At 71.7% G+C, this 52,715-nt stretch carries 55 protein-coding genes and 1 pseudogene; 35 read left to right on the top strand and 21 right to left on the bottom strand.

Going from position 1 to position 52,715, the window contains the following annotated elements; genetic code table 11:
• The first annotated feature begins 153 nt into the window (after window positions 1-153).
• From ACFV8H_RS22540 to ACFV8H_RS22530, 3 genes are all read left to right on the top strand, one after another.
• Window positions 154-453, top strand: a complete 300-nt coding sequence (locus ACFV8H_RS22540; RefSeq protein ID WP_380402727.1) for a helix-turn-helix transcriptional regulator — start codon at window positions 154-156, stop codon at window positions 451-453.
• 268 nt (window positions 454-721) lie between these two features.
• Window positions 722-1,105: a peptidase inhibitor family I36 protein gene (locus ACFV8H_RS22535; RefSeq protein ID WP_380402724.1), complete on the top strand. Its 384-nt coding sequence runs from the start codon at window positions 722-724 to the stop codon at window positions 1,103-1,105.
• A gap of 7 nt (window positions 1,106-1,112) precedes the next feature.
• Window positions 1,113-2,021 carry a hypothetical protein gene (locus ACFV8H_RS22530; RefSeq protein WP_380402721.1) on the top strand — a complete coding sequence of 303 codons (909 nt, stop codon included), beginning with the start codon at window positions 1,113-1,115 and terminating at the stop codon, window positions 2,019-2,021.
• Between the two features lie 19 nt (window positions 2,022-2,040).
• Here ACFV8H_RS22530 and ACFV8H_RS22525 read toward each other — a convergent pair whose 3' ends face one another.
• The 3 genes from ACFV8H_RS22525 to ACFV8H_RS22515 all read right to left on the bottom strand — a co-directional run bounded on the left by ACFV8H_RS22525 (window position 2,041) and on the right by ACFV8H_RS22515 (window position 4,738).
• Window positions 2,041-2,859 carry a glycoside hydrolase family protein gene (locus tag ACFV8H_RS22525; RefSeq protein ID WP_380402718.1) on the bottom strand — a complete coding sequence of 273 codons (819 nt, stop codon included), beginning with the start codon at window positions 2,857-2,859 and terminating at the stop codon, window positions 2,041-2,043.
• A 91-nt stretch (window positions 2,860-2,950) separates the two neighbouring features.
• Window positions 2,951-3,736 (bottom strand): thaumatin family protein, encoded by a 786-nt coding sequence (locus tag ACFV8H_RS22520; RefSeq protein WP_380402715.1) that lies wholly within the window; start codon window positions 3,734-3,736, stop codon window positions 2,951-2,953.
• Window positions 3,737-3,757: 21 nt separating this feature from the next.
• On the bottom strand, window positions 3,758-4,738 hold the full coding sequence (locus ACFV8H_RS22515) for a hypothetical protein (RefSeq protein ID WP_380402712.1): 981 nt from the start codon (window positions 4,736-4,738) through the stop codon (window positions 3,758-3,760).
• Window positions 4,739-5,133: 395 nt separating this feature from the next.
• On the opposite strand from ACFV8H_RS22515, the pseudogene ACFV8H_RS22510 reads away from it, so the two are divergent.
• Window positions 5,134-5,949, top strand: a pseudogene (locus ACFV8H_RS22510) (FG-GAP-like repeat-containing protein); the annotation flags it as partial.
• Between the two features lie 11 nt (window positions 5,950-5,960).
• Here ACFV8H_RS22510 and ACFV8H_RS22505 read toward each other — a convergent pair.
• Entirely contained in the window at window positions 5,961-6,464 is a 504-nt protein-coding gene (locus tag ACFV8H_RS22505; RefSeq protein ID WP_380402740.1) for a BTAD domain-containing putative transcriptional regulator, read from the bottom strand.
• A 516-nt stretch (window positions 6,465-6,980) separates the two neighbouring features.
• Here ACFV8H_RS22505 and ACFV8H_RS22500 point away from each other — a divergent pair.
• On the top strand, window positions 6,981-7,811 hold the full coding sequence (locus ACFV8H_RS22500; RefSeq protein WP_380402709.1) for a hypothetical protein: 831 nt from the start codon (window positions 6,981-6,983) through the stop codon (window positions 7,809-7,811).
• Between the two features lie 67 nt (window positions 7,812-7,878).
• On the opposite strand, the gene ACFV8H_RS22495 is transcribed toward ACFV8H_RS22500, so the two are convergent.
• The gene (locus ACFV8H_RS22495; protein WP_380402707.1) at window positions 7,879-8,553 is read right to left on the bottom strand and encodes a response regulator; all 675 of its coding nucleotides are present in this window, start codon (window positions 8,551-8,553) and stop codon (window positions 7,879-7,881) included.
• A gap of 103 nt (window positions 8,554-8,656) precedes the next feature.
• Entirely contained in the window at window positions 8,657-9,949 is a 1,293-nt protein-coding gene (locus tag ACFV8H_RS22490) for a sensor histidine kinase (RefSeq protein WP_380402704.1), read from the bottom strand.
• A gap of 168 nt (window positions 9,950-10,117) precedes the next feature.
• On the opposite strand from ACFV8H_RS22490, the gene ACFV8H_RS22485 reads away from it, so the two are divergent.
• From ACFV8H_RS22485 to ACFV8H_RS22470, 4 genes are all read left to right on the top strand, one after another.
• Window positions 10,118-11,050 carry an ATP-binding cassette domain-containing protein gene (locus ACFV8H_RS22485; RefSeq protein ID WP_380402701.1) on the top strand — a complete coding sequence of 311 codons (933 nt, stop codon included), beginning with the start codon at window positions 10,118-10,120 and terminating at the stop codon, window positions 11,048-11,050.
• Window positions 11,040-11,801 (top strand): ABC transporter permease, encoded by a 762-nt coding sequence (locus tag ACFV8H_RS22480; RefSeq protein ID WP_380402698.1) that lies wholly within the window; start codon window positions 11,040-11,042, stop codon window positions 11,799-11,801. Before ACFV8H_RS22485 ends, ACFV8H_RS22480 begins: the two co-directional genes overlap by 11 nt.
• Before the next feature lie 211 nt (window positions 11,802-12,012).
• Window positions 12,013-12,384 (top strand): DUF308 domain-containing protein, encoded by a 372-nt coding sequence (locus tag ACFV8H_RS22475; protein WP_380402695.1) that lies wholly within the window; start codon window positions 12,013-12,015, stop codon window positions 12,382-12,384.
• A 105-nt stretch (window positions 12,385-12,489) separates the two neighbouring features.
• Window positions 12,490-13,272: an AAA family ATPase gene (locus ACFV8H_RS22470; protein ID WP_380402692.1), complete on the top strand. Its 783-nt coding sequence runs from the start codon at window positions 12,490-12,492 to the stop codon at window positions 13,270-13,272.
• 537 nt (window positions 13,273-13,809) lie between these two features.
• Here ACFV8H_RS22470 and ACFV8H_RS22465 read toward each other — a convergent pair.
• Window positions 13,810-13,944 (bottom strand): hypothetical protein, encoded by a 135-nt coding sequence (locus ACFV8H_RS22465; RefSeq protein WP_380402689.1) that lies wholly within the window; start codon window positions 13,942-13,944, stop codon window positions 13,810-13,812.
• A gap of 123 nt (window positions 13,945-14,067) precedes the next feature.
• Between ACFV8H_RS22465 and ACFV8H_RS22460 the strand changes: the two genes are divergently transcribed.
• The gene (locus ACFV8H_RS22460) at window positions 14,068-14,298 is read left to right on the top strand and encodes a hypothetical protein (protein WP_380402686.1); all 231 of its coding nucleotides are present in this window, start codon (window positions 14,068-14,070) and stop codon (window positions 14,296-14,298) included.
• A 402-nt stretch (window positions 14,299-14,700) separates the two neighbouring features.
• On the opposite strand, the gene ACFV8H_RS22455 is transcribed toward ACFV8H_RS22460, so the two are convergent.
• Window positions 14,701-15,099 (bottom strand): hypothetical protein, encoded by a 399-nt coding sequence (locus ACFV8H_RS22455; RefSeq protein WP_380402683.1) that lies wholly within the window; start codon window positions 15,097-15,099, stop codon window positions 14,701-14,703.
• 873 nt (window positions 15,100-15,972) lie between these two features.
• Here ACFV8H_RS22455 and ACFV8H_RS22450 point away from each other — a divergent pair.
• Together ACFV8H_RS22450 and ACFV8H_RS22445 are read left to right on the top strand one after the other, a co-directional pair.
• On the top strand, window positions 15,973-16,725 hold the full coding sequence (locus tag ACFV8H_RS22450) for a transposase (RefSeq protein WP_380402680.1): 753 nt from the start codon (window positions 15,973-15,975) through the stop codon (window positions 16,723-16,725).
• A gap of 294 nt (window positions 16,726-17,019) precedes the next feature.
• Entirely contained in the window at window positions 17,020-18,573 is a 1,554-nt protein-coding gene (locus ACFV8H_RS22445; RefSeq protein ID WP_380402678.1) for a M48 family metalloprotease, read from the top strand.
• 271 nt (window positions 18,574-18,844) lie between these two features.
• Here the strand turns inward: ACFV8H_RS22445 and ACFV8H_RS22440 are convergent, their stop codons facing one another.
• The gene (locus tag ACFV8H_RS22440) at window positions 18,845-19,198 is read right to left on the bottom strand and encodes a hypothetical protein (RefSeq protein WP_380402675.1); all 354 of its coding nucleotides are present in this window, start codon (window positions 19,196-19,198) and stop codon (window positions 18,845-18,847) included.
• A gap of 623 nt (window positions 19,199-19,821) precedes the next feature.
• Between ACFV8H_RS22440 and ACFV8H_RS22435 the strand changes: the two genes are divergently transcribed.
• Entirely contained in the window at window positions 19,822-20,160 is a 339-nt protein-coding gene (locus ACFV8H_RS22435) for a peptidoglycan-binding protein (protein WP_380402672.1), read from the top strand.
• A 208-nt stretch (window positions 20,161-20,368) separates the two neighbouring features.
• On the opposite strand, the gene ACFV8H_RS22430 is transcribed toward ACFV8H_RS22435, so the two are convergent.
• A complete protein-coding gene (locus ACFV8H_RS22430; protein ID WP_380402669.1) occupies window positions 20,369-20,998 on the bottom strand; it encodes a CGNR zinc finger domain-containing protein in 630 nt (209 codons plus the stop codon).
• Between the two features lie 181 nt (window positions 20,999-21,179).
• Between ACFV8H_RS22430 and ACFV8H_RS22425 the strand changes: the two genes are divergently transcribed.
• Together ACFV8H_RS22425 and ACFV8H_RS22420 are read left to right on the top strand one after the other, a co-directional pair.
• Complete coding sequence (locus tag ACFV8H_RS22425) at window positions 21,180-22,247, top strand: alcohol dehydrogenase catalytic domain-containing protein (RefSeq protein ID WP_380402666.1); 1,068 nt, start codon at window positions 21,180-21,182, stop codon at window positions 22,245-22,247.
• Between the two features lie 102 nt (window positions 22,248-22,349).
• Entirely contained in the window at window positions 22,350-23,333 is a 984-nt protein-coding gene (locus ACFV8H_RS22420; RefSeq protein ID WP_380402663.1) for an alpha/beta hydrolase, read from the top strand.
• Between the two features lie 79 nt (window positions 23,334-23,412).
• On the opposite strand, the gene ACFV8H_RS22415 is transcribed toward ACFV8H_RS22420, so the two are convergent.
• Window positions 23,413-24,408 carry a hypothetical protein gene (locus ACFV8H_RS22415; protein ID WP_380402660.1) on the bottom strand — a complete coding sequence of 332 codons (996 nt, stop codon included), beginning with the start codon at window positions 24,406-24,408 and terminating at the stop codon, window positions 23,413-23,415.
• An 859-nt stretch (window positions 24,409-25,267) separates the two neighbouring features.
• Here ACFV8H_RS22415 and ACFV8H_RS22410 point away from each other — a divergent pair.
• The 5 genes from ACFV8H_RS22410 (at window position 25,268) to ACFV8H_RS22390 (ending at window position 27,302) form a co-directional block, all read left to right on the top strand.
• Window positions 25,268-25,789, top strand: a complete 522-nt coding sequence (locus ACFV8H_RS22410) for a helicase associated domain-containing protein (RefSeq protein ID WP_380402657.1) — start codon at window positions 25,268-25,270, stop codon at window positions 25,787-25,789.
• A 103-nt stretch (window positions 25,790-25,892) separates the two neighbouring features.
• Window positions 25,893-26,114: a hypothetical protein gene (locus ACFV8H_RS22405; protein WP_380402654.1), complete on the top strand. Its 222-nt coding sequence runs from the start codon at window positions 25,893-25,895 to the stop codon at window positions 26,112-26,114.
• Window positions 26,107-26,370, top strand: a complete 264-nt coding sequence (locus ACFV8H_RS22400) for a hypothetical protein (RefSeq protein WP_380402651.1) — start codon at window positions 26,107-26,109, stop codon at window positions 26,368-26,370. Before ACFV8H_RS22405 ends, ACFV8H_RS22400 begins: the two co-directional genes overlap by 8 nt.
• A 282-nt stretch (window positions 26,371-26,652) precedes the next feature.
• Window positions 26,653-27,090 (top strand): hypothetical protein, encoded by a 438-nt coding sequence (locus tag ACFV8H_RS22395; protein WP_380402648.1) that lies wholly within the window; start codon window positions 26,653-26,655, stop codon window positions 27,088-27,090.
• Window positions 27,091-27,167: 77 nt separating this feature from the next.
• Window positions 27,168-27,302, top strand: coding sequence for a hypothetical protein (locus tag ACFV8H_RS22390; protein ID WP_380402646.1), 135 nt, complete (start codon window positions 27,168-27,170; stop codon window positions 27,300-27,302).
• 190 nt (window positions 27,303-27,492) lie between these two features.
• On the opposite strand, the gene ACFV8H_RS22385 is transcribed toward ACFV8H_RS22390, so the two are convergent.
• From ACFV8H_RS22385 to ACFV8H_RS22375, 3 genes are all read right to left on the bottom strand, one after another.
• Window positions 27,493-28,143, bottom strand: a complete 651-nt coding sequence (locus tag ACFV8H_RS22385) for a DUF1963 domain-containing protein (protein WP_380402644.1) — start codon at window positions 28,141-28,143, stop codon at window positions 27,493-27,495.
• A gap of 399 nt (window positions 28,144-28,542) precedes the next feature.
• Window positions 28,543-29,070, bottom strand: coding sequence for an Imm63 family immunity protein (locus tag ACFV8H_RS22380; RefSeq protein ID WP_380402642.1), 528 nt, complete (start codon window positions 29,068-29,070; stop codon window positions 28,543-28,545).
• 178 nt (window positions 29,071-29,248) lie between these two features.
• Window positions 29,249-30,127, bottom strand: a complete 879-nt coding sequence (locus tag ACFV8H_RS22375; RefSeq protein ID WP_380402639.1) for an endonuclease domain-containing protein — start codon at window positions 30,125-30,127, stop codon at window positions 29,249-29,251.
• Between the two features lie 650 nt (window positions 30,128-30,777).
• Between ACFV8H_RS22375 and ACFV8H_RS22370 the strand changes: the two genes are divergently transcribed.
• Window positions 30,778-31,446, top strand: coding sequence for a DUF402 domain-containing protein (locus ACFV8H_RS22370; RefSeq protein WP_380402636.1), 669 nt, complete (start codon window positions 30,778-30,780; stop codon window positions 31,444-31,446).
• A 13-nt stretch (window positions 31,447-31,459) separates the two neighbouring features.
• Window positions 31,460-31,981, top strand: a complete 522-nt coding sequence (locus ACFV8H_RS22365; RefSeq protein WP_380402633.1) for an NUDIX domain-containing protein — start codon at window positions 31,460-31,462, stop codon at window positions 31,979-31,981.
• A gap of 209 nt (window positions 31,982-32,190) precedes the next feature.
• Here the strand turns inward: ACFV8H_RS22365 and ACFV8H_RS22360 are convergent, their stop codons facing one another.
• Entirely contained in the window at window positions 32,191-32,415 is a 225-nt protein-coding gene (locus ACFV8H_RS22360) for a hypothetical protein (protein WP_380402630.1), read from the bottom strand.
• 582 nt (window positions 32,416-32,997) lie between these two features.
• Here ACFV8H_RS22360 and ACFV8H_RS22355 point away from each other — a divergent pair.
• Together ACFV8H_RS22355 and ACFV8H_RS22350 are read left to right on the top strand one after the other, a co-directional pair.
• Entirely contained in the window at window positions 32,998-33,783 is a 786-nt protein-coding gene (locus ACFV8H_RS22355) for a CU044_2847 family protein (RefSeq protein ID WP_380402628.1), read from the top strand.
• On the top strand, window positions 33,780-38,204 hold the full coding sequence (locus ACFV8H_RS22350) for a trypsin-like peptidase domain-containing protein (RefSeq protein WP_380402625.1): 4,425 nt from the start codon (window positions 33,780-33,782) through the stop codon (window positions 38,202-38,204). Before ACFV8H_RS22355 ends, ACFV8H_RS22350 begins: the two co-directional genes overlap by 4 nt.
• A gap of 572 nt (window positions 38,205-38,776) precedes the next feature.
• Here ACFV8H_RS22350 and ACFV8H_RS22345 read toward each other — a convergent pair.
• Window positions 38,777-39,055, bottom strand: a complete 279-nt coding sequence (locus tag ACFV8H_RS22345) for a hypothetical protein (protein ID WP_380402622.1) — start codon at window positions 39,053-39,055, stop codon at window positions 38,777-38,779.
• Between the two features lie 275 nt (window positions 39,056-39,330).
• Between ACFV8H_RS22345 and ACFV8H_RS22340 the strand changes: the two genes are divergently transcribed.
• Both ACFV8H_RS22340 and ACFV8H_RS22335 read left to right on the top strand, forming a co-directional pair.
• Complete coding sequence (locus ACFV8H_RS22340; protein ID WP_380402620.1) at window positions 39,331-39,654, top strand: hypothetical protein; 324 nt, start codon at window positions 39,331-39,333, stop codon at window positions 39,652-39,654.
• A 783-nt stretch (window positions 39,655-40,437) separates the two neighbouring features.
• Window positions 40,438-41,313, top strand: a complete 876-nt coding sequence (locus ACFV8H_RS22335) for a hypothetical protein (protein ID WP_380402617.1) — start codon at window positions 40,438-40,440, stop codon at window positions 41,311-41,313.
• Here the strand turns inward: ACFV8H_RS22335 and ACFV8H_RS22330 are convergent.
• Together ACFV8H_RS22330 and ACFV8H_RS22325 are read right to left on the bottom strand one after the other, a co-directional pair.
• Window positions 41,307-41,630: a hypothetical protein gene (locus tag ACFV8H_RS22330; RefSeq protein WP_380402614.1), complete on the bottom strand. Its 324-nt coding sequence runs from the start codon at window positions 41,628-41,630 to the stop codon at window positions 41,307-41,309. The two genes, ACFV8H_RS22335 and ACFV8H_RS22330, sit on opposite strands and share 7 nt — an antisense overlap.
• Window positions 41,631-41,683: 53 nt before the next feature.
• A complete protein-coding gene (locus tag ACFV8H_RS22325; RefSeq protein WP_380402611.1) occupies window positions 41,684-42,979 on the bottom strand; it encodes an aminotransferase class III-fold pyridoxal phosphate-dependent enzyme in 1,296 nt (431 codons plus the stop codon).
• Window positions 42,980-43,303: 324 nt separating this feature from the next.
• Between ACFV8H_RS22325 and ACFV8H_RS22320 the strand changes: the two genes are divergently transcribed.
• From ACFV8H_RS22320 to ACFV8H_RS22305, 4 genes are all read left to right on the top strand, one after another.
• A complete protein-coding gene (locus tag ACFV8H_RS22320; RefSeq protein ID WP_380402608.1) occupies window positions 43,304-44,581 on the top strand; it encodes a hypothetical protein in 1,278 nt (425 codons plus the stop codon).
• Window positions 44,581-45,222, top strand: a complete 642-nt coding sequence (locus tag ACFV8H_RS22315; RefSeq protein ID WP_380402605.1) for a GNAT family N-acetyltransferase — start codon at window positions 44,581-44,583, stop codon at window positions 45,220-45,222. The genes ACFV8H_RS22320 and ACFV8H_RS22315 overlap by 1 nt, the downstream gene beginning before the upstream one ends.
• A 72-nt stretch (window positions 45,223-45,294) precedes the next feature.
• The gene (locus tag ACFV8H_RS22310) at window positions 45,295-45,606 is read left to right on the top strand and encodes a GNAT family N-acetyltransferase (RefSeq protein WP_380402602.1); all 312 of its coding nucleotides are present in this window, start codon (window positions 45,295-45,297) and stop codon (window positions 45,604-45,606) included.
• Window positions 45,564-45,734 carry a hypothetical protein gene (locus tag ACFV8H_RS22305; protein WP_380402599.1) on the top strand — a complete coding sequence of 57 codons (171 nt, stop codon included), beginning with the start codon at window positions 45,564-45,566 and terminating at the stop codon, window positions 45,732-45,734. The genes ACFV8H_RS22310 and ACFV8H_RS22305 overlap by 43 nt, the downstream gene beginning before the upstream one ends.
• Before the next feature lie 121 nt (window positions 45,735-45,855).
• Here ACFV8H_RS22305 and ACFV8H_RS22300 read toward each other — a convergent pair whose 3' ends face one another.
• On the bottom strand, window positions 45,856-46,845 hold the full coding sequence (locus ACFV8H_RS22300; RefSeq protein WP_380402596.1) for a YaaC family protein: 990 nt from the start codon (window positions 46,843-46,845) through the stop codon (window positions 45,856-45,858).
• 129 nt (window positions 46,846-46,974) lie between these two features.
• Here ACFV8H_RS22300 and ACFV8H_RS22295 point away from each other — a divergent pair, with 129 nt between their 5' ends.
• Together ACFV8H_RS22295 and ACFV8H_RS22290 are read left to right on the top strand one after the other, a co-directional pair.
• Complete coding sequence (locus ACFV8H_RS22295) at window positions 46,975-47,499, top strand: helicase associated domain-containing protein (RefSeq protein ID WP_380402737.1); 525 nt, start codon at window positions 46,975-46,977, stop codon at window positions 47,497-47,499.
• Between the two features lie 680 nt (window positions 47,500-48,179).
• Window positions 48,180-48,737, top strand: a complete 558-nt coding sequence (locus tag ACFV8H_RS22290; RefSeq protein ID WP_380402593.1) for a helix-turn-helix transcriptional regulator — start codon at window positions 48,180-48,182, stop codon at window positions 48,735-48,737.
• Window positions 48,738-48,857: 120 nt separating this feature from the next.
• On the opposite strand, the gene ACFV8H_RS22285 is transcribed toward ACFV8H_RS22290, so the two are convergent.
• Window positions 48,858-49,304: an RICIN domain-containing protein gene (locus ACFV8H_RS22285; RefSeq protein WP_380402591.1), complete on the bottom strand. Its 447-nt coding sequence runs from the start codon at window positions 49,302-49,304 to the stop codon at window positions 48,858-48,860.
• Window positions 49,305-49,483: 179 nt separating this feature from the next.
• Complete coding sequence (locus tag ACFV8H_RS22280; RefSeq protein ID WP_380402588.1) at window positions 49,484-50,455, bottom strand: LuxR C-terminal-related transcriptional regulator; 972 nt, start codon at window positions 50,453-50,455, stop codon at window positions 49,484-49,486.
• A gap of 389 nt (window positions 50,456-50,844) precedes the next feature.
• Between ACFV8H_RS22280 and ACFV8H_RS22275 the strand changes: the two genes are divergently transcribed.
• From ACFV8H_RS22275 to ACFV8H_RS22265, 3 genes are all read left to right on the top strand, one after another.
• Complete coding sequence (locus tag ACFV8H_RS22275; RefSeq protein WP_380402585.1) at window positions 50,845-51,051, top strand: hypothetical protein; 207 nt, start codon at window positions 50,845-50,847, stop codon at window positions 51,049-51,051.
• Between the two features lie 9 nt (window positions 51,052-51,060).
• On the top strand, window positions 51,061-51,396 hold the full coding sequence (locus ACFV8H_RS22270) for a hypothetical protein (RefSeq protein WP_380402582.1): 336 nt from the start codon (window positions 51,061-51,063) through the stop codon (window positions 51,394-51,396).
• Between the two features lie 302 nt (window positions 51,397-51,698).
• Window positions 51,699-52,715, top strand: a 1,017-nt coding sequence (locus ACFV8H_RS22265) for a CHAP domain-containing protein (protein WP_380402580.1), incomplete at its 3' end; no start/stop codon positions are given.

Here is a 52,715-nt window from a genome sequence, read left to right as displayed (position 1 = left end):
GTCAGAAGGGTGTCCAGGTTCGTCTTCACAAACCAACCAACGGGCACCCTTCGTCATGGTCGCGGCCAGCACAGCAATCGGACTCACTCATCTAGTCACCCCACCGCCCTGCCACCGGCCGTACGCCGGGCCAAGGCGTACTGCGAGGAACACGTGCACGAGGCCGTCTCGGTGGCGGACATCGCCCGCGCCGCGCGAACCAGCCTGCCGAGCCTGAGGCAGGGCTTCCGCACGCACCTGAACACCACGCCCCTGGCATACCTGCGCCAACTGCGGCTCGACCACGCCCACCGCGACCTCCTCGCCATCGCCGACGGCCGGGCGCAGGGAACGGTGACCGACGTGGCCTACCGCTGGGGCTTCACCCACCTCGGCCGTTTCAGCGCGGCCTACCGCGGCTCCTTCGGACAGCCGCCGTCCCGGACGCTGCGCCCGAGCCGCCGAGCGACCTGAAGCCGCCGAGCAACCCAGCGACCCGGCGACCCGGCGACCCAAGCCCTCCGCCCCGCTCCGCGCTATCCACAAGACGTGAAATCCCGCCGCCACGAAAGCGGATAGCGGCGTGATCACGTTCCGGAGAGGCTCTTCCCCGGAACGCGGCCGCAAGCAAGCAAGCAAGCAGGCAGGCAAGCAGGCAAGCAAGCGAGCAAGCCACCGGCCGTCGGCACCAGCGTACGAATCCGAGCCAGCGCTCACCCCACCCCTTGGAAGGGACACCTCCGTGACCATCACGTCGCGCATCGCCAAGGCAGCCGCCGCGACCGCCGTCGCCGGCGCCGCCCTCTTCACCCTGGTCGGCACCGCCCCCGCCGCCCAGGCCGCGCCGTCCGGCTGCAACGCGGGCGGCCTCTGCGTGTACTGGAACGCCAACTACGGCGGCGGCGTCCAGACCGTCTACCAGGACAACGACGACCTCAGCCAGTACACCAACTACGCCCACAGCCAGGGCGGTTCGGCGTTCAACAACGGCAACAGCTGCAACGTCGTCGTCTACGCCGACAAGAACGCCCAGGGTCAGGGCTGGATCCTCTACCGCGGCCAGGGCTGGACCCTGATCGGGGACAACCTGCCCACGATCTACTCCAACCGCTGGTGCACGGTCTGATCCAGTGATGAAGACCAGGACCACCCTCGCCCTCGCGGCGGTCCTCCTGGGCATCGGTGCCGCCGGATGCTCCTCGTCCGGCGGCACCACCCCGCCCGGGGCCCTGCCGCGCCCCTTCGGCGGCGTCACCCACTACGACGAGCAGCAGCGCGCCGCCCTGCACGACGCCGAAGAAGCCCTCGTCACCGGATGCATGCGGGAGCGCGGCTTCGCCTACCGCTCCCAGGCCCTCGCCACCGGCGACCACCGCGTCGACGCCAACCCGTACGGGCTGCTCGACGGCGACCAGGCCGCCGACGACGGCTTCGGCGTGATCAGCACGGCGCTGAACCTCAAGCAGGCCGCCGACCCCAACCAGGACCACGACGCCGACCAGGCGTGGAAGGCCGCCCTCCTGGGGACGGACGCGCACCGGGTCACCGTCGACCTGCCCGACCACCAGCAGTTCTACTACAACAGCGACTCCTGCCTCACCCAGGCCGGCGACACCCTCTACGGCCCCGACTACTTCCGGCTGTTCAACACCTTCCAGGTGCTCGGCAACAAGGTCGTCGGCGGGGTCCAGGCGGACGGCCGCTACACCGCCGCCGAGGGCCGCTGGCGCGACTGCATGTCCTCCGCCCACCAGAGCGCCGCCCACCTGGCGGACCCGGTGGCCGAGATCGACCGGCGGGTCAAACAGGACGGCGGCGACCCGGCGAAGACCCACGCCCTCATCGGCGACGAGCTCACCCTCGCCAAGACCTCGGCCCGCTGCCAGGACCAGGCCCGCCTCGCCGCCACCGTGGAACAGATCCAGTCCGACGTCGAGAAGACCGTGATCGGCACCGACCAGCCCCTCCTCGACCAACTCCGCGGCCTGCGCCGGCAGGCCCTCACCCGCGCGAGCCACCCGACCCCGCCCGGCACCCGCTGACGGGCGCCGGGCGGTGCGCTCAGCCGGCCGCGCGGTAGGCCGCGCCCACCCGGTTGGGCGTCGCCCCGTTGTAGAGACCGGTGCCGCCGCGGTCCGCGGAGAGGGTGAACCACGCGTAGCGTTCGACGAAGGGGAGCCCCTGGAGCATGGCGGTCGACTTCGTGACGAACGCGGCCTGCTGCTCCGGCGTCGGGTACCTCGGGGTGCCGCCGGAGAAGTCGATCAGGGCGTACTCGGTGAGCCAGATCGGCTTCTTGTAGCGGTCGTGGACGGCCTGGAGGTAGCTGCGCAGCTGACCGGTCGCGGCATCGGCGCGGAAGTCCGAGCCGTACCAGTGCAGGGGGATGAAGTCGACCTTGTGGTGGCGGGCGGCGGCGCCCTTCATGAACTGGTCGAGCCAGCCGCCCGCGACGTCGCCGCCGCCCGCCACCGCGGGCGCCCCCAGGCGCATCCCGGTCGACTGGAGCCGGGGCCACAGGTCGAGGGCCTGGGAGACGCTCATGAAGGCCTGGCCCCGCAGGTCGGGCTCGTTGAACCCGAGCAGGGTCGTGCCCTCCTTCCTGGCCGTCGCGAGCTGCGCGTCGGTCACCGAGCCCGCGCCCCAGATCATGGGGACGAACTCGACGCCGGCCGGCGGCCTGATCTGCTGCCGGTCCGAGGCCCAGGTGTAGAACCAGCCCACCCTGGCGTCGGCCATGGCCTTGGTGACGTCGGTGAAGTTCCAGGCGCTCACGCCCTTCTTCTTCGCCGGGGCGGCGGACGCGTCGCCCGTGGTGCCGACCGTGAGGCAGGTCAGTACGGCGAGCAGGACGGCGAACAGACGGGTTCGACGTGGCAAGGCGTTCCTCTCCTTCGACCAGGCGGTCATGCCGGGGCTCTCATCCGGCCGGGGCCCTCATCCGGCCGGGGCCCTCACGCGGCCGGGGCCCTCACGCGGGGGACCCGAAGGTGACGGTGAAGCCGCTGCAACGGCTGCACTGCTGCATCACCTTGTTGCCCGGCACCTGGTCCTGCTTGGACCAGGTGTAGGCCTTGGGGCACTTCGCGCTGAGCGCGCGGCTGTAGTCGCTCTGGGTGTCGCGGCTGGGGTTGGTGCACAGCAGCGGCTTGCCGTCCGGCCCGCGCGTCAGGTCGGCGGGCGGGCAGGAGGGCAGCAGGTCCTTCGCGCAGCCCCGGGTGTCGCAGCCCCCGCCCGCCGGGATCGAGGCGTTCACCGGGGTGATCGTGACCGGCAGCGAGAACGCGTTCACGTAGCTCACGTCGTACCAGGGGGCGGCGCCGTCCTTGGCGTCGAAGTTGAACTCGGCGAGGCTGGCGGGCTGTTCGCCCGTCGTGCAGTGGTCGGCGAACGGGCCGCAGTCGCCCACCCGGCAGTGGAAGCCGTTGCCGGAGGCCCCGCCGCAGTCCTGCCGGGCGAAGAACTTCCCCCGCCAGTGGAACGGGGCGGTGGTCTCGGGGATCGTCACCGTCGCCGACTGCCCGGGAGCCAGGACCGGCAGCCGGGTGAACTGCTTCGACCCGTCGGCGTTGACGCCGCTTCCGATCCACAGCCGCTGCGACGAGTGGTTCACGAACGTCACCGTGTGGTTGACCGCCGCGACCGCGTCCGAGGTGGGCCCGGTGCGGGCCGGTGCCGCCGCGCCCGCACCGGGCAGCACCACGGTCAGGGCGGCGGCGGCCGCCGTGACGAACAGCCTGGTCAGGAACCTTCGCATGACGTCTCCGTTCCGTTCCGCTCAGCAGGTCTTGTCCGGGTGGTCATGGGTGATGGCGCAGATCATCGCCTGCGCCCGGCCGTTGTTGGGGTACCTGCGCTGGAGCTCGTCCTTGAAGTTGTTCCACTGGCGGGTGATGTCCTTGACGGCGAGGTCGTAGGCGCGGTCGAAGTTGTGGCCGACGGCCGAGCGCGGGGTGTCCTTGGTGTCCTTGTTCAGCACCCCGTCGTGGGTGACGCGGTTCGCGCAGTCGGACACCGTTCCGGTGTGGTCGCGGTCCGGGTAGCAGCCGGTCGCCAGGTCGTGCGGGATGTGGGCGGTGGCGTCCTTGGCCCAGTCGGGCCTGCTCATGGAGCTGTAGCGGGCGATGGAGAAGAACGCGGGCAGGTCGGTCCTGCCCAGGCCCGGGGGGTTCTTGACGCCGACGGCTCCCGGGCCGGCCTGGTCGACCCAGTTGCTGTGGGCGTAGAAGTCCTCGATCTGGTGCCAGCCGCGGCCCAGGTCCTCCAGTACCTCGCACTTCGCCCGTCCCGGCCGGTCGTTCCAGTCGCAGGCCGGGGAGATGGAGGTCTGGGCGGCGACGACGTGGCCGTTCGCGTCGACCAGCCGGTCCGCGGCGGCGACGGCCCGCTTGAAGTTGTGGACGGAACTGTCGATGCAGTCGATGATCTCGGCGTCGGCCTGCCCGCGGGTGCGGGGGTAGCGGCTGTCGTACCGGGGGTCGAGGTAGTCGGCGTTGTCGCAGTGCAGCTTGCCGATGCCGAAGTACTCGCCGTGGTCGTTGGCGACGATGGCGCCCGAGTTCCCGTCCGCCATCGCCGTCAGCGAGGCCGGGTGCCAGCCCGCGGCCCCCAGGGCGGCCCGGGTGATCCTCTCGTGGTTGCCCCCGCTGAAGGCCTGCGCCGGTGTCGCGGCGCCGAGGGCGACGGAACACAGCAGCGCGGCGCAGGCGGCGCCGGGAACGCGCAGGCGCTGCCGGCGGGAAGCGGGGCGGGGATCCACGGGCTCTCCAGGGTGTGCGACGGACGTCTTCAACATGCGGGCGGGCGCGGTGTCCCGTCCGTACCGCGCGGGTCCACGGCGGAATCCGGTGACGGACCGTCATGGACCGAGCAGCTCGTACGTACGCTAGCTGTCATGTCCGCCTCGCGAAAGGCCGCCCGGCCCGCCGATAAGTCGGAGCTGTCGGGTACGGAGGTGGTCCGTCCCGCAACGGTGCGCGGTTGGTTGATTGTTGGGCCGCTGTTGGAGCACCCTGCCAGCCTCGTGGCGTCACCGCGCGACCGGCCCGGCGGCGAAGCCGGGCCGGTCGCGCGCACCCAACGCCAGAGGCAGGACGCGTGAAGATCAGAGTTCCCCGATTCCGCCGGATCAGAGCCGGCCTGACCGTCGTCGCCATGCTGGTGGCCGGCCTGTCGTTCTCCGCTGGCCAGGCGTCGGCCGACGTGCATCCCTTGGCGTTCCAGATCCAGAACAAGGCGACGGGGCTGTGCCTGGTGGGGACCACCGACATCGGTGCGTGGCCCGTCGCACTCCAGCCCTGCGGCAGCAACGACAACCAGTACTTCGTCACCGGGTACCAGAACCAGATCGTCGACGGCTCCATGTACTACGGCGGTTCCTGCCTGGCGACGGACGGCTCCAACGTCCTGACCGTGGGCTGCGGCAGCCACGACTACGGGCTCGCCTGGATGGAGCTGGGGGTGGACGGCCGCTGGACGAGCGTCGCCAGCCCCAAGGGCTGCTACCTGAAGGTCGCCCAGGGCGCCCCCGTCTGCAGGACCGGCTTCCAGGGCGATGACGCCCAGTGGCGCATGGTCAGGACGCACTGGGACCACCACAAGGGCACCGAGGCCGGCAACGGCCGCGTGAAGTGGGCGGACTTCTGGGGCCGGGGCAAGGACGACTACATCACCATCGGCGCCACCGGCGCCGTCACGGTCTGGCAGAACAACGGCGGCGACGGCCGCGGCGACTGGGGTTCGCCCGTCCAGGTCGCCGCCGGCATCACCGCCGACCCCAACCGCGTGCGCTTCGCCGACTTCGACGGCGACGGGCTGCCCGACTACATCGCCGTCAACCCGGACGGCTCGGTGCACGTCTACCTCAACCGCGGCGGCGACACCGGCGGCGGCTGGCAGGACATGGGCACCGTCGCCACCGGCGTGACCACCGACCTCAGCCGGGTGCGCTTCGCGGACATCGACGGCGACGGCCGGGCGGACTACAACTCGATGCGCCACTCCAGGGCCTCCAGCCGGGCCTCCTGCCACTGGCGACGCGGAACCTGCGCCTCGGGAAGGTCCGGGAACTCGCCCAGCGGGACGCCGCGCCACAGGGCGAGGGCCGCCGCCGACTCCTCCCGTACGGCGTCCCAGTCCTCCCGCAACAGCGCCTCGCGGGCCCGCCGGACACCGAGGTCGAAGACCCGGGCGTCCACCTCGCCCCCGGCGACCTCCAGGACGTAGCCGAGCGGGGTGGAACGCAGGCGTTCGCCACGCTCGTCGCCCAGCTGCGCGCGCAGACGGGCCAGCATGTTGTGCAGCGAGGCACTCGCGGAGGCCGGCGGATTGTCGCCCCACAGGGCGGTCCTGAGCCGGTCCAACGGCACGGGCCGCTCGGGCTCCAGCAGGAGCACCGCGAGCAGCGTGCGGACCTTGGCGCCGCCGACCGCCCGCTCCTGGTCACCGATACGGACGAGAAGCGGGCCGAGCAGGCTGAAGTACATGATCGATCCCCCGGTCTGACGCACCGCGCCGACTGTTCGACCACGGTGATCACGGACACCGTAGGGGACAGGTACCCGGGGCCTTCAAGAGGGCTCACCCGACGCGGTGCCGCCGCCCAGTGCCGTTCAGCGGCTGCGACCGCCCCGCCGCTGCTTCCCCGGCCGCCGGCCTGCTCGGCCGTCAGGCCTGCCCGCCGCGGCCCGGCCTGGCGGGCCGGTACGCCTCGGCGCCCGGCGGGCAGTTCGGGGTGGGGGAGGTGCTGGCCCGCGCCGGGGCCGCCGGGGCAGCGGTTATCGGTCCGGGGACGAAGGATGTTATCGTCAAACTGACCTTAACCCGGGGTCGCCCGCCGTTTCGCGGGTGGAGCGGCCCGCCCGGCGCGGGCGGGCGGTGCTTCGGGAGGCGGACGCTCGAGATCGTCGGCGGCCCGGCCCGGCCCGGGCAACAACCATGATCATGCATGTCGAAACGACCGAGGAGGAATCAGAGCCGTGCGGGTGATGAGGAGGGGCGTCGTGGCGGCGGCCGCGGGGGCGGCGCTCACGCTGGCCCTGGCAGGCTGCGGCGGGGAGTCGCACGGCGGCGGGGAGCCCCACGGCGGCGATGCGGCCCGGAGCGGGAACGAGGCGGCGACGAAGCGGGCCGACGCCCGGACCGACGCCCGGACCGTGCTGATCGCCGCGGCCAGGAAGACCGCGGAACAGGCCTCCTACAAGACGGTCCAGACGGGCGGGGGCGGATCCGACAGGTCCGAGATGTTCTTCCAGCAGCAGCCGTACGCCTCGGCCATCAAGTCCTGGGGGGAGAAGTCCGAGGACAACCCCAGCGGCTTCAACCACATCATCGCCACCGGCGACGGCATCTACATGAAGTCGGACCACGTCCCGGGCAAGAGCTGGTACCGCATGGACCAGAAGACGGCCGGCAGCCCCGGCAACGCACGGGCGGCGGGATTCGTCAACGAGATCGCGGGCTCGCTCGCCACGACCGGGTCCACCTCCTGGGTCGGCGAGGAGCAGGTGGGCGGCCGGCCGGCCGATCACTACCGCGGCACGGTCCTCTTCGACGAGCTGGCCCACTACAGCGGGCCCGCCATCAAGGACGAGGTGCGCGACTACTACGTCCAGCTGGCCAAGCGGCGGGGCGAGACCTCGGCGGTCCTCGACATGTGGGTCGGCAAGGATGACCTGGTGCTGAAGGCGCAGCAGGTCACCACCGGCAGCAAGGGCCGGAGCGAGGTCGTCGAGGAGTACTCCGACTTCGGCGCCGTCCCGGCCATCACGGCGCCCCCGGCCGACACCGTCGCCACCTGGGACGAGTTCGTCGCCGGCAAGGCGAAGCCGTAGCCGGGAGCACGGCCGCGTAGGCCGCCGCCCGTACGCGCGGGACGCCCCGGTGGCCCCCGCCGACCAGTCAGACCCGGTGGCGCGGTGTGAGCAGACCGCTCTCGTACCCGACGATCACCAGCTGGACCCGGTCCCGGGCGCCGAGCTTGTCCAGCAGATGGCTCAGGTGGGTCTTCACCGTCGCCGCGGAGACGCGCAGTTCCTGCGCGATCTCCGCGTTGGACCGCCCGACGCCCACCAGTTGGAGCACCTGCCGCTCCCGGCCGGTCAGACCGTCCAGCACGGGCGGCGGACCGGCCGGTTCGGCGGCCGGACGACGGCAGAACTCCGAGATCAACCGCCGGGTGACGCTCGGCGAGAGCAGGCTCTCCCCTGCCGCCACCACCCGGATCGCGTGCAGCAGTTCGGCGGGCGGGATGTCCTTGAGCAGGAACCCGGCGGCTCCGGCCCGCAGCGCCGCGAAGACGTGCGCGTCCAGGTCGAACATGGTGAGCGTCAGGACCCGCACGTCCGGGCTCCGCCCACAGATCGTCCGGGTGGCCTCGATGCCGTCCGTGCCGGGCATCCGCACGTCCATCAGCACCACATCGGGCTTCTGCTCGGCCACCGCCTCGATCGCGGCGGCGCCATCGGCCGCCTCACCGACCACGACCAGACCGGGTTCGGCGTCGATCAGCATCCGGAAGCTGCCGCGAAGCAGCGCCTGGTCGTCCACCACCAGGACACGGACGGGCTCGGTCACACGGTCCTCCACCACACGTTCGTCGTTCCGCCCCGGGGCCGGGGCGCCCACCCGGCCGGTCCGGCACCCAGGCCCCGGGCGCGGTTCATCACACCGGTCCTGATCAAGGATCCTCCCTCGCCGACGCCACCGCCCGGTACGGCAGTTCGGCCCGAACGGCGAAGCCGCCCCCGGACAGCGGCCCGGCCCGGAAGCGTCCGCCGAACAACTCCACCCGCTCCCGCATGCCGATCAGGCCATGGCCGTGACCACTCCCGTGCCCGGCCGCCCCGGCGTGCCCGTCCGCCCTGGCGGGCCCGTGCCAGGCCGGATACCCACCGTACCGGCCCGGTCGGCGGACGCCGCGGCCTCCCGCACCACCCTCGTCGGTCACCTCGATCCGCAACTCCCGCCCATCGGCGACCAGTTCGACCCGGCAACGGGTCGGCCCGGCATGCTTGAGCACGTTGGTCAGGGCCTCCTGCACCACCCGGTACGCCGAACTCTGCACCCCCTGCGGCAGGTCGGCGGTGCCCTCGGTGCGCAGCTCGGCGGTGAGCCCGGCCGCGGTGGCACCGGCCACCAGCCCGGGCAGCGCCGCGAGCCCGGGCGCCGGCCGAAGCCCGTCCGCTCCGTCGGCCTCCGGCTCGGACCCGCCGGCCCGCAGCACACTGAGCATCTGCCGCATCTCGCTCAGCGCCGAGCGGCTGGCCGTCTCGATCACCCGCAGGGCCTCGCCGGCCCCCTCCGGGTGGGCGGCCAGCAGGTGATTGGCCACCCCGGCCTTCACCGCGATCACCCCGACGTGGTGCGCCACGATGTCGTGCAACTCCCGGGCGATCCGCAGCCGTTCCTCGGTGACGGCCTCCACCGCGACCCGCCGGGCCGAACGGGCGGCGTGCGCACGACGCTCGCGGACCGCCCGGCCGAGCACCCAGGCCATCCCGGCCAGCGCCAGGCCGGCCACGTGGAGCACGAGGTCCTGCCCGCCGCCGGCCGGGGAGCCCGAGACCACGAGCAGCACCGACACACCGGCGCTCACCACCCCGATCACCGCGGTGGGCACCCGCCGGGCCGGGGCCGTGACGGCCACCTGGTAGAGCGCGAAGGCCACCGCGAGGAACGGCTCCCGGACGGCGCCGGCCACCGACGCCACCACCGAGGCCACCGCGACCACCGCACAGACCGCGGCCGGACGGGCCCGGCGCAGGGCCAACGGCAGCCCCATCGCGGCCGCGAGGGCGATCCGGGCCGACCACCCGCCGTAGGAGCTCCACGCCGGACCCGGCAACGCCAGGAACAGCGCGGTCAGCACCACCGCCGTCACGCCGTCGACCGCCACCCACTCGCCCCGGCGCAGCGGCCGGACGACACCCTCGCGGTACAGCGTCGGCCAGGTCGGCGGGAGTGGGGCCATGCGCCCCACCGTATCCACCCGACCACGCGCACACCTCAGCCCGGGGAATGACCAACCACGGTAGGAGACGGCGCCGGTGGAGCCGCCCCGCCTCCACCGCACGGCGCAGGCCACAGGTCGGATCGCCGGCCGATGTGCCACGGCGCTGCTCCACGGCAGCCTGATGCCGTGATCGAACTACGGCAACTGACCAAGCGCCATCGCGACACCGTCGTCGTCGACGGCCTCACCTTCACGGTCCGGCCGGGCCGGGTGACGGGCTTCCTGGGCCCGAACGGGGCGGGCAAGTCCACCACCCTGCGGCTGATGCTCGGCCTGGAGCGCCCCGACCAGGGCCACGTCCACTACGAGGGCAAGGCCTACCACGAACTGCGCGAACCCCTGCGGTACATCGGCGCGCTGCTGGAGGCCAAGGCGGTGCAGAACAGCCGCACCGCCTACCACCACCTGCTGTGGCTCGCCCGCACCAACCGCATCGGCCCGGCCCGGGTCCGCGAGGTACTCGCCCTGGTGGGCCTGGAGTCCGTCTCCTCCCGCCGGGCCGGCGGCTTCTCACTCGGCATGGGCCAGCGGCTCGGCATCGCCGCCGCACTGCTCGGCGACCCGCAGACGCTGCTGCTGGACGAACCGGTCAACGGCCTCGACCCGCAGGGCGTGCGCTGGATCCGCACGCTGCTGCGGGGCCTGGCCGCCGAGGGCCGGACGATCCTGGTCGCCAGCCACCTGATGAGCGAGATGGCGATCACCGCCGAGCACCTGGTGGTGATCGGACGCGGCAGGCTGCTCGCCGACACCGGCACGGACGACTTCATCGCCGACAACTGCCGCCCCCAGGTCCTGGTCCGCACCTCGCAGCCCGACCGGCTGCTGGGCGCCCTGACCCGCGCCGGGCTGACGGCACACCAGGAGGAACGCGGCGCCGTGGTCGTCGACGACGCCGGAACGCAGCAGGTGGGCCGGATCGCCGCCGAGGCCGGACTCGTCCCGGGGGAACTGACCACCCGCACCGCCTCCCTGGAGGACGCCTTCCTCCGCCTCACCGGCACCGCCGCCCAGTACCGGGCCGAGGCCCTCACGGGGACGGACCGCCATGTCCTCTAACGCACCGACGGCCGTGCTCCGGGCCGAACTGACCAAGATCGGGACGGTCCGGTCCACGCTCGTCCCGCTCGCCCTCGCCCTGGTCGTCAGCGTCGGGACCGGCGTGGTGAACGGCGCCTCGGCCCGCTCCGCGATCGACCGGCACAGCCCCCTGCTGCGCCCCGACTTCGATCCGGTGGACGCCGGCTTCGTCGGCATCCAGCTCGGCCAGCTGGCCCTGATCGCCTTCGCCGTCCTGCTGGTCTGCACCGAGTACGGCAGCGGCATGATCCGTACCTCGCTCGCCGCGGTACCCAGCCGCGGCCTCTTCTACCTCGCCAAGATCACCGCCGCCACCACGGTGGCCCTGCTCGTGGCCGTACCGACCACATTCCTTGCCTTCCTCGCCTCCCAGACGGCCCTGGGCCCGCACGGCGTCGAGCTGAGCCACCCCGGAGCACTGCGCGCCGTCCTCGGGGCCTGCCTCTACCTGACCCTCATGTGCCTGTTCTCGCTGGGCATCGCGACGACGCTGCGCAGCACGGCGCTCTCCCTCCCGCTGCTGTTCGCCCTCGTCTTCGTGCTCACACCGGTGGCCAACGCCATCCCGGCGCTGCGCACCCTCGCCCGCTACCTGCCCGACCACGCCGGCGCCGAGGTCATGAAGGCCGTTCCGGGCCTCAACCCCGGAACGGGCCTGCTGGTCCTCGCGGCCTGGACGACGGCAGCCCTGCTGACCGGCTACCTCACGCTGCGCAGCCGTGACAGCTGAACGATGGTCCTGCATCGCCTTCCGTCCGCGCACCCGGTTCCGGGAGGGGGCGACGGTGACGCTTCCTCAGATGCGTCCGACCTGCCAAGATCCGCTGGTGAAACACGTGACCTACCGTCTCCACCCGGCACAGATACGCCGTCAGTGGATCTTCTCGACACTCTTCCTGGCCGGTGGTGCCTACCTTCTCCACCGCGGTTCGCTCTTCCCGATGAACGTCCGGACCGCCGCCGTCATGGCTTTCGGCGTCCTCCTGATCATCAGCGGACTCCTCCAGGTGAGGGGCGCGTTCAGCAGCGTGAGCTTCGACGAGCGCGAGATCTGGTGGACCGGGGCCCTGGGCTCCCGCAAGCGGTTCGCCTGGGCGGACATCACCAACGTCGCAGTCGGGAAGAACCGCAACCGCCCCGACTCCGGGGACGTCGTGCGGGTCACCCACCGGGAGCACGGCGACTTCAAGCTGCCGGCGGTGATCGGCATGCCGGGCGCCTGGCGCGACCCCGACTTCGAGACCAAGGCGTCCGCCACCATCGCCACCTGGCGTGCGGCAACGGCGAAGGCGACGGCCGAGCCGGCGACGTAGCCGGGGCACATGCGGCCCGGCCCCTCGTCTCCCGTCGCACCGGGTGACGAGGGCCGACCCCGCCGCCCGGCGGCGGGTGTCGGTGCCCCGGCCTACGATCGTTTGATGAGTGTCTTCGCCCCGGGGTTCCTGCGTCACGTCCAGGTCGAACCGGGCCCCGAGGCCGGCGGCTACCCGTTCGACCTGCCCGTGGTCGCCCGCCTCGCCGAGTCGGGGCGGATCGAGTTCGCGCCCGGGGCGACGTTCCTGGTCGGCGACAACGGCTCGGGCAAGTCCACCCTGATCGAGGCGATCGCCACGGCCGCCGGGTTCAACGCCGAGGGCGGGTCGAAGTCCTTCCGCTTCGCTACCCGCTCCAGCGAGTCCGTCCTGGGGGAGCACCTGGTGCTGCGCTGGAACCGGCGCCCGCGCACCGGATACTTCCTGCGCGCGGAGAGCTTCTACAACGTCGCCACCGAGATCGAACGCCTGGACCGCGAAGGCCCGACCCCGCTGCTGCCCGCCTACGGCGGCCGCTCCCCGCACGAACGCTCCCACGGCCAGTCGTTCCTGGACCTCGCGCTCCACCGCTTCGGGCCGAACGGCCTCTACGTCCTCGACGAGCCGGAGGCGGCGCTCTCCGTGCAGGGCTGCCTGGCCCTGATGGTCAGAATGCGCGAACTCATCACCCAGGGAAGCCAGTTCGTGATCGCGACGCACTCGCCGATCCTGCTCGCCCTCCCCGGTGCCCGGATCCTGCAACTCGAAGCCGACGGCACCATCGAGCAGGTGGGATACGACCAAGCCGAACCCGTCACACTGACCCGCGCCTTCGTGAACCGGCCCGAGCGCTTCCTGCGCGACCTGTTCGGCGAGGACGAACCGGGCCCACCCTCCCCACGGGCCTGACGCACGCCGAAGACACGCCCGGCAGGGCCCCGGGCCCCGCGGAGCCGCGGCGGCGAGCGCCCGGCGAAGGCCGTCCCGGACGCGGCTCCCGATGCCGGCATCCCCGGTTCGGACGTGCAACGGTACCCGGCCGGGCGGAGCGGCCTTCCTGGCCTCAAAGCGGCCCGTCCGGGGCGTGACCCGTTCGGCTCCGTCGCGTTCATCATGATGTCCGCCTCGTTGCTGCCAGACCCGGTTCCCGGCCGTGGGGGAGGGGGCGGGCGGCCCGTCCGCGATCGTCAACATCGCCAGGAGTTCGCCTGGGTGCCCAGGCGGCTCCCCCGGTGGAGAAGGGGGCCGAGAAGGTCTTCTTCCATGTCACCCGGTCCGAGTCCACCGGGTCCGTGTCGGGAACGCTCCCCTGGGACGGCGCCGGATCCTTCGCCTTCGACGGCGGCGCCCAGACGACCTGCAACCCTCAGGCGTTCCGGACCACGGCGGCGAGCACCAGAGCTGGTCCAAGTCCAAGGAGGAAGCCGACTGCACCGGCCGCAACTTCTACGCGAGCAACTGGCAGAACATCAAGGTCTCCGGCCGGCTCCCCTGCGGTGAGAAGCTCGAACTGCGCGCCAACACCGGGCAGAACGGCCGCATCGGCACCTGGAAAGCCAGCGACAAGAAGGTGTTCACCATCTCCTGACCCCGCTCCGTCCCACCCCCGGGCCGGGCCACGCTGTAACGGTCGGCCCGCGTGCCCCAGCCCGGTACCGGCAAGTGTCGGCTTGAAGGCAATGCCCGCCGCCCCGGACGGGCGGCATGTTCGGCACCCCGTGCAGGCCGTGCTCGGCCGAGCTGATTCGGCGTCTGCCCCGGTGGTGGCGTGCCGGAGCCCGTCGTCCACGCCGAGGCGGGGGCGCGACCCCGTACGCCGCCCTCGCCCGCACCGACCACGACCACGACGAGGGCGAGGAGGGCGCGCTGCTCGGCGACCTGTGCATCCGGGTCCGGCGCCGGGCGGCCGGGATGACCCGGGAGAACCTCCAGTAGACCCTTCGCCGGGCCCGGGACGACGAACGCGCACCGCCGCGACGTCGCCGCTTGGGCCTGCGAGGCCGCCTACGAGGCCCGCCAGAGGTCCGACACCGCCCACTGCGGCTCCGCCGGCACCAACGCCCCGTCCCTCCATACCGTCATACTGCGCTAGGTGGTGGGCTGGCTTGGGCGCACCCACACCTTCGCCTTCGCGTTGTGTGGCACCGGGCCGGAGCGGCCCGCCCGGCCGGTGGTGCGGCGCTCCCGGTCCTGACGCGCCGCCACCGGGAGCGGGGCGATACCGAAGTCGCCGGCGGTGTGATGTCTTGGCGGTGTCCTGGTGAACGGCCGAACCGACAGCGGCACCGCTGCCCGGCTTCACGGGGCAGCGGTGCCGATTGACGCAGGGTAGATGACCTAGAGGACGTTAATCCACTCGCTGCAGGGCCAAAACCTGTAGTCATTGCCCTGCTCGGAACACACCCTGTAGGACTTGACGGGCGCAGGCGTCCAAATCTGGCCGGAGCCGCCGCCGTCTCCGTCAGGGTCCTTGATGGCGCCGCTGTCACCATTGGTCATCCGGTACTCCGTGCGGAACCCGTTGTCATCGGCACGCTGATCGTAGGCGAAAACCCTTCGGTTGTTGTCCCCGACGCCGCCATGGCCGCAGTTCTGGTTGAAGAAGATTCCGCATTTGTTGAGGTGGGTGTTGCTGTCCCAGGCGCTGGCCGTCGGAGCCTGCGCCACCGCTACCCCTACGACCACGGCCAGACCTCCGAGTACTGTGGCGATTCGCCGACCCGATTCGATCCTCATCTCTCACCCCTTCTGCAATGCCAATTAAGCCGCACAGTGTTGGGCGACTTTTTGCGTACGGAGAGAAGCCTACGCACAGTTTGGTCAGTGTCACGCGAAACGGGGTCATTGGTGGTCGATTTTTTTGGGAGCCGCCGCTGGGTGGTGCTAAAATGGCATGTGATATTGGAGTGCAATTTTTAATTTACCGGGCCTGGTTTGCTCCGTGACTGTTTGTGTGACAGAACTTCATTCCCTGGAAATTGGATGCAGCCGAGATACAGAGCGCGCGGGTGAATGTGCCCGGCGGGGCCTGGTCCCGCCGGACGAGTAGCGCGGGTCTTGGGTTGGCGGTCCCGACAGCAGGGGTTCGGACCCTGCGGGGCCGTGGTGGTGAGCGTCTGGCCAGCGTCGGACGCCACGCCCTCTTGTCTGCTAGCCAACGTGCCAGGACCTGCGGAGACCCGCCTTGGGCGAACGAGGGTGGCCTTCATCGTCTCGGCGGGCGGCGGGCAGCTTCGGGTAGGGGGCGAGGCCGAGTGGCCGCAGGCCTCGCCGCGGGTGCGGGCGTCGGTGACGAGGGCGGCGTGGATGCGGCCGACGTCGAGCAGGTGCTCGGGCTCGTACCGGACCGCGGGCTTCTCCGATCCGGGCATGAGCGCTCGGGCGCGGGGTCCCGAGGCTAGAGCCGGACCGGAACCGCTCTTACCGGCGTCTGCTCGCCTACCTGGAGGCCGGTGGCACCCTGGACATCCCCGCCAACCGCACCGGCCTGGGCGACGATCCCGCCTTCTCGCCCGTGCCCTCTGCCGCCACGTCGCATCCCTGCGCGAGGGAACCGCCGAACCGGTCCGCGCCGACATCCCCAGCCCCCGCCGGATCACCTCCTGGATTTTGCGACCGACCGGCACGCTCGCCGATGATGAACAGGACAAACTGCTGGACGTCCGGATCGCCTGCCCGGACATCGCCCAGGTCTACGACCTGGCCCGATGCTTCCACGACCTCATGGGCAACCGGCTCGGCGCCCTCCTGCACGACTGGATCCGCGAGGCCGAACAGGACGCCCCCGCACTGATGCGCTCGTTCGCGGGCTTCCTCCGCCAGGACCTTGACGCCGTCACCGCCGGTCTCACCCTCGAATGGAGATCCGGCAAGGTCGAAGGCAACGTAAATCGGATCAAAATCCTCAAAAGAGCCATGTTGGCCGGGCCTCCTTCTGCCTCCTACGAACCCGGATCCTCACCCGGCCGTAGGGCAGGATCACGTGCGGCGACGGATTGGAGCAGAAGCGTAGGCATCCAGCAATGTGTCTATTCTCAGAGCAAGTTCGGGGTCTGCAGGACCGACAAAGCGGACGGAGACCTCGTCACCTCCGATGGCGTTGGCAAGGTGCACTTCAACGCTGTGACGTGCTCCAACGAGTGGATAGCTGAACCAGCGGTCCAGGTGCTCGTCATCGGTTGCCTCCAGGCCGGCGCCAACGGCTTGCCAATCGGTGTCATCGAAGCCGTAGTCGACGTACCGGGCCACGAGTTCCATGAACGCCTGAAGGTTGACGTTCCAGATCCAGCCCGCCGCCGTGCTGTGTGGGTCTACCTCTGCCATCCGGACAGAGTGCCATGTGAGCACTCCGCCCTGCTCTGATGGGGAGCCCCGTTCACGCAAGCGCGGTCAGAGCCCGGAAAACGGCCAGGACTACTCGCGCTTCCCACGCGCTCCGGTGGTCAACCGCGTGGGGAGTTTCGGTGAGCGCCGAGGTCCCGGCCCCTGGCTCCTTCTTGATGCCGTGCCCCGCCAGGGCTGGAGCCGGCGCGGATCGCAGCGGCCTGCCGCGAGGTGGGGGAGGGGTTGCTGGGGAGGGCCTCTGAGCTGGGCGGTAGGCTCCGCGCGATCATCGTCGGCCCGTGCGGGCCGGCCGAGCTGTGCGGGGGTTCTCCGATGACGTTCCGACTGCGTGCCCTGCGGGCGGTGGCGCTGCTGGCCGGCTTCCACCTGATGGGTGCGGGCCTGCTGGCAGCGATGGCCGTACTCGACTGGCTGCTGGTGACGCGGCTGCTCACCGAACGGGCGGCCTGGTTCGAGGGAACCGTGCTGGCCGTCACCCTGTTCCTGGCGGTGGCGATCGTCCAGGGCATGGTCACCTCGCTGCGCGCCGGACGGCTCGGCCCGGTGCCGGAGGCAGTGGCGCTCACCCCGCAGGAGCAGCCGGAGCTGTGGGAGGAAGTCCGCGCCGCCGCCCGGGCAGCGGGGGAACGTACGCCGGAGGAGCTGTTCCTGGTCGAAGAGGTCAACGCGAGCGTCGCCGAACGGAGCCACCTGCTGGGGTTGCTGCCCGGACGGCGCCGGATGTCCCTGGGGCTGCCGCTGCTGGCCGGGCTGAGCGTCCCGCAGCTGCGCGCCGTCCTCGCGCACGAGTTCGGCCACTTCGGCCACGGGGACACCCGGCTCGGCGGCCTCACGATGCGCGGCCGGGCGGCGGTCGTGCACACCGTCCGGGCGTTCGAGACCGGCGGCACCTGGCTGCATCACCCGGTGGGCCGCCTCTACGCGGCGTACGCCCGGATGTTCCTACGGGCTTCGCAGTCGGCCGCCCGTCAGCAGGAGCTCGTGGCCGACCAGGTGGCCGCCCGGCACGCCGGCCGCGAGGCGACCGCCGCCGCGCTGCGCGCCACCCTGGTGCTCGAAGCCTCCCACCGCCACTACCTGGCGACGTACGCCGCCCTGGGTGAGCCGCTGGCAGCGCTGCCGCCGGCGGGCGAGGTGGGCGGCGGCTTCCGCCGGCTGCTCGCCGCCCGGACGGCGGAGCAACTCGCCGCGCTCGCCGCGGGAAACCGCCCACCGCGCCCGCACCCGTACGACTCCCACCCGCCGACCGCGGAGCGGATCGCCCTGATCGAGGCGCTGCCACCCGGTGGCAGCGACCGCCCGGACGGGCCGGACGCGCTGAGCCTGCTACGCGAGCCGGACCAGCTGTTCGCAATGCTGGAGGCGCGCGCCCTGCCACCGCAGGCCTCGACGATGCGGCGGATGAGCTGGGACGAACTGGTCCTGGCCCGAGCGGTCGCCGACGCCGAAGGCTGGTCCCGCCCCCTGCGCCTCGCGGTGGCCAGGACGCTGCGCTCCTCGGAGCCGGACGGAGAACTGCCCGGGCTGGAGGAGGTACTCGACGCCTTCGACCGCGGTCTGCTGTGGCCGGAGGTGGCCGACCGGATGCCGAAGCCGCCCCAGGCGGCGCGGCTGACCGGGCGGTCGGCCCGCAACTTCGTCCGGCCCAGGGTCTTCGACGCCCTCGCGGGCCTGGTCCACCTCCGTCTGGTCGCCGCCGGGCAGGCCACGGCGGACATCGCGTGGGCAGGACGGCCCGGGCTCACGCTGCCCGAGGCGTGGGAGGAGGGCATGGACGACGCCCTCGACGCCGCCACCGCCGACACGCCCGACACCACACCCCTGCGAGCCCTGCTCGCCTCGCACGCCATCGCGCCTTCCGTATAACGGTCTTGCTGACTTCAGCGGATACGGCAGCCTCTCCTGAACGGCATCCGTGCCGGCACCTCCTTGCCCTACACCGGTGGGGGTGTGACGGGTAGGGACAGGGCGGGCCGGTCGCGCCGCCACGGCCGCCCGAGCCCCCGCCGGCCCCGGGGTTGGGCGGCCCCCCGCCCCCCACCCGGCGCCCGCGGGCGGCCGGGGGGGCGGGGTGGGGGAGCCCGCCCCCCGGGGCGGGGGGGGGGGCGTCCTGGGATGCCCGCCACCCGACCGGATGTCAGACGATCGAGACCCGGGAGACGTAGGCGTTGTTGAGGCTCAGGCTGCCGCCCGCGTAGAGGTTGTAGTCGTGGCCGTTCGCCGTGATGACGCCGTTGTTCCACTGCGAGGTCACCGAGTACACACCGGCGACCCCGGGGTACGTCGTGCCGACGCTCCCCGCGTAGCAGAGCTGCCAGTAGCCGCTGTTGTCGTGTATCCAGAGCTCGATGCCGTACGCCTCCGCGCCGCCGCCCGGGCACTGCACGCTCCCGATCGCGCTGGCCGGCGAGGCCGCCAGGACGCTGCCGCCGATGAGGGTCGCGGCCGCCAGCGCCACGGCACCGATTCGTGTGATCTTGCGACGAGCCATCTGCTTCTCTCCTCGTGTCGGACCGTTGTGGCGACCGGCGGACGGGCCGGCTCGGCACCATCCTTGTGCCGGCGGCAACCCGCCACCATGACGTTGGCCGGACGTTGGGCGGACACTTGCGTCGTGGGGCCCTCACGCCCTGGGCGGTCCCGGTCCGCCGCCCCGGTGTCGATGACTGGGGCTGGTACCTCCACCGCCCCGACACGATCCGCCGCACCGACCGGCCGACCGGCTCCGACGGCCCGGCGACCTGGCCCTCCGGCCCGCACCGACGGGAAGCCGACCAACCATCAGACCGCGCTCCTGGACGCCCTCCACCGGCACGCCGAGACCGTCACCGGCTGACCCCGCAGCGCACGCCCCCGCCGTCCCGGCCCGCCCAGGCCGGGACGGCCCACTTCCCGGAGGAGACCAGTGACCACCTCTATGCCTGCCGGTGTGCAGGCTTCTTGACGGGGCCCAGGCGTTCTGCCCATGAGACCAGATTCTTTTCTTGATCATCTCATGTACGATCCCTGGCGGTGATGACTGAATGCCCGTCATCGCCACAGCCACCGGGGGATGGCCCCAGAAATGGATGAAGTTGTATGAGAGCACGCGCAATAGCACGGATCGCTGCGGGCGTGACGTTGTCGCTGTCCGTGGTCATCGGCCTCAGCGGAACGGCCGAGGCCTCCACCAGCGCCCCTTACGTGCAGAAGGGGTCGCACGGACCTGCGGTTTCGTGTGTTCAGGCCTTCCTGAACGGTGTCGGCCTCGGCCACAAGATCGCTGTGGACGGTGACTTCGGGCCGGACACGAAGAGTACGGTCGAGGACTTCCAGCGCGCGTACGGCAACGGCCTTGACATCGACGGCATTGTCGGGCCCAGGACCGGCACCGCCCTGTGGAACTCGTACTGGAAGATCAATCCGCTGGGCGTCATGGACTATTGCCACGACTACATCCCGACGATTTCGTAGCTTCGCCGATGATGCCAGACGGCCCTGCCACTCCTGCGAAGGAGCGGCAGGGCCGTCTGGCGTCGTGGACGCCGTCAATCGCGAACGCCCGCAGCCGGCGCCGCTGGTAGCCCGTGCCCGCGGTGTACGCGAGATGGGCGGCGGGCCGGTACACCTCGGCGCCGCCGCCGGGCAGCTCCGGAGCACGGCGGCGGCCGGGGAGCCCCGGTCAGGCGTCGTCGGCGGGCGTGTGCAGTCTCGCCCGGTAGGCGCGCTTCTTGACGAGGGCGCCGCAGGTCTTCATCGAGCACCAGCGGCGGGCGCCCGCGCGGGAGGTGTCGACGAAGAGGGCGCCGCAGTCGGGGTTGCCGCAGACACGGACGCGGGTGCGGTGCTCCGAGGCGCAGAGGGCGATCAGGTCCCGGGCGACCATCGAGAGCACCGCCGCGATCGAGTCGCCGTGTCGGCGCACGGTGGCAGCGTCGGGGGCGAGTTCGGGCCTCGGGGGCGGCTCGGCGGCGGCGCGGTTGACGAGCGCGATGTCCGCGGGGGAGGGCGGGACGGCGTCCGCCAGGGCGCGGCCGGTTCGCTGGATCGCCTCGCGCAGGTGCCTGGCGTGGTCCAGGTCGGCTTCGGTGCAGGTCGGCGCGGCTGTCGTGCAGTCGCTCTGCACGGCCCAGCGGCTCAAGTCCTCGGGCCGGGCCAGTCGTTCGAAGGGCGTGCCGGTGCCGCGGTCGGCCAGGGTGCCGGCGAAGGCGAAGCACAGCCGGGCGTCGTCGAAGCGGAAGTCGGTCTTGGCGCGCTGGCGTCCCTCGCGGCCGCCGTCCTTGCTGCCCATGTCCTCCACGCTGCTCTCCATGTCCACCACTTTATGCGGTTGACATGATTTCGGGCAAACGGCTAGCTTTCAGGTCCACCGCTTGAACCGGTGGACTTGTGACGTTCGGGCGATCGCTCCCCGATTCCCCCGACTCGCCCCCGCTTCCCCAACTCACTCCCGCTTCCCGCAACTTCTCTCCGCAGCACGAGGAGGCCGCGCCATGCGCGCCGCAGTCATCGAGGAACTCCACAAGCCGCTCGTCCTCCGCGACGTGCCCGACCCCGTCTGCCCGCCGGACGGCGCGATCGTGCGCGTCGGGGCGAACGGGATCTGCCGGACCGACTGGGCCCTGTGGGCCGGGCAGTTCTGGACGGGCGGACCGCGGGTCGAGGCCCCGTTCGTCCTCGGCCACGAGTTCGCCGGCACCGTCGTGGAGGTCGGCCGCGAGGTTCGGGGGTGGAAGGAGGGCGACCGCGTCATCTTCCCGATGAACCCCGGCGAGGGCTCGTGCGAGATGTGCCGCAGCGGCAACCAGCACGTCTGCGACCACGTCGACGCACTCGTGCCCGGGGTCTCCTACTGGGGCGCCTTCGCCGAGTACGTCATGGTCCGCTTCGCCGACGTCAACCTGGTCGAAGTACCCGAGGGCGTCGGTTTCGTGGACGTCGCCGCGCTGGCCTGCCGCTACATGACGGCCTTCCACGGGGTCGTCGACCAGGCGCGGATCCGCGGCGGCGAATGGGTCGCGGTGTACGGTGCCGGCGGCGGCATGGGCCTGTCGACGGTGGAGATCGCCGCGGCGACCGGCGCCAACGTCATCGCGATCGACATCACGCAGGACAAACTGGACGCCGCCCGCGCGCTCGGCGCCGTCCACACCGTCAACGCGGCCGCGACCGACCCCGCCGAGGCCGTGAAGACCCTTACCGGCGGCGGCGCGCACGTGTCGGTCGACGCCGTCGGCATCGCCGCCGCCTGCCGCAACTCCGTGCTCTCCCTGCGCACCCGCGGCCGCCACCTCCAACTCGGGCACACCACCGCCGCGGAACAGGGGGACGTTGCGTTGCCGGTCGACGTCATGATGGTCAAGGAACTGGAGTTCCTGAGCGCCTTCGGCATGCAGGGCCAGCGCTTCGGCACGATGCTGAACATGATCGCCGCCGGCCGGCTCAGCCCCGGCCGCATCGTCTCGCGCACCGTCGGCCTCCACGAGGCGAGCGAGGTCCTGGAGTCCCTGGAGACGTACGGGCCCACCGGCATCGTCGTCATCGATGCCTTCCGCCCCTGAACCGGTCCGAACCGTCCGAACCGGCCTGAACCAGTCTGACCCCTCTGACCCCCTGACCCCTCTGAACCATCCGAACCGTCTCCCCGGAGAGCAGGCACACCCATGCCCGATTCCCGCCGACTGATGGACCAGGAACTGAGCCTGGCCCTCGACGCGGTCCCCATGACCCCCAACGGCGCGTTCGACCTGACCGACCTCGCCACGACGCGCGCCGCCTTCCGTGCCCAGGCCGAAGCGGCCGCCGACAGCCTTCCCGCCGACCCGTCGGTCACCATCGAGGAACACCTCGCGAGCCGAACGGACGGCCCCGACGTACCGGTCCGCCTGCTGCGGCCCACAACCGCGCCGGGACCGCTGCCGGTGCTGCTCTGGTTCCACGGCGGCGGACAGGTCCTCGGCTTCGCCGCCCAGGACGACCCGTGGCTGACCCGGCTGGGCGCGAGCCTCGGCTGCGCCGTCGCTGTCGTCGACTACCGGCTCGCCCCGGAGACACCCGCCCCAGGCGCCGCCGAGGACGGCTTCACCGCCTACCAGTGGCTCGGCCGCGAGGCGGACGCCCTGGGCCTGGACGGCACCCGCATCGGCATCGCCGGCCAGAGCGGCGGCGGAGGCATCGCGGCGGCCACCGCCCTCCTGGTCCGCGACCGCGGCGGCGCGACACCCCTGTTCCAGTCACTGACCTATCCCATGCTCGACGACCGCAACCGCACCGCGTCGAGCCACGAGATCACCGACATCGGCATCTGGGACCGCTCGACCAACCTCCTGGCCTGGCAGGCGATTCTGGGCGAACGCGCCGGCACCGACGACGTCTGCCCGTACGCGGCCCCCGCCCGCGCCGCCGACCTCAAAGCCCTGCCGCCCACCTTCATCACCGTCGGCGACCTCGACTGCTTCCGGGACGAGGACCTCGGCTACGCCACCCGCCTGCGCGCCCACGGCGTCCCCGTCGAGCTCCACCTCTACCCCGGCGCCTACCACGCCTTCGACCTCATCGCCCCCGCCTCCCGACTGGCCGCCACCTTCCACCGGACCTGGTTCGACTACCTCGCCCGCCAGTTCCGCACCACACCGGCCCCCACCTGACACCACACCCCACCGGACACCGCCCGCCGAGTTCCCCGGCCGGCTCGCGGCCGCCCGGCCCCGGGCCGGGGGACGGAAGTCATTGCACCACCTCGACGCACGGGTGTTCCAGGGAGACCGGGCAGCGGTAGAGCTGCAGGACGTTGCTGCGCCCGATGGCTATCCCGAGGTCGAAGTCGAGGCGCCGGTCCTCGACCGGGGCCCAGCTGCCGCCGCCCACGACGTCGGGGTCGATGGTCAGCAACGGCCGCATGACGGCCCGGCACTCCTCGCAGTACGCCGTGTACGGGTCCATGGAGGCACACGGGGCCCAGCCGCCGACCTTCCACCCGGGGGCCACCGCCAGCTCGAACTGGTAGTAGGCCCGGTACTCCTCGGCGTTGCGGTACAGCGGGTCGGTACCGGTCAACTCCCGCTCGCACCAATCCTCGCACCAGTCCTCGATGCGCTCCGCGAGGCCGTCCTCCAGCTCCAGCGGTGCCGGGTACTCCGTCACCACCTCGGGGTGCAACACGCACGGCTCGGGCAGATACCCGCCGTGCTCGGCGACCTCGGCAGGTAGCGGCAGCTCGGTCAGCAACTCACCGACCAGCGCGGAGGAGCGCCACAGCACCTTCGGCGCCGGCGCCCACTGAGGGTCGTGTTCCAGCGGGCACCACAGCACCTGCATCACGTCGGCGTCCTCGGGGCACGGCAGCAGCGGGACGTCCCGCGCGTAGAGCTGGGCGACCGGCAGCATCGCGTTCGGCCGCCCGCTCCACGGGTGCCCGGCGAAGGTGGCTTCCAGCGCCGCGTCCTGCTCCGCCGTGCGGCCCGTCGTCTCGTACAGCGCCCGCCGAAGCCGGACGTCGGCGACGGACACCGCGATCCCGCCGTCGTGCTCCTCCGGGTGCGGCCTCGCGCAGACCGGCCACGGCTCACCGGCGGGCCACAGCAGCGGCCCGCCGACCGAGCTGTCGTGCGCGCCGGGTGCGCCCGGGCGCGGGTGCAGCCGGACGGCCTGCCGGGCGAGCGGCGCCAACTCCGGGAAGGCGGCGGCGATGTCGACCGGGCGCGGCGGCGTGACACGGACCATCGGTGACTCATCCCTCCAGCGGTGAACGGGTGTACGGACCATAGCGCCCACCCCTGACACCACCGCAGCCGGAGCCGGCCCCCCGGAAACACCGACAGCAGCCCCCGGCCCGGCGGCTGTCGGCGGCCGGCGGGAGCCCGTGACGGCCCGCCGCCCGCCGACCCGGACCGGCTGGAGTGCCCAACGTGCTTCAGCGACCGGGAGACGGAGGGGCCGGGCCCGTTGGTGCTGCCCGCCCCGACTGGGCGTGAGCGGGTAGCGGCCCTGGTCTCCGTCCCGGACGATCCGTGGCGGGGAGTGCGGGTGTTGCACGCCGGGCTCTGGCCGGCGATCGGCCGCTGGGTGTGACCTTGTTGTGGCCGCCGGGGTGCCGGACTCTCCCGGGGTGCCAAGATTTCCACAACGCTTTTCCAGGGGTTTATCGACAGGTTCTACGTGTGGCTTCCCGGCTGATTATTGATCTGGAATCAGCAGGGTTTTTCTGAGGGGTCTTTCGTGCTTTCCGGGCGAGGTGTCGACGTCCGGCTCGTCCCTGCGGCTTCGTGGCCTTGCCCGGGTCGACGTCCTGCTCGTCCTGGTGGCCGCCGCTGATGAGGATCTCGCAAAACGGCCAGGGCTACTCACGCTTCCTCACCCACTCCGGTGGTCAACTGAGCGGGGGTGGGCGCCGAGGTCCCGGCCCAGTCTGCTTCTCAGCGCCGTTCCCCGAGCGGGCCGGGGCCGGCGCGGATCGCAGCAGCCCGCCGCGAGGTGGGGGAGGGGTGGCCGGGGAGGGCCCCTGAGCTGGGCGGTAGGCTCCGCGCGATCATCGTCGGTCCGCCACCTCGACCCCACCGACAAGACCGAGCACGCCGGCCTGATGTCCTGGCTGGACCGCCGGCGCCACCTGAACGGCCAGCACCTCCTCGACCCGGTCCGGGTCTCCGAGTTGGAGGCGCTGGGGATGATCTGGTCGAAGCACGCGAACGCTTGGGAGCGTGGCCACGCCTACGCCCGCGCCTGGGCCGGCCGGCACGGCCACCTGGCGATCCCGGCGGCGGAGAAGCTGGACGGCTACGCGGTCGGCGCGTGGATGCGCCGCCAGCGCAAGGCCGGAGGCCTCGCCTCCGTCCAGGCCTCCGCGCTCGACGGCCTGGACGGGCTGTGGCGGCTGGAGCCGGACTGGAACAGGTCGTACCGGCGTCTGCTCGCCTACCTGGCCGTCGGCGGCACCCTCGACGACCCCGCCAACCGCACCGGCGGCGAAGCCGACCCCGCCTTCCGGCCCGGGACCTGGCTGCGCAAACAGGCGGCGGCCCGCACCGACGGCAAGCTGACCGGGCAGCAGACCGCGCTCCTGGACGCCCTCCACCGGCACACGGCCGAGACCGTCGCCGGCTGACCCGTCCCGCGCCCCCGCCGTCCCGTCCCACGAGGCGGCCCGGTCAGGGGAAGACCTGCTGCCCGCCCGGCTGCGCTAGCCTCGATACCTCACCCAGGCGCGCTTGGAGGCCACGATGCGGATGGTGTTCGACCCCGACGAGGCCGAAGAGCTGCGCGCAACCGCCCGCGACGCGGCGCTGGAGGACCCGACCCTGGCCTACGTCCTCCTCGACCTGGCCGACCGCGGCGTCGACCTGAACGCGCGCCGCACCTGGGACGACATCAAGACCGAGCGAGGCATCGAGGCCGCCCCGGCGACCGACGGCGAGCAGCGCGTTGCCTGACCGCCCGCCGCGCCGCGCCACCATCCTCTTCCACGAGGTCGCCGAACGGCAGCTCGCCGAGATGGACGACGCCGCCCTCGCCCGCCTCGACCCGCACCTGACCACCATCGCGCTCAGCCCGAAGACCGCCGGCGTCCAGATGCGCCCCGACAGCCCGGTCCGGGACTACGCCAAGGACGGCGTCCGGATCGCCTTCGTCCCCACGGTCCTCGGCACGATCGTGCTCGTCGCCTACGCCGAGGTCGACCCGCAGTGACCACCGGCACCACCCAGGTCGGCAAGCTCTACATCTCCTGAGCCACCAACACCAACGACCGCTTCGTCTGCGTCACCGCCTACACCCCAGGCGACGCCGACGCCGCCGTCGAGAACGCCGAGACCGGCCGCCGCCTCCCCCCGTGTCCGTACACCGCTTCCACGACAACATCCGGACCAGCCGTGGCCAGCTGCGCCGCACCGGCTACGCTCCCCACCCCGACGGCGTCCCGCAGTGGACGGAGCGGCTGACGTGGGGGGCCGGGCGGAGTACGTTGCCGCTATGAGCCCTGGGGGATTCGACTTCGATGGCGATGCGGTCTACTACATCGGGAACATCGAGCACATCGAGAACTGGACCAGCAGCGGGAGTGTCGAGCACCGCAAGGTGAGTGCGGTCGCCGAGGCGCCCGGTTGCAGTGCGGTCCCGTTGTACCCGGATGAAGTCGCGGTGTGCGATCTGACGCGGACGCTTCCCGACGGCCCGTCGGCGGCGCCGTACGTCGCGTTCATGGAGCAGGTCATGGCCTGTTCGGAGGCGACGCCGCAGGAGCGGGCCGAGATCCTGGCGCGTCTGGAGGTCCTGGTACGGGAGAGCCGACAGCCGGTCGGGTCGCGGGAGGGGATGAGGGAGAAGGTGCAGGCGCTGGTCGAGAAGGCGACACCGTTCGTTCCCCTGGCCACCGCCGCGCTTGAGCTGGCGCGGACGCTGAGCGGCTGATCGGGGCGGGGCGGTCTGCCACCACGGACCGCCCCCTCGCCGACACCCCGAGCAGGCCGGCGTCGAGGCCCGCGACGGTGGCCTCGCGGTACCGCCGGGGCCGAACACCGCCCGAACCCGGGCCGACCGCCGCCCGGGACGCCGTCCGTCTCCTGGCGGACGAGGGCCTGGCCGTCCTCCACGTCCACAACGCCGAGACCGTCGTCGGCTGACCTGTCCCGTACGACCCCGCCGCCCCGGCCCGTCCGCCGGTGTTCCCGTGGCTCCTGGTCCTCGTGGGCGTCGACGTCTGTGCGGCGTGCGGCCGGGAGCGCCTGGTTCGTCGTCGTCATGACCGGTGAACCGGGCCCGCTCCATCCGGTCGGCGTGGGGGCGTCTCGTTTTGTCCGGCGTGGCGGTGGTTCAGCACTGCCAGAGGAGGAGGGCCTGGGTGCAGGGTTGGCAGGTGAAGGCGTAGGCGCAGCCGCCGCCGCCGAAGTTCATGGCGGTGGGGTGTGGGCCTTCTTCGAGTTGGACGGCCAGGGGCATGGGGTGGTCGCACCGGGGGCAGGTGGGTGTCTCGTCGCCCTGGATCCATGCGGGTGTGCCGCCGAACTGGCCGAGGACGGAGGTGTCCGGGCGGCCGGTCCTGGCCGCCCATGCTTCGCGGGCCTCGTCGTACTCCGCTTGGTCTGTGTGTTCGATGGTCACCGCTCGGACGGCGCCGAGTACGAGCGCCGTCTCGTCGGCGTCGTCGGGGAGGTGGGGAAGGGGGAGCGGCCGCAGGTCGGTGGTGGTGGGGAGGAGGAAGGCGTGGTTTCCGCCGGCGGTGGGGGCCCAGTCGTCGCACATGCCGGGGTCGTTCTGGCACGCGAACAGTGCGAGGATCCCGCGGTCCCGGGTCGGGGCGGTGCGGCTGCCGGTGTCGAGGTCGTTGAGGAGAACCTGCGCGAGGAACTGCATCGGGCCGTTGCAGGAGGCGCAGGTGGGCCAGTCGGTTCCCGGCGGGGCGAGGGGTACTCCGCCGGTGCGGGTCACCGGGGTGTCCGGGGCGGTCGGGCCTGCGTCGATCATCAGATTCACCACGTACGGACTCCGGGACACGCGTAGGGCGGTGCGGGTAGCGACGCGGTGGCCCCGCGTCGTCCGCTCAGTCGCAGGTGTTCAGCATGTCGCCGAGCTTGGCCTTCTGGGATTCGGTGACGCTGAGCTTGTAGAGGCTCTTGACGTGCGTCCAGGCGCGGCTGGCACCACCACGTCACCCTCGTCACCGCCGCCCACGCTTTCCCACCTTTCGCCGACTCGACCCCAAAGTCCAAGCACCGGCCTGACTCTCTACCAGGTCCCCGACCAGCTCCAGGACCTGCTGAGCTGCTGGACCGGTGTCTGCCGCACCTGCCAACGCTCGCTTCCCACAAGGAAGTCCCGAAACCGCACCCGACAGCCCGTCCCAACCTAACGAAGTACTACTAGTTAGTGCCGCCAGGACCACCGGCGGTGTGGGCGCACCGGCAACAGCACGCCCTCGACGGGCGGTTCGGGGGGTCCAAGAACCAGCGGGGGCGGGGGCAGCGCGGGAACGAGCCGGTGATCGTCCTCGTCTCGAAGGTCCTTGATCAGCTCTGCCCGCCATCGCTGGGCCCACGCGGGATGCAGGGTGTGGAGCAGGGTGGCATGGCGCCTCCATCGTGTCACCCTCTGGTCTTCGCCCTCGCGGGGGTGCTTGAGTACCCAGCGGCTGGCGAGCTCGCGTGTGGCGCTGTCGAATGCCCAGTACAGCAGTTCGTCGGGATCGCGGGTCGAGCGCTGGAAGCAGAGCTCTCCCCGTTCAAGGGCGAGGTAGCCCAGCCAGCCGTTCTCGCCGACGCTGATGAACGGGCAGGCGCCGTCACGGTTGTCGAAGGTCGGTACGTCCCGGCCTGTCAGTCCGACGACGGCGCTCAGCCGCGCGATCTCGGTTTCCAGGTGTTGCCGCATCCGGGCGGCCTCTCCCTTGCCCATTCTCCCCCGCCTTGCCGCTGCCGTATGAGCCGGAAAGGGGACGGGGGCGAGCCCCGGGTCCCGGCGTCCCGACCGTTCCCGCGTGGCGGATCGGTGTCGGCCACGCAGGTCGAGCGTATCCCACTTTTCGTCTGTATGACGATAATCGGGAGGACGGTCCGGAGCGCCCTCGCCCGCACTACCGCCAAGGCCGACACCATCCGGCGGCCGCCGCTGAACGGATGCGGTGGCCCTCTGCCGAAATGCCCGACCTGCGGTCAGGAGTGCTCGGCCGCCAGGTCCGCGACCCACTCCGTGACCCTGTGCACACCGACGCTCTCCTCCCAGCGGACGGAGTGGGCGACGCATTCCAGCCGGGCGAGGAGCCACCCTCCGACAGCCGCTCAAGCACGGCCGAGGGCTCGCCGGCGCACCGGCCGTGCCGCGCGGTGGCGCGCAGCCGGGCGGCGGCCAGCGCGGACAGGTGTCGCAGCGGAAGGGTGGTGGAGGTACGGCAGCCGTTGCACTCCAGCAGGTGCCGTACCGCCGGGCCGTTGTCCCAGAAGGCCCGCCAGATGCCGTGCCAGGAGCGCTCGGCCTGGTTGCAACTCGCGCACACCGGCCCGCGGACGTAACCGTGCGAAGGCTCGTGGCAGTGGTCCCAGACGACGGCCTGCCGCAGGCCGCACACCGCGCAGAGGTAGCCGTCGGCGCGCGTCGCCCGCCGCCGCTCGCCGGAGTACAGCACGCCCCGCATCGACCCCCCGTACAAGAGGTGCTCGCCGCCTGCGCAGGCAGGGCACTGGGTGATCCAGCCGTCCGCGCCCGACGACCGCCACTCGTACTGCTGCGCCCGGCTCGCCATGGCGCCGCACCCGCCGCACCGCCGCGCCCGCGCGAGCAGCGCCACGTGCCCGGCACGCCACCGGTCCAGGACATCCGCCCACTTCGCGGGGATACTCCACACACCGGCCCGTCGTCGGACCACGTCCATGACGACGAGGCCCGCCACCACCAGCGGGTCGCGCCCATCGGGCCCGCGGACGGCCCCGACCAGCAGCCGGTCGACCTCCTTCACCGCCAGGCGCCGCGGGGGCGAGTCCGGCGTCGAGGAGCTCGGCCGCAGGGGCGCGGCGGCGGGCCCGTGCGGCCCGGTCGACGAGTTCACCCTGAACGGCCAGGCGCCAGTCGTCGTTGAATCGGTCGTCCCGGCTCAGCTCCGTCCACCGCAGGTCCAGCGCAACGAGCCGGCCGGGGGCGTCCGCCCCCGCCGCGAGCTCCCGCAGAGCATCTTCGAGCAGGGCCTGGTCGACGTGCCACACCCCGCTGCGCTTGACGCCGGGCAGTGCCGCGGCGCCCAGGTACATGTGGCCGGTGTCGCGAAGGAAATCGGAGTGGAGGCCGCTGGCGGCGAAGCGCAGCGCGGACGCGGTGAGCACGGACGCGGCCGTCGCTCGGGCGGTGGCGAGGGGTATCCGCACAGGGGCAGGGTGCCAGCACGAACTGACGCATCGCCGCGAAGGAAGAGAACGGTAGGAGCGTCGTGGTGGCGGCTGCGGGCCCCGGGCCGTCGCCGACCGCGCAGCGCTCGCGCAGGCGGTCCACGAACTGAGCACACGCCTGACCCCGGGCGGGACCGCGAAGGCATTGGGGGACGGCCGCCCTCCGGACCGAGCAGTCACCCCTTCGAGCGGACTTCCCGGCCCGCGGCCGGGAACACTCTTCGCCGTGACCGACACCGCCCTGTTCGAGCCCGGCACCACCGCGATCCGCCGCGACGTCCACGCCCACCGGGTGTGGACCGCGATGCCCCAGCGCGTGATCGACGACACCGGCCACATGCTGACCCTGGCCTACTGGCCGGGCATCGAGAGCCTCGCCCCGACGACCTGGATCACCTCCACGCGCACCGGCGACGACACCACCCGCCAGCAAGGCCTGGACAACCTGGCGGCCGGCACCTGGACCCTCGGCCCGTACCGCTGGGAGAACACCGAGCTGCTGAGCCACTTCCTGGCCGGCGAGTGGTTCTCCGTGCACTGCTTCCAGGACGCCACCACGAAGGAACCGGTGCGCTGGTACGTCAACTTCGAGCACCCCTACCGGCGCCGCCCGGGCCTCGGCATCGACACCATGGATCTCGCCCTCGACCTGGTCGTCACCCCCGACCTGTCAGGGCACCACTGGAAGGACACCGAGGAGTACGCCCAGCTGCGCCGTCTCGGCGTGGTCGACGACTACACGGGCCGCCAGATCGAGCAGGCCCGCGGCCGGGCGATCGGCATGCTGGACGAGCGCACCGGGCCGTTCGCCGATGGCTGGCCGACCTGGTCACCGGATCCGTCCTGGCCGCTACCGACGCTGCCGACGCTGCCGACGAAGCGGCCACGGCGATGACCCCGTAGCGGCCATGACGAGCAGCGGCACAGCAGGCGGGCCGGTCCGCGTGCGGGTGTGCGAGGTGCTCATCCACGACGGTCGGGTGTGCCTGATCCGGCGCCAGCGCCCGGCTGGAGTACAGCTCTCCTTCCCCGGCGGCGTGGTCGAAGGCGGCGAAGAACCCGAGACTGCGCTGGGCCGGGAGCTACTCGAGGAGCTCGGCCTCGACCTGGTGATGCTGCCCACGCCGCCGGTGCTGCGCTTCGTCCAGGACCAGAAGACCGAGCGGCCGGGCGAGAGCGTGCCGTTCCGGCGCCAGCACATGGTCTTCACCGCCCACCTGCCCGACCACCTGGCGGCGGCCGTCGCGCTGGTCGAGCAGGACGATCCCGACCAGGCGCCGGTGGTGTGGCTGCCGGCGGCCGACGCGGCCGGCCTCCACCTGTACTCGGACGTCGGTGTCGTCCTGGACCAGGCCGTCCGGCCCGACGCCACCGTGGGTGGCCCGGTGCTGCTCCCGGCGATGACCGGCGTGTCTTACCAGTGGCGCTGACCGGCGGGTGCGGCGCGCCATAGTGCGGGGGTGACCGCGACTCCCGCCAGCCTGGACCTGCCCGCCCGCCGACGCCGACACGGCCGGCTGATCGCCGCCCTCACCACTACGGTCGGCGCCTGCGCCTCGGCAGCACAGGCGCTGTACCAGCCGATCGCCGACGCCCCGCCCGGACAGGAGACGGTCGTGGTGGACCCCCTCCCGGTGGTCTACCTCGGCCGCACGGCCGCCCCGCTGCTGGAGGCGGCCCGGGCCGAGGACGAGGCCCGGTGGCCGGCCGCGGTCGCCCGGGAGCGGGAGCGGGAGCGGGAGCGGGAGCAGGCCGAGCGGAGCAGCGCCGCGCGGGTGGCGCTGACGTGGGTACAGGAGATCGTGGAGGAGCCCGGGGTGTCCTGGCTCGTTCCGCTGCCGACCGCAGAGCAGGGTGCGGTCATCGACCTGGCAGGCGCCGGTGACGAGGTCGCCGAGCTGTGGCGTGACGATCCGGCGAAAGCCGCCGGCCTGGTGCGCGGGCTGGCGGCGTGCGGGGAGTTTACGGCGGCCGAAGTCCTGGACGCCGCGGTCGATGCGGCCGTCGGTGCCGGGCTGCCGGCGCTGAACGAAGCAGGCAAGGCGCCTGATCCGAGCATGATGGCCGAGCAGTGCCTGGCAGCCGTCCCGTACTTGGTGCTCGCCGTGGCCCTGGCATCTGCTGACCTCGACTGCGCGACAGGCCGGCCCGCGCTGCTCTTGCTCGCTGTCTGCAGCTCCGTCCACCCGCACGCCCGCCCGCTGTCGTTGAGCGGGTGCCAGATGGGTGCGTACGGACCGCGCTGCACCAGGTCCTCCATCCGGGCGGCGCCGGCCGGGACAGCGCCCAGCATCTCAGCGACGGCCGGGTTCTCCTCGGCGGCCAGCCGCAGGTCCGCCACCGCCGAGCGGACCCCGGCGGCCGCCGTGCCGACCAGGACCACCAGCAGCCGCAGGAACGCTCGCCAGCGCCGCTCCCAAGCCCGGGCCCCGGCTCGGACGTGCCGGTGCTCCTGGTCGAGGTCGACAGAGAGAACGAGGGCGTCGGCACGCTCGTGGAGAAGTTCACTTCCTACCGCACCTGGGGCGAGCTCCCGGCGAAGGCCGAGTTCGAGGCCCTCGCTGTGCCGCCGGGGCGCCCGTACGCACGGCCTGCGGCTGGCGAGGTGCTGCCGCTCCGCTGGTGCCTGCCTGAAGCTCCATTCTTGCTCAAATCTCTTTGCCATCAGTGGAGTTGGCTGGACACTGTGAATGACCGCCGGGTTGCCGGCGGGCTGACTTTCCGGCACCGGCGACCTGCCGTGCTGCTGAGGCACCCACCGGCTGGCGGCGGTGCAGGCCGTGCGAGCGGCCGCGCGGGCGCGCAACAGCGCGCGGCGCCGCAAGCGGTGTTGTTCATGGCGTTGCCCGCAGGCTGCGACTCTTGCGAAGGGGTGGACGTGAGGTACTTGGTGGAACTTCCGGTCGAGGGTGAGGCCGGGCCGGGGCAGTTGGTGAAGGTGGAGGTCGAGCCGGCGGGTGAAGGGCTGATTCAGGTGGCCCGGCCCGGCCAGGTGGCGGCACGGGCGGCGCGTTCGCTCGGGGAGATGCTGGCGGGTATCAGGCCGGTGGCGGAGAGCTTTGTCGAGGGCCTGGGCGGGATGGCGCAGGCGCCGGAGGAGATCTCGCTGGAGTTCGGCCTGTCGATGTCCGCCGAAGCCGACTTGGTGATCTCCACGACCACGGCGCAGGCCAACTTCAAGGTCTCGCTCACCTGGCGTCCGCCGTCTGCCGAGGCGGGTCAGACGCCGTGACCAGTCCCGAGCCAGTGGCTGGGGGGGATCCGGCGGCGCTGCACGCGGCGTTGCTGCGGGTCCAGGACTCGCGGGGTGAGCCGGTCGGCGTCGGCTTCCTGGTGGCGGAGGATTTGGTGCTCACCTGTGCCCACGTGGTGAGCACGGCACTGGGGCTGCCCGGTGGAGAGATGCCGCCAGACGGCGCGCAACTCGTGCTCGACGCCGCTCTCTTACCGGCTATGCCGGAGCGGGAACCGATGTCGGGCACAGCGCGGGTGAGAGTCTGGGGCCCTGCGCAGCCGGCTGCGGCGGACGTGGCCGTGCTCGCGCTGGAGGCGCCACTGCCCAGTGCCCGGCCGATCAGGTTGATCAAGACGGGCCCGCAGCAGACCTGGGACCACCCGTCCCGGGTCTTCGGATTCCCCCAGGGGCATCCCGAGGGCGTGTGGCACTCCGGAACCCTTCGGGCGAGGCTGGCCGGCCAGTGGGTGCAGCTCGACCAGTCCGGACAGGGCCACCGGGTGTCGGCGGGCTTCAGTGGCAGCGCGGTCTGGGACGAGCAACTCGGCGGGGTGGTCGGCCTGATGACAGTGGCGGAGGCGGGCACCCCGCCGGTCAGCTACCTGATCCCGACCGACCGGCTGATCGCGGCCTGGCCCGACCTGGGACCGCTCGTCGAGCCGCCCTCACCGTTTCGTGGACTGAACGCATTCCAGGAGTCCGACGCCGGCAGCTACTTCGGCCGCGAAGCCGACGCTGACCAGCTCGCCGCCATCACCGCGAGCGAGCGTTGGACTACGCTGGTCGGGCCGTCCGGCTGCGGCAAGTCGTCGTTGGCCATGGCAGGCGTCAGCCCCAGGCGGCGCAAGGCCGGAGACAGTGCCGTGATGGTCCACTTTGCCGCGTACAACACCGCACTGCGGGCGCTGGCCGCGGCCCTGCTGCAGGAACTGGACCCCGAACTGTCCGAGGTTGAGCGCCCGGCCAGAGTCACCGAGCTGACCGAGGAACTTGCGACCCGAGGGATTCGCGAGACCGCATTTCGGATCCTGGAACTGAAGAAGACCTCACGCCTGCTGGTCGTGCTCGACCAGTTCGAGGAACTCCTCGACCAGAGCGACAGCGCCATCGACGAGCTGGCCGACGTGCTGGGCGGCCCCGGAACCCCCGACCAGGTCGCCGTGCTGGCCACCCTGCGCGCCGACCTGCTGGAACACGCCCTCGCCCACCCACGCCTGGGCCCGCTGGTCAGCAGGAAGGTCCAAGCGCTCCCACCGATGCGCCCCGACCAACTGCGCGAGGTCATCGCCAAGCCGGTCGACGCGGTCCCCGGCGCCCGCTACGAGGACGAGCTGATCGAGCGCATTCTGGCCGACGCCGGCTCCGAACCCGGCATTCTGCCGCTGCTCGGCTTCACCCTCGACCAGTTGTGGCGCCGGTGCGAGGGCGGCCTCATCACCTATCAGGAGTACACCCGGCTCGGCGGTGTCGCCGGCGCCCTAAACTACTGCGCAAAGGAGCAGTGGGGCGCCCTGGTACCAGAGGCGGACCGGGAAGTCGCCAGACGACTGCTCACCCGACTGGTGCGGATCCCAGTCGGCACGGCCGCGCCGCTGCGCCGCGCCGTCTACCGAAGCGAGATCGATCCCCAGGAATGGGACATCGCCCAGCGGCTGGCCCGAGCCAGGCTCCTGGTGATCCAGGGCCAGGACAGCAGCGGCCGCGCGGGCGAGGGCCAGCGCGTCGAGTTCGCCCACGAGGCGGTCATCACGGCATGGGAGACCACGAGGGAACTGGTGGCAGCAGACCGCTCGTTCCTGGCCTGGCGGGAGAGCATACAGAACGACCTGGACCGCTGGGAGGACCGGAATCGGCCTGCAGACCTGCTGCCGACCCGAACCGCCATCGCGCTCTCACGGCAGTGGCTGCCCGCCCGTTCGGCCGAACTGAGCGAGGCACTCAAGGACTACCTCAAGCACGGCAAGCGGCGCCTGCGCCGCCGCCGTGGCGCACTGTGGTCCGGGGTCGCCACCATCTGCGTCCTGGCGCTCGTCGCAGCTGCAGCCGCCGTGAACGCCCAGCGCGCACACAACGACGCCGCGCGCAACAGCGCTATCACCCGAGCGAACACCCTCGCCGCAGACGCAGCCGCCCTGACCCCCACAGACCCCGGGCTGGCCGCCCAACTCGCGATCGCCGCCTACCGGACCTCCCCTACCCAAGCCGCCGCCAGCCAGCTCTACACAACTCTCGGCACGCCGCTCGACGACGTCCTCGCCACCACGGGCGGCAAAGTAACCAGCGTGGCTGCGCAGGCGCACGGCCCTCTGGTAGGGGCAGGTACAGACGACGGCTCCGTGCGGATATGGAACACGGCCGACCCGTTTGCCCCGGTTGTGCACACGACGTTGAACCTGCAACGCGCAACCGCGATCGCTCTGGCTCCCGATCAGCCGCAACTGGCCGCAAGTTGCCCGGATCAGGGCGGCCTGTGTCTGCTGTCCCTGTCCGATCCCCAGCACCCGAGCACCCTGGCCGAGCTGCCCCTGCCCGGACCGGACCAACTCCCCGGCGCCCTTCGAGTCAGCTCACTCGCCTTCAGCCCGGACGGGAATCTGCTGGCAGCCGCCACAACGCAGGGCTCAAGCATGCTCTGGTCCGTTCAGGACACGGTGAACCCGCGGCTCCTGCCAGTACTGCCCGGCAACGGCAACGGGACCCTGAGAGGAGGAGTGGCCTTCGCCCCCACCAGCAAGCTGCTGGCCACCACCAACCAGGCCGGCACCACCGAGCTCTGGGACCTGACCGACCCTGCCAAGCCCGTCTCGATCACCGCCATCTCCACCGGCTACCAATCGCTCGCCTTCAGCCCAGACGGCAGCTGGCTGGCCGCGGGTGGGGACGCGCACGTCCACCTGTGGAAGGTCGGCGACACCTCGAAACCGCTATCGGTCTACCCCGGGGTCCCGGAAGATGTGATGAGCGTGGCCTACAGTCCGGACGGCAACCAACTCACCTTTGGCGGAATGGGCACGTATAACGCCAAGAGCACGTTGTGCCATGTGGACGTCTCGAATATCAGTCTTGACAGCCTTGTGGTTCCGGCCTGCACCAGCATCGCCTTCGACACCAGAACCCTGGCGGCCACGCCAAACGGCGCGGTACTGAGCGGTGGAGGAGACGGAAAGGTACGCCTGTGGCGAGACCCAGTGGCACGGATCGGCGGCCTCGAGGTAACGGGCAAGGACAGGTTCGCGATCAGCCCAGACGGGAACCTGATCGCGGCACCGGTCCGGACGAGTGCGCAAGGCACCACGGGCGGGGAGAACTCGAAAATCGTCGGGCTGTGGGAGGTACCCGAATCCGGAACCGGCAGGAAAGACCCTCTGGCCACAATCTCCCTCGCCGCCTCCTCGCAAACGATCACCTTCCTCACCACCACTGCGCTGCTGACCGTCGACCACCACGGCGCGGTGCAATTCTGGGACATTCACGATCTCACACACCCAACCGGCACCTCGCTCGGCACGGCACACTTCCCCACCACACCCACCGGTCTCGGCGATTTCATCGTGTTCTCGGGAGTCAGCTCCTCCGATGACGGAAGCCTGGTTGCCGTACAGGGCGACGCCTACCTCCAGCTCTGGCGCGTGACCGACAGCAACACCGTCCTCAAGGCAGGCAAGCTCCCCGTCCCTGACCCCAACCGGGACCTGGCCGGCCTGGTGGACAACCACACTGCCTGCGTCCTCACCAAGGACGGCACCACGTGGTGGGACATCAGCGATCCGCAGCACCCACAGCATGGCGCGGACTCGCCGTTGGCCGGTGCGAACCAAGGCGGCGTTGTGGCTTCCTCTGGCGTTGTCGCCACGACTACGCGGGCCAGCGGGTTCGGCACCGACCTGTACCTGTACGGCCTCACCGCCGGCCACCCGACCAGCACCGTCAAACTCTCCGAACGCTCCGGAAGTACAGTGCAATTCAGCGACGACAGCAAGCTACTGGCCGCCACCGGCGCTGCCGAGAACACCCTGACTCTCTGGGATACCCGCAACCCGGCCCAACCACGGTCCATCGCGGCCATCAACACCCAGGCTGGTACCAGGGGCCTCGCCTTCAGCCCGAACAGTAAACTCTTGGCCGTATGGACCAGCGACGAAAAGTCCGCGGTTCAACTGTGGGACATCCGCAACCCGTCCACCCCCAACGTGACCGGGACTATCCCCTCCGGCCAATACAGGGAAGACATCCGGTTTATGCCCAACGGAGCCCGGCTCGCCGTTGTCGGCAGTGATTCCCTTCGCTTCTTCGACACCGACCCGACTGCGCTGGCCGATCGCCTCTGCGCCTACGTCGGCACCGGTATCAGTACCAACGACTGGACGCAGTACGCCCCGGGGATCCCATACCAGCCCCCGTGCCCCTCGCGCCGCTGAAACCTGAGCAGTGTTTTCGACCACGCGAACGGTACGGTGCAGCGCCTCCCCCGTCGACTCATGGTTCGGCGTTGAGGTATTCGAAGCCGCAGGAGCCGCAGGTGTAGCCGACCGGGTCGTCGTTCTCGCCGGGTTCGCCGCAGCGAGATCGGCTTCCGCCCGCTGCGGGGGTGCCCGCCCCAGGGGATGCCCGGTGACCCCCGGAGGGCGGTGGTGGCCATGGCCGGGGCAGCCGCACAAGGACCGAATCAGCTCCGGGGCGGGGGCAGGCAGGGCGTCGGGCTGTTCGGTGGTGGCCGGGTTCTCCTTGGTGCCCGGCGGTGGGTCGGCTCCGCGGCACGTGCTTCGGCACCTGCCCCGGTTGGCGTCCGGCTACGGACGCCGTGTCGGGCCGGGGCGCGGAGGCACCCTGATGCCTCGTCCGGCCCGCTCCTGAACGGGCGTGTCCCGCCCCTGCCGGTCGGGGCGGGGCTGCCTGGTCCACCCGCCCCGCTGAGCCGGGGCGGGGCCCGGCCCCGCCCTCGGGGCCCTGCCCCGGGCGTGTTGGCCCGGGGCCGGTGGTTGATGGTGGGTCAGCCAGGGATGAGGCCGTCGTCGCTGAGCATGTCGCGGACCTCCTCCAGCGTGGCGTCGGGGCTGGGCAGGATCAGTTCGGAAGGCTCCAGGGCATCGTCGGGCAGGGGGCTTCCCAGGCGGCGGACCGCGTCCAGGAGGGCACCGAGGCGCCGCCGGAAGCCTTCCTCGTCGCCGGACTCCATCTCGGCCAGCAGCTCGTCGTCGAGCTTGTTCAGCTCTGTGAAGTGGGCGTCGTCCAGCTTGACCTGGCCCTCGCCCATGATGCGAACGATCACGATGTCCCGCCTCGAAGTGGTGCCCCGGCCCGGTGGCCGACGTGCTGCTGCCCATCCCAGCGTTTCCCGGGGGCCGAAGGCGGCAGGTTCGCGCGCGGGGCGGACATGTACCACCCGGAGGAACGAAGGCCCCGGAGATCACCGACACCGCTCACCGCCGCTTCGCCTGAGCCGCCGCCTCGCCCTGGACACGCTCCTCCGGGCCGACCGCCGCCGGCGGATCGGCGGCCCCGGTCGCTCCAGTCGCCGCGGCCGGGCTTCCCGGCGGGGTGCCGGTGCCCGCGTTGGCGCTGGGCCCGACCACCGGCGGGCTGCCGCATACCGACCGGGACCTGGGAGAAGCACGCCGCGACTACGCCCTCGGCGACGGCCTGGTCCACCTCACATGGCCCGCCGAGCCCGCCGTCCAGGCCCTGGAACGGCGCGGCCACCCGGTCGGCTGGATCGAGGTCTACGACGACCTCGGCAACTGGACCGCCCTCCTCGGCGGCCGCCCGGTCGCCGACGCCACCGACGGCGTACCGCTGCTGTCCGCCAACCCTGCCGACGCCCTCACCCTGCTGCGCCTGGCGCTCGACCAGGGCCTCGGGAACGGGTAGCCCTCTGCGTCCGACCGCACGATCCCGGGAGGTCGCCGTGACGGCGGCTCCGGCCCGGCGACCGTACGACAGGTCTTCCGCCAGGTCACAGGCGGGTTCTATGGTGATCGTCCGGTCACCAGGAAGAAGGGCTCACCATGGCTCGTGAGCCGGTCGCCCTCGGGGCGGATGGTCACGTCCTGGGTGAAGCCGCTGTTGTTCGTCATGCCCTCACGCTGGCAGAGCGGTCCCCGGCCGACGGGAGGTTCACCGCGAGACCCGCCCGTACGGGTTACAGCTGCCAGGCCCCGCACCCGGCCCGTACGGCCACGACCCGACAACGGGTGCGCCAACAGGTGCGACAACCAGCGGCGGGAACGGGTGTACCAACCGGCGGCCGCCCATCCCGGTCCGAGCGTTCGGAGTCCGGACGAACGCGCAGGTCAGAGGCCATGGTGAGCGGCCGTCAAGGCGAACTCACCACCCCGACAACCCTCTCCTTTCCCTTCCTGATCCTTGGCTTTGTGGATGGTGGTTGGCTGGGTGGGGCAGTGACGTCGAGGGTTTCCCGCGCCTGCGGAGGGCCTCTTCTTCTCGCGCGTCCGGCTGGTGCCGGCCGTTTGGGGCGGGGCGGGGCGGGCTGGGGCGCGGCGGCGGAGGGCCGACGCCGGGTCGCCTCCGCAGAGCCTTGCCTGCTCGTCCCGGCCGCGACCGTTGCGCGATGCGGTCGATCCGCGTGCCTACGGGGCTCGGGCCACCGGAAATTCCTCCGCCCGTACGGGCCAGTGTTCATAGGGTCTGGGCATGGACGACGACGTCACCGCGCACCTGCGCGCCACCGTGCAGACCCTCGACACCTTCCTGCTGGCGTACGAGCCGCTGCGGGAGATGCACTGGAAAGTGCCTGCGGGCAGCTCCCTCGCTGGTGACGATGCTAGGACCGACCCCTACCAGGTCTCCCACAGCGCCCAGCACGCCATCCAGGCGGCGGTGGACCACCTGCACTGCCTGCGTTCCTCCCTGACCGAGCACGAGGGCACCGAGCGGATGGCCCTGCTCCTGCACTCCTACGGCTCCTTCACGCTCCTGCGCGGGGCCCTGGAGAACGGCGCCCGCGCGGTGTGGCTGCTGGCCCCGACCTCCCGCTACGAGCGGATACGCCGGCGCCTGGCCCTGCAGAACGACGACAACCGCAACTTCCGTAGCCTCCGGCAGCTGGCGGCCGACGCCAACACCCTGCGCCCGGCGGACACCGGCGCTGCACTGCCTGAACCCACAAGCGGGGAGGACCTGTACCAGGGCCTCGTCGACCGGCTCCTGGCAGCAGGCGGCCCGAAGGACCAGAAGCTGAAAGAGGCCCTGCAGTTTCCCCGCTACGGGGAGGTCGTCCGCGAAGCCGGCCGCCACCTTCCGGGGCGCATCCACACCAGCTCCGGCACGAGCGTCGACACCAGCAGCTACCTGGAATGGGTCTGGAGGGCCTGCAGCGCCCTCGCCCACGGCGACCTCAAGAGCTCCCTCGCCCAGCTGGACCGCGAGGTCCAGGCCACCGACGGCGACGTGATGTCCCTGCGCCTCACAGGCTCTCCCGGCGAGCTGCGCACGAGAACGGACCTGACCTGCCGGACCGTCAGCACGGCCGCGGCCTTGTACGCGCAGCGCTCCCGGCCACCTCACTGAGCGGGGTAAACGCCGCCGTCCTCGTCGTCCTCCGGGGCCAGCCAGGAGACGTACAGGTACAGCTCGTCCATGACCAGGCGGTCGGTGGGGCGGGAGCGGTCGAGGTTGTAGTGGAGGCGGTAGTGGACGACGCGGCGCCGGCCGTTGTCGTCCTTGGTCCAGCCGGACTGCTCGGCGTTGCGCGGGTCCTGGGTGCGCCGCCAGATCCCCTCCTCGATGCCGGGGCTGCGCCCGCCCGGCTCGGGGGCGAAGTGCTCGCGCCACAGGCGGGACTGCTCGGCGGTCAGGGAGTCGATCACGACGAAGGGCAGAAGCACGGGATTCTCCTCGGTGTTCGCGGGCCCGGCCGGGCCTTGGCGGCTGGTTGGGTTCAGGTGAGGTCGGTGAGCGCGCCGCGCAGCGCGCCGGTCAGGTGGTCGAGGTCGGTGTCGGTGGCGATCAGCGGCGGGGCCACGACCAGGCCCTCGCCGCGCGGCTCGCCGGCGCCGGTGAACGGGTAGAAGAGGACGCCGCGGCGCTCGGCCTGCTCCAGCAGCGGCCACAGCAGGCCGGGCTCGACCTGGACGCCGTACAGGTGGCCGAGCCCGCGCACCGCCTGCACCCCGGGCAGGCCGGTCAGGGACCGCAGGCTCTCGCCGAGCCGGTCTCCGCGCTCGCGCAGCGCCCGGTGGCCGAGGGCCTCCAGCTCGTCCAGGACGCCCAGGCAGGCGGCCGCCATGAGCGGGTGCGCGGCCATGGTGCCCATCGCGGGCAGCGGGTCCGCGCCCTCGTGGCGCAGCAGCGGCGCGAGGTGGGGGGCCACCAGCACGGCGGCCACCGGGGTGTACCCGGCGCCCAGGCCCTTGGAGAGGATCACGATGTCCGGCTCGCAGCCGGCCCAGTGGTTGCCGGCCAGCGGGGTGCCGGTGCGCCACAGGCCGGTGAGGACTTCGTCGTGGATCACCAGCACGCCGCGTTCGCGGCAGATCTCGCCGACGCGGCGCAGGTACCCGGGCGGCGACACGAAGGCGCCGCCGGTGGTGCCGTTGACCGGCTCCAGCAGCACGGCGGCGACGTGGTCCGCGCCGCGGGCGTCGATCGCCTTCGCGACCTCCTCGGCGCAGTCGGCGGTGCACGCCCGGCCGCCGTCGTGCGGGTGGGTCGGCGGGTAGGGGGCGGGGTAGGCCGGGGCCAGGCCCATGGCGTCGTCCGGGCGGGGGCGGCGGGCGTGGTTGCCGGCCAGCGCGAGGGTCAGCGCGCTCATGCCGTGGTAGCTCAGGTCGCTGGTGAGGATGTCGCCGCGCCGCTTGCCGTCGCACACCCGGGTGATGGTGCGGGCCAGCCCGATGGCGACCTCGACGCCGAGGGTGCCGCAGGTGACCAGCGCGACGGAGTCGTCGGGGCGGCCGACCGCGGCGCACAGGCGCTCCGCCAGCTCCAGCTGGATGTGCGGGCGCACCACGGCGGCGCCGCCGTAGGTGTACCGGGCGAACTGCGCCTGGATGCGGGCCAGGACCTTCGGGCTGCTCTGCCCGACGTTGGTGCACAGCAGTCCGGACGAGCCGTCGAGCACCGGGGTGCCGTCGGCTCGGTGGAGCCAGGCGCCGCTCGCGCCGACGACCTCCCAGTCCGGCATGGGCCGGGACGACGTCAGCAGGCGCTTGCGGCGGGACGGGTATTGGTCCACCGATGTTCCCCCTCTCGGAAGGGGCGGCGCGCCGCGCCGCCCCGTTGTCGCCATGGGGTGCCCGCACTCGGCCGGTTGGCTGCCGGGCCGGCGGTGGCCCGGCGTCGGTGCCGGGCGTGGACCCAGGGAACCGTGCGGCGTGGTGCTGACGCGATGTCAGACGGCGGTGAAATTGCGATGAAAGACGGGTCCGTCATCGGAATTTCCACGGGCCCGGCACTGTCGCACAGCGTGGCCGCTTCGCTACCGTCCGAGGGGCAAGGGGCGGCAGCGGCGCATCCCGAGGGGGCCTCATTGGTCAGGGCGAACGACACGATCCGGCGCGTGCGCGAGGTCGAGTGGGAGCTCTCCCGCGTCGACGCCGCCACGTTCCTGGTGAAGGAGTCGATCGAGGCGGGCGAGCCGGTCTGCCTGGCCTCCCGCACCATCGCGAACTGGGAGGACGGCAAGAGCACGTGGCCCCGGGCCGTGTACCGCCGCCTGCTCCACCGGGTGACCGGCCGCAGCGCCGTCGAACTGGGCTTCACGGAGCCGGGCTACCGCGGCCGCTCGGCCCCGCTCGGCGCGACAGAGACGACGAAGGGCGGTGACGAGGTGCACCGACGCAGCCTGATCCTCGGCCTGGGGGCCGCGGTGCTGACCACCGCCGTCCCGGGCGGTGCGGGCGCCGCCCCGGTGCCGGGCGCGGGACCGGCTCTGGGGCGCGACCACGTCCAGGCACTGAGGGAAGCCGAGCAGGCGCTGTACGCGCAGGACCGCGACCGCGGCTCCGCCGACCTCGCCGAGCAGGCCGCCACCGCACTGACCACCGCCCAGACCTGGCTGGCACACGGCCGCTACACCGAAGGCCTCGGCCGCGACCTCCACACCGCGACCGGCATGCTCTCCGTCGCCGCCGGCTGGCTCGCCCTGGACGCCGGACGCACCAAGGACGCCCGCTCCCTCTACACCGAGGCCCTGGCCAGCGCCCGCCACGCCGACGACCCCGGCCTGGAGGCCCACGCCTTCGCCTGCCTCTCGCTCCTCGCCCACGCCACCGGCCGCCCCCGCGAAGCCGTCGGCACCGCCCAGGTCGCGCAGCGCGCGGCCGCCGGACTCGGCTCCCCGCGCTGGCTGGCGCTCCTGGCGATGCGGGAGGCCCGCGGCTGGGCGCTGCAAGGCGACCGCCCGCTCACCGAGCAGGCCCTCGTGCGCGCCTACGACCTGTACGCCAAGGGCCCGCAGGAAGCCGACCCGGACTGGCTGGGGTTCTTCGTCCCCGGCGAGCTCGCCGGGCTGGAGTCGCTCTGCCGCGCCGACCTCGGCCAGTTCGACCGCGCGTGCTCGGGCACCGAGCAGGCCGTCATGCTGTTCTCCGGCGGCCACGCCCGCAACGCCGCGCTCTACACCGCCGACATCGCCCTCCACCAGGCCCGCCGGGAACGACCCGACCTCGACGCCGCCGTCGACGCCGGCCACCGCACCCTCGCCTACCTCAACGACGTGCACTCCGAGCGGCTCGCCCTCGCCGTCCACAACATCGCCACCTCGCTCGGACCCCACCGCAAGGTGCCGCAGGTGGCCGAGTACCTCGACGCCCACCGCGCCGCCGTGGCCGCCTGATGAACACCGCCTCCGGCACGCCACCGGTGTCCCTGCGGCGCCACGGCGCCGCCGACACCGCCGCGCTCCTCGACACCCTCACCGACATCTGGGCCGACGCCCACAGCGGCAACCACGACGTCGCCCTCGCCGGATTCACCCCCGACACCCTGCGGCGCCAGATCACCTCCCACACCCGCCACGAGCGGTTCACCCTGATCGTGGCCTCGGCCGCCGGCCACGACATCGGCTTCGCCTACGGCTTCCGCTGCACCCCCGCCTACTGGTTCGGCGCACAGCTCCTGCCCACCATCACCCCCCAGGCCCGCACCACCACCGCCCTCGCCGGGATCTGCGAACTCGCCGTCCGCACCCACCGGCAGGGCCAAGGCGTCGGCACCCACCTCCACACCGCGCTGTTGGAAGTGCTGCACGCCGAGTGGGCGTCCCTGCTCGCCATGCCCGGCGACCGACCCGCCCGGCGGCTCTACGAACGCCTCGGATACCGGTACGCCGGCCCCTACCACCCCGGACCGGACCTGCCGGTACTCGACCTCCTCCTGCTCCGCAACACCGACATGACCCCGCACCGCACAGAGACCGAGCCGACCAAGCGGCACGGCCAGAACCCGCGCCAACCCCGCAACCCCGGAGCAGCATGACCACCGACCCGACGTGGCTCCACCCCCCACTGGCCGACCCGACTGCCCACCCCGCGGCTCCTGCTGCGCCCGGTGGAAGCCGCGGACCGCGACCTGCTCCGTACCCTGTGGACCGACCCGCAGGTCCGGCGATTCCTGGGCGGTCCCGTCCCCGCCGGGCGCCTCGCACCGCGCCTTGCCGGCGCCGCGGGCCGGCGCGGCCACTTCACTGTCGTCCTCGCCGACGGCGGGCAGGCGGTGGGACGGGTGACGCTCGACCCGGACAACCGCGCCGATGGCCGGGCCGAGGTCTCCTACGAGTTCCTCCCCGCCCACGCCGGCCGCGGGTATGCGTCGGAGCCGTGCTCCGCTGGTGCACCCAGGTCTCCCCGGACCACCAGCTGATCGCGGTCACCCAGGCCGCGAACACCCGATTCCGGCGGCTGCTGGAGAAACTCGGCCTGCTCGCCGCCGACCACTTCGTCGAGTACGGCCAGGAGCAGGTCCTCTACACCACCGCGCCCTCCCGGTGACCTCCCCCGACACGGCCACCGCCAAAGACACACGGGGATCCGGAGCGCTGCTCCGCTCTTGGTGTTGGAGACCCACCTTCCGAGCTTCGCCTCGACCGTCCGGCTGTCGCCTGACCTCCGTTCAGCTGACCTGCTCGATGGCGAGGTGGATGAGTTCGGGCACTGCGGTCAAGGAGGCGTCGAGGACGTGTTCAAGAGCGACTGCGTGGCGGCTGGCGTTTACGTCGAGGTGGGCGACCCACTGGGCGGGCTCGTAACACGCGAGCATGGACAGCGCGAAGAGCAGCGCCCACCACGCCATCAGGGGGTGCAGCGGGCGGTCGTTCCCGGCGACTGGCGGAACGAGATAGTGGATGCCGGGGAAGGTGGTGGTGATGCGTGTCAGCGCTTCCGAGCGCTGCTCCGGGGTGGCGTCTGGGATCCCGGTGTCCCACCGGATGACGACGCTGGTGCCCGGTATCCCGAGGGCTCGCTGAAAGTACGGTGCGGTTGAGTCTGGCTTCCGCGGCACGAAGTATCCGGCTGCCTGGGGGAAGTGGCTCATCAGCCTGTCCAGGTCGGGACCGGGTGTTGCGGACGTGAAGATCCTGTCAGGGATGTTGTAGAGCGTCCCGCTGACCTGCGGGTGCCTGCCTTCATCGTCGTTGACGAAGAATGCAAGTGGGGCGGGAGCGTCGTTCACCAGCGGGCGTTCGGCGGCCTGTGGGATCGTCGTCCACAGTTCGCCCAGTGTCAGCCCCGGGCCGTTCGGGTCGGTGGGTATCGGTGGGGAACCGAGCAGTCGGCTCAGCGCGGTGAAGCTGCCGTCGGGCTGGTCGGTCTGGACGATATGCAAGCTATGTAGGGGCTCGGCGAGGTTGACTGTGTGGATTCCGTGGGAACGCAGCTCCCACCCCGCTCCCTTCGGTGCCTTGCCGGCAGCTGCGATGGCTCGACCTGCTTGGCTGAGGCCGTAGAAGAGCAGCAGGGGCCGGCTGGCATAGTCGGCTTCCCCGGCCGAGGTGAAGAGCTGTTCTGCCTGCTCCAGCGCGGAGACGTAGACGCTGCGGCGTTTGTCCGTGCGGGTTGCAGCACCGGGGGTGCGTGACGGGTTGCTCGGATGTTCGGCCACATGCGAGTGGGCCTTTCTCTGGCTGTCCTTGAGAACCGTGAAGTGGCTGACATTAGCGGCAGATTAGGTCAGTGGGGCACCTGACTGGAGGTACGGCAAAAGACGCTGATCTCGGCGTTGTTCGGCCTCGTGGGGCTGTGGTCCGGGACTGTGTTACCCACCCCGTTTCCTCAGGTGGACGGATTGCCTGTGTGCCCTGTAGGGCCTGCAGGGGAGCCACCCGTCCCCGCCCCCGTCGTAGGCGCGGCCCAGGGGCCGTCAGGGGGCGCCACCGCGTTTCACCTCCGGCATGGCCACCTCGCGAGCCCGGCGACGGAGAAGCTCGACGGCTACGCGGTGGGTGCGTGGATGCGCCGCCAGCGCAAGGCCGAAGGCCTCACCTCCGAGCAGGCCGCCGCGCTCACCGGGCTGGACGGGCTGTGGCGGCTGGAGCCGGACTGGAACAGGTCGTACCGCCGCCTGCTCGTCCACCTCGCCGCCGGCGCCACCCTCGACGGCCCCGCCAACCGCACCGGCCTCGGCGACGACCCCACCTTCCGGCCCGGCACCTGGCCGCGCAAGCAGGCAGGCGCCCGCACCGAGGGCAAGCTGACCGACCACCAGGCCGCGCTCCTGGACGCAGTCACCCCGCACGCCGAGACCGTCACCGGCTGACCCGTCTCCCCGACCGTAGGGGCTCCATCGTGAACGAAAGAGCGGCGCGATGGATGCCTCCATGTGAATCCTTGGGTGCGGTGGCCTCCCGCGTCGCATGAGGCGTAGGGACCGGCTCCGGAAGCCTCCTTCGGATGTGTACTTGGCGGTCGGGTGGTCGATGATGTTGTCGGGGGAAGTCCTGCCGGGTCCGGCAGGGGTGGTTTCCGGGGAGAGTGGAGTTGTCGGTGGGGGGCGGGGGAGAACCGTGGGACAAGGGTTTGTCGGCGAAGGACCGTTTTGAGTACTGGCGGGACGTGCTGGCGAAGTCGCGGGAGTGTGAGACGACCAGTGCTCAGGCGGACAGCTTCGAGGCGGACTTGCGGTGCGCGGAGCTGGGGCCAGTGGTGCTGATGGGGTCGTCGTTCCCGTCGGCGCGGTTCCGGCGCACCGGGCAGATGATCCGGCGTTCGGACCAGGAGTTGTACCACCTGACCCTGCTCGTCTCCGGGAGCCACGGGCTCAGGCGCGGACGTGACCAGGCGGAGACGTTCCACGTCGGGGACCTCGCCCTCATCGACAGCTCTACCCCGCACGACGTGCGGATGCTCGGGGACCGGACCCCTGACGGGGCAGGCCTGAAAGTCACCGCCATCGGTATCGACATTCCTCGGTCTCTGTTGCCGGTGCCCGGTCCTCTGGTGCGTGATCTGCTGGGCCGGAGGTTCTCCGCGAGTGAGGGTTCGGGCGCGCTGCTCACGCAGTTCATGTTGGGGCTGGAGCGTCAGGCCCTGACGTTGGGGCCTCCGGAGGCCTCCCGGCTCGGGGAGGCCGTCGTCGACCTGACGGCGGCCTGGGTCGCCCGGGAACTCGACGCCGTCGCCGTACTGCCGCAGGAGGTCCGGTCGCGGGCCCTGATGGAGAACGTCCGCAGGTTCATCCGGCACAACCTCCACGACCCCGGCCTGACCCCGGCCGTGATCGCCGCCGCCCACCACATCTCCGTCAGCCACCTGCACCGCGTCTTCACCCGCGAGTCGCACGGCGAGACCCTCGCCGCGGCGATCCGCGCCCAACGACTGAGGAAGGCCCACCGCGAACTGGCCGACCCCGCGCTGCGCACCGTACCGGTGCACGCCGTTGCCACCCGCTGCGGCATCCCGCGGGCTGCCGAGTTCAGCCGGGCCTTCAGGAGCGCCTACGGGCTCTCGCCGCGTGAGCACCGTCGCCGGGCCCTGGCCGGGCCCGGCGACGCGTAGCCGCAGATCGTACGGACCGTCGAGCGCGGCGTCCTGCCGCGCTCGACAGACTGCAGGCCGTCTGCGGTGATTCAGGCAGAAATCTTTTGCCGTATCACCGTTGTCGCTGGTCCGGGTGGATCAGATGTCCCAGTACTGGTCCTGGAAGTAGCCGCAGGTGGTCTGCTTGGCGGGGTTTCCTTCTTCCGTTCCCTGGACCAGGAGGCACTTCTTGCTGTGGTAGTTGACCCACCACGTGGAGTTGGCGCTGAGCCTGTGGGCGTACCACTTCTGGTCGTCCAGTCCCGTGCAGGTGTACTGGTAGACGGGGGCGTCGTCGTCGTACCCCTGGGCGGTGAGGCACTGGCCGCTGTAGTCGTTCCTGATCTCGGTGAGGGCACCCGAGTCATTGAGGTGCCAGCTCTGGTCTTGGAAGTTCCCCCAGGTGGTCTGGGTTGCCCGTGAGCCGTAGGCGCCGCTCGCCAGGACGGCCAGGCACTTGTTGCTGTTCTTGTTGCACAGCCCGTAGTGGCCGGGCGGGTTGACGACGTCTCGAATGGAGACGCCCGTGGCCGACGCGCCGGTCACGGGAAGAAATGCGGCAGATGCGGCGAGAGCCGCCATGACAAAACCGATCCGCTTGACTGTCATGAGTTCCTCTTTCGTTGGTTTTCGGAAACTCCGCAGGGTGCATTCCTTCGGCGAAATGCCGCAGGGGGCCATGTGGTGCGCCACTGATCTCAGGCCGTGGCCTTCCCCCCGGGGGGTCAGAGCCAGCCGCGGTGGGCGGCTTTGATGCCGGCTTCGAAGCGGCTGCCGGCGTTGAGGCGCTCCATGATCGAGGACATGTGGCGGCTGACGGTGCGGGTGGAGATGCCGAGGCGCTGGCCGGCGGTGTCGTCGGTGAGGCCGGAGCCGAGCAGGCGCAGCAGTTCGCGTTCGGTGGGGGTGAGCCCGGTGCGGGGGTCGTCGGGGTGGGTGGCGCCGAGCGGGACGGCGGTGTGCCAGGTCTGCTCGAAGAGGTCGAGCAGCGCGGCGAGGATGCCGGGCTCGGTCACGTACAGGGCGCCCTTGCGGTTGTCCGCGGGGTCGACCGGGATGAGCGCCTGGCTGCGGTCGATGATGACCATGCGCGGTGGGATGGTGGCGGCGGTGCGGACCTCGCCGCCCTGGCTGAGCAGCCAGTGGGCGTAGGTGGCCACGTGCGGCTGGTTGCGGGTGGACTCCTGGTAGAGGGTGCGGATCGCGATGCCGCGCGCGAGGGCCTCGGAGTCGGTGACGCGGCTGGCGGCGAGGTCGTGGGGCAGCTGGTCGCCGGGCTGGCTGCCGAGTGCCTCGGTGGTGGCGCTGCGGCCCATCCGTTCGAGTCTGGCGTGGATGGCGTCCATGCCCAGCAGGCGTTCGCCGTGGGCGGTGCGGTGTTCGGCGCGGTCGGCGACCATGCGGGTGACGGCCGCTCTGGAGGCCGCCAACGCGGCCTGCCGGGAGGCGAGTTCGGCTTCCTGGGTGGCGAGGATGTCGGCCAGGCCGATGTCGGGGCTGACCGCGCGCAGCTCGCCGGGGCGCTGCGCGGAGGCCCGTACGAGGGTGAGGCGGCTGAGCTCCTCGAGGTGCTCGTGCACCTCGACGGGGCTCAGGCCGCAGCCGGCGGCGATCTCGTCCACGCTGTGGGCGGGGTGGTCGAGCATCGCCTGGTACACGGTGGTGGCTCCGGCGGTCAGGCCCAGTACTTCCAGCATGTCGCGCCCCCCGGCACTCGTTGGCCGCCTCCCGGGCGGGCGGCCAGGCGCATCCAAACAGAGGCGCGAGGGCCCGTTCAAGGCTCGAATCGAGGCGTTCGGTGGGATTTGCGGGTTCTTGGGAAGGCTCCTTGATACTGCGTGCTCATATCTGGGCATGCAAAGCCAAGAAAACTTGGCATGGTCTCGTCATGATGTCGGGAGTCCGCCAGGCGACTGGGCGCCAGCGGGAAGCCCTTCCGGCGCCACGGGCGAGCGACGAGAGTAGTGATCGCCGCCAGGAAGGCCCGACAGGGAACGATCCGGGGCGGCAGCCGGACAGGGCGTCAACCGCGGGACGCCCCAACGGATCGGTACACCTCTCCCGTCCATCCCAGAAGGGCCCCGTCATGATCCGTACCCGTATCGCCCAGGCCGCCGCGGTCGCCGCCGTCTCGCTCACCGCCCTCCTGGCCGCCCCGGCCGCCTTCGCCGCCGCCGACCCGGCCACCACCGTCACGACCACGACCACGGCCACCGGCTCCGACAGCATCGGCTGGGGCGGCACCCCCACCGCCGCGCCCGCCTCCACCGACAGCATCGGCTGGGGCGGCTGAACCCGCCGGATGGACATCGTCTACGCCAGCCTGAAACGCCGACAGCCCGCTGCGGTGGCCGGGGCGACCGGAGCAGCCGAGGCAGCCGAAGCCGTCGACGCCCTCTGGGCGCACGCCGAGCCCGCCGACGGACTCCAACACGCCAGCGCACAGCCCGCCGACGACCGCATCGACCTCCTGCTCTACCTACTCAGCCGCAGCCCCTCCGACCCGCCCGGCCAGCTCGACCCCGCCGCCGTCCGCGCGTACGGCCTGATCGCCCGCAGCCACCGCACCTCACCGACGCTCCTACAGCGCTACCTGCCCCCGGAGCCCCCGCGAGCCACGGACCACACCGCCCGGTGACGGCCGCGCCGACGGCATCCGCCACACCCACGGGCTGCAGACCTCCTGCCCCGCACTGACCGCACCACGCCCCCGGCCGTCACGTGACGGCCCGCACCGGCCAAGTGCACTGCCTGGCCTCCCGGAGCCGCAGGTGAGCGCCGCTCACCCGTCCAAGGCCCCTGCTCCGCTGCCGCCGCCGCGCCGTACGGCCCGCGACGACGCTCACCGAACTTCCTGGCTCCGTCGGCCATGGCACCGCCGTGCCCGCCGGAGCACCACCGACCGTTCAACCCGCCATCTCTCACCCAGGAGTACCCGCCATGTCTACGCCCATCTCCCGTCGCGCCGCCGCTCTCGCCCTCGCCACCGCGATCGTGCCGGTCAGCCTGGCCTTCGGCGCCTCGTCCGCCCACGCCAGCGTCGGCTCGAACATCGTGAGCATCGCCCAGGCCAACAACTACAAGATGGCCTGCTCGACCAACAGCGCCGGCACCACCGGCTTCAACTCCAGCTGCACCGGCGGCCCCGAGAACTGGTGCGCGGACTTCGCCAAGTGGGTCTGGGCACAGGCAGGGGCCAACGTCTCGGGCCTTGACCCGAGGGCCGGCAGCTTCGGACAGTACAACGGCGGCCTCCACAGCACCCCGCACGTCGGCGACGCGGTCGTGTTCAACTACGACGGCGCCGGCTACGCCGACCACGTCGCCATCGTCACGGAGGTCGGCAACGGCACCATCAAGTCCATCGGCGGCAACGAGGGCGGTCAGCGCGGCAACTGGGCCGCGACCTCGCACGTCCGGGTTGACGGACCGTACAGCTCGGCACTCGGCTACAGCTCTTACATGGGCCAGTCGATCAGCGGCTACGTCTCCCCCATCGGCGGGACCGACAACGCCCCGGCGCCCGCCCCCGCCCCGGCCCCCGCAGCCAAGGACGTCACCAACCTCTTCGCGATCGGCGCGGGCGGCACCGTCTTCAACGCCAACGCCGACTTCGCGGCCGGCGCCTGGAGCGCCTTCCAGCAGGTGCCCGGCAACTCCGCTATCAAGCAGGTCTCCGCCGTGGCCGTCGGCAACATCGTGCACCTGTTCGTCATCGCCGCCGACAACACCGTCTACACCGCTGACGGCAACTACGCCACCGGTACCTGGAGCGCCTTCCAGCAGGTGCCCGGCAACTCCGGTATCAAGCAGATCACCGCCACGGCGGTCGGCAGCACCGTGCACCTGTACGCCATCGGCTCCGACAACACCGTCTACACCGCTGACGGCAACTACGCCACCGGTACCTGGAGCGCCTTCCAGCAGGTGCCCGGCAACTCCGGTATCAAGCAGATC

The sequence above is a fragment of the Kitasatospora sp. NPDC059827 genome, assembly GCF_042731675.1.
GTDB lineage: Bacteria > Actinomycetota > Actinomycetes > Streptomycetales > Streptomycetaceae > Kitasatospora.
The sequence above is the reverse complement of the archived record's forward strand: the minus strand, read 5'-3'. Positions and strand labels throughout refer to the sequence as shown.

Bases quoted from the DNA above. Each gene is read 5' to 3' on its own strand.
- ACFV8H_RS22430 (WP_380402669.1), bottom strand. From the start codon at position 20,998: ATGGAGAGCAGCGTGGAGGACATGGGCAGCAAGGACGGCGGCCGCGAG.
- ACFV8H_RS22530 (WP_380402721.1), top strand. From the start codon at position 1,113: ATGAAGACCAGGACCACCCTCGCCCTCGCGGCGGTCCTCCTGGGCATC.
- ACFV8H_RS22380 (WP_380402642.1), bottom strand. From the start codon at position 29,070: ATGGGCAAGGGAGAGGCCGCCCGGATGCGGCAACACCTGGAAACCGAG.
- ACFV8H_RS22280 (WP_380402588.1), bottom strand. From the start codon at position 50,455: ATGCTGGAAGTACTGGGCCTGACCGCCGGAGCCACCACCGTGTACCAG.
- ACFV8H_RS22270 (WP_380402582.1), top strand. From the start codon at position 51,061: ATGGACATCGTCTACGCCAGCCTGAAACGCCGACAGCCCGCTGCGGTG.
- ACFV8H_RS22520 (WP_380402715.1), bottom strand. From the start codon at position 3,736: ATGCGAAGGTTCCTGACCAGGCTGTTCGTCACGGCGGCCGCCGCCGCC.
- ACFV8H_RS22385 (WP_380402644.1), bottom strand. From the start codon at position 28,143: ATGATCGACGCAGGCCCGACCGCCCCGGACACCCCGGTGACCCGCACC.
- ACFV8H_RS22475 (WP_380402695.1), top strand. From the start codon at position 12,013: ATGAACGTCCGGACCGCCGCCGTCATGGCTTTCGGCGTCCTCCTGATC.
- ACFV8H_RS22365 (WP_380402633.1), top strand. From the start codon at position 31,460: ATGACGAGCAGCGGCACAGCAGGCGGGCCGGTCCGCGTGCGGGTGTGC.
- ACFV8H_RS22460 (WP_380402686.1), top strand. From the start codon at position 14,068: ATGTTCGGCACCCCGTGCAGGCCGTGCTCGGCCGAGCTGATTCGGCGT.
- ACFV8H_RS22480 (WP_380402698.1), top strand. From the start codon at position 11,040: ATGTCCTCTAACGCACCGACGGCCGTGCTCCGGGCCGAACTGACCAAG.
- ACFV8H_RS22420 (WP_380402663.1), top strand. From the start codon at position 22,350: ATGCCCGATTCCCGCCGACTGATGGACCAGGAACTGAGCCTGGCCCTC.
- ACFV8H_RS22335 (WP_380402617.1), top strand. From the start codon at position 40,438: ATGGACGACGACGTCACCGCGCACCTGCGCGCCACCGTGCAGACCCTC.
- ACFV8H_RS22440 (WP_380402675.1), bottom strand. From the start codon at position 19,198: ATGGCTCGTCGCAAGATCACACGAATCGGTGCCGTGGCGCTGGCGGCC.
- ACFV8H_RS22465 (WP_380402689.1), bottom strand. From the start codon at position 13,944: ATGGTGAACACCTTCTTGTCGCTGGCTTTCCAGGTGCCGATGCGGCCG.
- ACFV8H_RS22415 (WP_380402660.1), bottom strand. From the start codon at position 24,408: ATGGTCCGTGTCACGCCGCCGCGCCCGGTCGACATCGCCGCCGCCTTC.
- ACFV8H_RS22490 (WP_380402704.1), bottom strand. From the start codon at position 9,949: ATGGCCCCACTCCCGCCGACCTGGCCGACGCTGTACCGCGAGGGTGTC.
- ACFV8H_RS22455 (WP_380402683.1), bottom strand. From the start codon at position 15,099: ATGAGGATCGAATCGGGTCGGCGAATCGCCACAGTACTCGGAGGTCTG.
- ACFV8H_RS22315 (WP_380402605.1), top strand. From the start codon at position 44,581: ATGAACACCGCCTCCGGCACGCCACCGGTGTCCCTGCGGCGCCACGGC.
- ACFV8H_RS22505 (WP_380402740.1), bottom strand. From the start codon at position 6,464: ATGTACTTCAGCCTGCTCGGCCCGCTTCTCGTCCGTATCGGTGACCAG.
- ACFV8H_RS22425 (WP_380402666.1), top strand. From the start codon at position 21,180: ATGCGCGCCGCAGTCATCGAGGAACTCCACAAGCCGCTCGTCCTCCGC.
- ACFV8H_RS22395 (WP_380402648.1), top strand. From the start codon at position 26,653: ATGAGCCCTGGGGGATTCGACTTCGATGGCGATGCGGTCTACTACATC.
- ACFV8H_RS22470 (WP_380402692.1), top strand. From the start codon at position 12,490: ATGAGTGTCTTCGCCCCGGGGTTCCTGCGTCACGTCCAGGTCGAACCG.
- ACFV8H_RS22360 (WP_380402630.1), bottom strand. From the start codon at position 32,415: ATGACCGCACCCTGCTCTGCGGTCGGCAGCGGAACGAGCCAGGACACC.
- ACFV8H_RS22445 (WP_380402678.1), top strand. From the start codon at position 17,020: ATGACGTTCCGACTGCGTGCCCTGCGGGCGGTGGCGCTGCTGGCCGGC.
- ACFV8H_RS22410 (WP_380402657.1), top strand. From the start codon at position 25,268: ATGTCCTGGCTGGACCGCCGGCGCCACCTGAACGGCCAGCACCTCCTC.
- ACFV8H_RS22275 (WP_380402585.1), top strand. From the start codon at position 50,845: ATGATCCGTACCCGTATCGCCCAGGCCGCCGCGGTCGCCGCCGTCTCG.